Origin of the sequence: Rhizobium sp. PP-F2F-G48 (genome assembly GCF_004342335.1) — a bacterium.
Taxonomy (GTDB): Bacteria; Pseudomonadota; Alphaproteobacteria; order Rhizobiales; family Rhizobiaceae; genus Ferranicluibacter.
This window is the reverse complement of the sequence record NZ_SLVH01000007.1, coordinates 1-57,671: the sequence shown is the minus strand read 5'-3', so window position 1 is coordinate 57,671 and position 57,671 is coordinate 1. Positions and strand designations below refer to the sequence as shown.

General features: G+C 62.7%; 44 protein-coding genes and 6 pseudogenes (1 of these 50 running past the window's edge). 29 read left to right on the top strand and 21 right to left on the bottom strand.

Annotated elements, in window-relative coordinates:
* Positions 1-1,662: the 3' portion of a ubiquinone-dependent pyruvate dehydrogenase gene (poxB, locus tag C8J36_RS16270; protein ID WP_132536416.1), read on the top strand. Its footprint begins 81 nt before the window's first position; only the last 1,662 of its 1,743 coding nucleotides appear in the window; its start codon lies beyond the left edge, outside the window; its stop codon occupies positions 1,660-1,662.
* A gap of 94 nt (positions 1,663-1,756) precedes the next feature.
* Positions 1,757-2,749, top strand: coding sequence for an Ldh family oxidoreductase (locus C8J36_RS16265; protein ID WP_132536414.1), 993 nt, complete (start codon positions 1,757-1,759; stop codon positions 2,747-2,749).
* Between the two features lie 32 nt (positions 2,750-2,781).
* Here C8J36_RS16265 and C8J36_RS16260 read toward each other — a convergent pair whose 3' ends face one another.
* Positions 2,782-3,024: a hypothetical protein gene (locus C8J36_RS16260; protein WP_132536412.1), complete on the bottom strand. Its 243-nt coding sequence runs from the start codon at positions 3,022-3,024 to the stop codon at positions 2,782-2,784.
* Positions 3,025-3,277: 253 nt separating this feature from the next.
* Here C8J36_RS16260 and C8J36_RS16255 point away from each other — a divergent pair, with 253 nt between their 5' ends.
* Both C8J36_RS16255 and C8J36_RS16250 read left to right on the top strand, forming a co-directional pair.
* Positions 3,278-3,868 (top strand): DUF4360 domain-containing protein, encoded by a 591-nt coding sequence (locus C8J36_RS16255; protein WP_082477316.1) that lies wholly within the window; start codon positions 3,278-3,280, stop codon positions 3,866-3,868.
* An 87-nt stretch (positions 3,869-3,955) separates the two neighbouring features.
* Complete coding sequence (locus tag C8J36_RS16250) at positions 3,956-5,353, top strand: DUF4360 domain-containing protein (protein WP_132536410.1); 1,398 nt, start codon at positions 3,956-3,958, stop codon at positions 5,351-5,353.
* Positions 5,354-5,391: 38 nt separating this feature from the next.
* Here the strand turns inward: C8J36_RS16250 and C8J36_RS16245 are convergent, their stop codons facing one another.
* A complete protein-coding gene (locus C8J36_RS16245; protein ID WP_132536408.1) occupies positions 5,392-7,383 on the bottom strand; it encodes a BCCT family transporter in 1,992 nt (663 codons plus the stop codon).
* 145 nt (positions 7,384-7,528) lie between these two features.
* Here C8J36_RS16245 and C8J36_RS16240 point away from each other — a divergent pair, with 145 nt between their 5' ends.
* From C8J36_RS16240 to C8J36_RS16215, 6 genes are all read left to right on the top strand, one after another.
* Positions 7,529-8,488, top strand: coding sequence for a bile acid:sodium symporter family protein (locus C8J36_RS16240; protein ID WP_132536406.1), 960 nt, complete (start codon positions 7,529-7,531; stop codon positions 8,486-8,488).
* Between the two features lie 242 nt (positions 8,489-8,730).
* A complete protein-coding gene (locus C8J36_RS16235; RefSeq protein ID WP_245506590.1) occupies positions 8,731-9,522 on the top strand; it encodes an ABC transporter ATP-binding protein in 792 nt (263 codons plus the stop codon).
* Positions 9,519-10,259, top strand: coding sequence for an ABC transporter ATP-binding protein (locus C8J36_RS16230; RefSeq protein WP_132536404.1), 741 nt, complete (start codon positions 9,519-9,521; stop codon positions 10,257-10,259). The genes C8J36_RS16235 and C8J36_RS16230 overlap by 4 nt, the downstream gene beginning before the upstream one ends.
* On the top strand, positions 10,256-11,167 hold the full coding sequence (locus C8J36_RS16225) for a branched-chain amino acid ABC transporter permease (protein WP_132536402.1): 912 nt from the start codon (positions 10,256-10,258) through the stop codon (positions 11,165-11,167). The genes C8J36_RS16230 and C8J36_RS16225 overlap by 4 nt, the downstream gene beginning before the upstream one ends.
* Complete coding sequence (locus C8J36_RS16220; protein WP_062596071.1) at positions 11,164-12,153, top strand: branched-chain amino acid ABC transporter permease; 990 nt, start codon at positions 11,164-11,166, stop codon at positions 12,151-12,153. The genes C8J36_RS16225 and C8J36_RS16220 overlap by 4 nt, the downstream gene beginning before the upstream one ends.
* On the top strand, positions 12,137-13,612 hold the full coding sequence (locus C8J36_RS16215) for an aldo/keto reductase (protein ID WP_132536400.1): 1,476 nt from the start codon (positions 12,137-12,139) through the stop codon (positions 13,610-13,612). The genes C8J36_RS16220 and C8J36_RS16215 overlap by 17 nt, the downstream gene beginning before the upstream one ends.
* Before the next feature lie 3 nt (positions 13,613-13,615).
* Here C8J36_RS16215 and C8J36_RS16210 read toward each other — a convergent pair whose 3' ends face one another.
* Positions 13,616-14,821, bottom strand: coding sequence for an MFS transporter (locus C8J36_RS16210; RefSeq protein WP_132536398.1), 1,206 nt, complete (start codon positions 14,819-14,821; stop codon positions 13,616-13,618).
* 107 nt (positions 14,822-14,928) lie between these two features.
* On the opposite strand from C8J36_RS16210, the gene C8J36_RS16205 reads away from it, so the two are divergent.
* Both C8J36_RS16205 and C8J36_RS16200 read left to right on the top strand, forming a co-directional pair.
* A complete protein-coding gene (locus C8J36_RS16205; protein WP_132536396.1) occupies positions 14,929-15,735 on the top strand; it encodes a helix-turn-helix transcriptional regulator in 807 nt (268 codons plus the stop codon).
* 124 nt (positions 15,736-15,859) lie between these two features.
* Positions 15,860-16,909: an ornithine cyclodeaminase gene (locus C8J36_RS16200; RefSeq protein WP_132536394.1), complete on the top strand. Its 1,050-nt coding sequence runs from the start codon at positions 15,860-15,862 to the stop codon at positions 16,907-16,909.
* A 22-nt stretch (positions 16,910-16,931) separates the two neighbouring features.
* Here the strand turns inward: C8J36_RS16200 and C8J36_RS16195 are convergent, their stop codons facing one another.
* Positions 16,932-18,590 carry a calcium-binding protein gene (locus C8J36_RS16195; protein ID WP_132536392.1) on the bottom strand — a complete coding sequence of 553 codons (1,659 nt, stop codon included), beginning with the start codon at positions 18,588-18,590 and terminating at the stop codon, positions 16,932-16,934.
* Between the two features lie 189 nt (positions 18,591-18,779).
* Between C8J36_RS16195 and C8J36_RS24980 the strand changes: the two genes are divergently transcribed.
* The 5 genes from C8J36_RS24980 (at position 18,780) to C8J36_RS16175 (ending at position 27,755) form a co-directional block, all read left to right on the top strand.
* Positions 18,780-18,941, top strand: a complete 162-nt coding sequence (locus C8J36_RS24980) for a hypothetical protein (RefSeq protein ID WP_156468170.1) — start codon at positions 18,780-18,782, stop codon at positions 18,939-18,941.
* A gap of 545 nt (positions 18,942-19,486) precedes the next feature.
* The gene (bcsN, locus tag C8J36_RS16190; RefSeq protein WP_165915080.1) at positions 19,487-20,551 is read left to right on the top strand and encodes a cellulose biosynthesis protein BcsN; all 1,065 of its coding nucleotides are present in this window, start codon (positions 19,487-19,489) and stop codon (positions 20,549-20,551) included.
* Between the two features lie 46 nt (positions 20,552-20,597).
* Positions 20,598-22,793, top strand: a complete 2,196-nt coding sequence (gene bcsA / locus C8J36_RS16185; RefSeq protein ID WP_132536388.1) for a UDP-forming cellulose synthase catalytic subunit — start codon at positions 20,598-20,600, stop codon at positions 22,791-22,793.
* A complete protein-coding gene (locus tag C8J36_RS16180) occupies positions 22,790-25,294 on the top strand; it encodes a cellulose biosynthesis cyclic di-GMP-binding regulatory protein BcsB (protein ID WP_132536386.1) in 2,505 nt (834 codons plus the stop codon). Before bcsA ends, C8J36_RS16180 begins: the two co-directional genes overlap by 4 nt.
* A 106-nt stretch (positions 25,295-25,400) precedes the next feature.
* Positions 25,401-27,755: a cellulose synthase gene (locus C8J36_RS16175; RefSeq protein ID WP_132536384.1), complete on the top strand. Its 2,355-nt coding sequence runs from the start codon at positions 25,401-25,403 to the stop codon at positions 27,753-27,755.
* 368 nt (positions 27,756-28,123) lie between these two features.
* Here C8J36_RS16175 and C8J36_RS16170 read toward each other — a convergent pair whose 3' ends face one another.
* The 5 genes from C8J36_RS16170 to C8J36_RS16150 all read right to left on the bottom strand — a co-directional run bounded on the left by C8J36_RS16170 (position 28,124) and on the right by C8J36_RS16150 (position 33,740).
* Entirely contained in the window at positions 28,124-29,761 is a 1,638-nt protein-coding gene (locus C8J36_RS16170) for an FGGY-family carbohydrate kinase (protein ID WP_132536382.1), read from the bottom strand.
* Between the two features lie 47 nt (positions 29,762-29,808).
* Entirely contained in the window at positions 29,809-30,537 is a 729-nt protein-coding gene (locus C8J36_RS16165; protein ID WP_132536380.1) for an SDR family oxidoreductase, read from the bottom strand.
* A gap of 21 nt (positions 30,538-30,558) precedes the next feature.
* Positions 30,559-31,809, bottom strand: coding sequence for a sugar ABC transporter permease (locus tag C8J36_RS16160; RefSeq protein ID WP_132536378.1), 1,251 nt, complete (start codon positions 31,807-31,809; stop codon positions 30,559-30,561).
* Positions 31,806-32,624: an ATP-binding cassette domain-containing protein gene (locus C8J36_RS16155; RefSeq protein ID WP_132536376.1), complete on the bottom strand. Its 819-nt coding sequence runs from the start codon at positions 32,622-32,624 to the stop codon at positions 31,806-31,808. The genes C8J36_RS16160 and C8J36_RS16155 overlap by 4 nt, the downstream gene beginning before the upstream one ends.
* Before the next feature lie 72 nt (positions 32,625-32,696).
* Entirely contained in the window at positions 32,697-33,740 is a 1,044-nt protein-coding gene (locus tag C8J36_RS16150; RefSeq protein WP_062596057.1) for a sugar ABC transporter substrate-binding protein, read from the bottom strand.
* Between the two features lie 262 nt (positions 33,741-34,002).
* On the opposite strand from C8J36_RS16150, the gene C8J36_RS16145 reads away from it, so the two are divergent.
* The gene (locus tag C8J36_RS16145; protein ID WP_132536374.1) at positions 34,003-35,022 is read left to right on the top strand and encodes a LacI family DNA-binding transcriptional regulator; all 1,020 of its coding nucleotides are present in this window, start codon (positions 34,003-34,005) and stop codon (positions 35,020-35,022) included.
* Positions 35,023-35,112: 90 nt separating this feature from the next.
* Here C8J36_RS16145 and C8J36_RS16140 read toward each other — a convergent pair whose 3' ends face one another.
* Both C8J36_RS16140 and C8J36_RS16135 read right to left on the bottom strand, forming a co-directional pair.
* On the bottom strand, positions 35,113-36,021 hold the full coding sequence (locus tag C8J36_RS16140; RefSeq protein WP_245506589.1) for a HAMP domain-containing sensor histidine kinase: 909 nt from the start codon (positions 36,019-36,021) through the stop codon (positions 35,113-35,115).
* A 209-nt stretch (positions 36,022-36,230) separates the two neighbouring features.
* A complete protein-coding gene (locus tag C8J36_RS16135; protein WP_245506588.1) occupies positions 36,231-36,974 on the bottom strand; it encodes an alpha/beta hydrolase in 744 nt (247 codons plus the stop codon).
* A gap of 311 nt (positions 36,975-37,285) precedes the next feature.
* Between C8J36_RS16135 and C8J36_RS16130 the strand changes: the two genes are divergently transcribed.
* On the top strand, positions 37,286-39,106 hold the full coding sequence (locus tag C8J36_RS16130) for a methyl-accepting chemotaxis protein (RefSeq protein WP_132536368.1): 1,821 nt from the start codon (positions 37,286-37,288) through the stop codon (positions 39,104-39,106).
* A 528-nt stretch (positions 39,107-39,634) separates the two neighbouring features.
* Here the strand turns inward: C8J36_RS16130 and C8J36_RS16125 are convergent.
* Positions 39,635-40,606, bottom strand: coding sequence for a DUF535 family protein (locus C8J36_RS16125; protein WP_165915079.1), 972 nt, complete (start codon positions 40,604-40,606; stop codon positions 39,635-39,637).
* Between the two features lie 87 nt (positions 40,607-40,693).
* On the opposite strand from C8J36_RS16125, the pseudogene C8J36_RS25370 reads away from it, so the two are divergent.
* The 8 genes and pseudogenes from C8J36_RS25370 to C8J36_RS16085 form a co-directional block, all read left to right on the top strand.
* A pseudogene (locus C8J36_RS25370) lies at positions 40,694-40,928 on the top strand (transposase); the annotation flags it as partial.
* An 888-nt stretch (positions 40,929-41,816) separates the two neighbouring features.
* Positions 41,817-42,953: a transporter substrate-binding protein gene (locus C8J36_RS16115; RefSeq protein WP_132536638.1), complete on the top strand. Its 1,137-nt coding sequence runs from the start codon at positions 41,817-41,819 to the stop codon at positions 42,951-42,953.
* Complete coding sequence (locus C8J36_RS16110; RefSeq protein ID WP_132536364.1) at positions 42,950-43,531, top strand: ANTAR domain-containing protein; 582 nt, start codon at positions 42,950-42,952, stop codon at positions 43,529-43,531. Before C8J36_RS16115 ends, C8J36_RS16110 begins: the two co-directional genes overlap by 4 nt.
* Positions 43,531-44,379: an ABC transporter permease gene (locus C8J36_RS16105; protein WP_132536362.1), complete on the top strand. Its 849-nt coding sequence runs from the start codon at positions 43,531-43,533 to the stop codon at positions 44,377-44,379. The genes C8J36_RS16110 and C8J36_RS16105 overlap by 1 nt, the downstream gene beginning before the upstream one ends.
* A gap of 1 nt (position 44,380) precedes the next feature.
* Positions 44,381-45,301, top strand: coding sequence for an ABC transporter permease (locus C8J36_RS16100; RefSeq protein ID WP_132536360.1), 921 nt, complete (start codon positions 44,381-44,383; stop codon positions 45,299-45,301).
* Between the two features lie 38 nt (positions 45,302-45,339).
* Positions 45,340-46,959 (top strand): ABC transporter substrate-binding protein, encoded by a 1,620-nt coding sequence (locus tag C8J36_RS16095; protein ID WP_132536358.1) that lies wholly within the window; start codon positions 45,340-45,342, stop codon positions 46,957-46,959.
* A 93-nt stretch (positions 46,960-47,052) separates the two neighbouring features.
* Positions 47,053-47,997, top strand: a complete 945-nt coding sequence (locus C8J36_RS16090) for an acetamidase/formamidase family protein (protein ID WP_132536356.1) — start codon at positions 47,053-47,055, stop codon at positions 47,995-47,997.
* Complete coding sequence (locus C8J36_RS16085) at positions 47,994-49,688, top strand: ABC transporter ATP-binding protein (protein WP_245506586.1); 1,695 nt, start codon at positions 47,994-47,996, stop codon at positions 49,686-49,688. The genes C8J36_RS16090 and C8J36_RS16085 overlap by 4 nt, the downstream gene beginning before the upstream one ends.
* A 279-nt stretch (positions 49,689-49,967) precedes the next feature.
* On the opposite strand, the pseudogene C8J36_RS25365 reads toward C8J36_RS16085, so the two are convergent.
* Positions 49,968-50,144, bottom strand: a pseudogene (locus tag C8J36_RS25365) (IS5/IS1182 family transposase); the annotation flags it as partial.
* Positions 50,145-50,441: 297 nt separating this feature from the next.
* Here C8J36_RS25365 and istA point away from each other — a divergent pair.
* A pseudogene (gene istA, locus C8J36_RS25360) lies at positions 50,442-51,241 on the top strand (IS21 family transposase); the annotation flags it as partial.
* 53 nt (positions 51,242-51,294) lie between these two features.
* Here istA and C8J36_RS25155 read toward each other — a convergent pair.
* The 4 genes and pseudogenes from C8J36_RS25155 to C8J36_RS25355 all read right to left on the bottom strand — a co-directional run.
* Positions 51,295-51,545, bottom strand: a pseudogene (locus tag C8J36_RS25155) (transposase); the annotation flags it as partial.
* 361 nt (positions 51,546-51,906) lie between these two features.
* Positions 51,907-52,821 (bottom strand): inositol 2-dehydrogenase, encoded by a 915-nt coding sequence (iolG, locus tag C8J36_RS16060; protein WP_132536352.1) that lies wholly within the window; start codon positions 52,819-52,821, stop codon positions 51,907-51,909.
* Positions 52,818-53,764, bottom strand: a protein-coding gene (locus tag C8J36_RS16055) for an IS630 family transposase (protein ID WP_132536350.1) whose coding sequence is annotated in 2 segments (ribosomal slippage) — positions 52,818-53,425 and positions 53,425-53,764 — 948 coding nt in all. Because the reading frame shifts where the segments join, the coding sequence is not laid out codon by codon here. The genes iolG and C8J36_RS16055 overlap by 4 nt, the downstream gene beginning before the upstream one ends.
* 76 nt (positions 53,765-53,840) lie before the next feature.
* A pseudogene (locus C8J36_RS25355) lies at positions 53,841-53,954 on the bottom strand (inositol 2-dehydrogenase); the annotation flags it as partial.
* A 67-nt stretch (positions 53,955-54,021) separates the two neighbouring features.
* On the opposite strand from C8J36_RS25355, the pseudogene C8J36_RS16045 reads away from it, so the two are divergent.
* Positions 54,022-55,131: pseudogene (locus tag C8J36_RS16045) on the top strand (IS3 family transposase).
* On the opposite strand, the gene C8J36_RS16040 reads toward C8J36_RS16045, so the two are convergent.
* The 4 genes from C8J36_RS16040 to C8J36_RS16030 all read right to left on the bottom strand — a co-directional run.
* Positions 55,128-55,906, bottom strand: a protein-coding gene (locus C8J36_RS16040) for an IS5 family transposase (RefSeq protein WP_245506601.1) whose coding sequence is annotated in 2 segments (ribosomal slippage) — positions 55,128-55,564 and positions 55,564-55,906 — 780 coding nt in all. Because the reading frame shifts where the segments join, the coding sequence is not laid out codon by codon here. The pseudogene C8J36_RS16045 and the gene C8J36_RS16040 overlap by 4 nt on opposite strands.
* Positions 55,907-56,325: 419 nt before the next feature.
* The gene (locus tag C8J36_RS24975; protein WP_207897524.1) at positions 56,326-56,673 is read right to left on the bottom strand and encodes a hypothetical protein; all 348 of its coding nucleotides are present in this window, start codon (positions 56,671-56,673) and stop codon (positions 56,326-56,328) included.
* A gap of 47 nt (positions 56,674-56,720) precedes the next feature.
* Positions 56,721-57,338 (bottom strand): MerR family transcriptional regulator, encoded by a 618-nt coding sequence (locus C8J36_RS24970; protein ID WP_165915077.1) that lies wholly within the window; start codon positions 57,336-57,338, stop codon positions 56,721-56,723.
* 180 nt (positions 57,339-57,518) lie between these two features.
* Positions 57,519-57,671: transposase (locus tag C8J36_RS16030; protein WP_132532916.1), on the bottom strand; the 153-nt coding region annotated here is incomplete at its 5' end.

Here is a 57,671-nt window from a genome sequence, read left to right as displayed (position 1 = left end):
AGCCTGAACGCGATGACGGAGTCGCTTCGCAAGCGTGGCGATATTGATTGGGTGCATGTGCGTCATGAAGAGGTCGCGGCTTTTGCGGCCGGTGCGGAAGCCGCCCTGACAGGGGAGCTGGCCGTCTGTGCGGGTTCCTGCGGTCCGGGAAACATGCATCTCATCAACGGCCTGTTCGATTGCCACAGAAGCCGGGTCCCCGTTCTCGCCATCGCCGCGCAGATTCCCTCGCGGGAAATCGGCCGGAACTACTTTCAGGAAACGAAGCCGGAAGAGCTTTTTCGTGCCTGCTCGGATTACTGCGAGTTGGTTTCACATCCCGAGCAGCTGCCCGGCATCCTCGAAACCGCGATCCGCAGTGCGCTCGGCAACCGCAGCGTCTCGGTCGTCGTCATCCCCGGCGATATCGCCCTTTCGGCGTACGAGGCGCCGATTTCCGCAGCCGCCGGCCTGCGGATCGCCGCACCCGTGGTCACGCCCGGTGCGACCGAGCTTTCGGCACTGGCCGACCTTCTCAACAAGGGCGAGCGCGTCACGCTGTTCTGCGGCCGCGGCTGCGCGGGCGCGCATGATCGGGTCGTCCAGCTTGCCGAGGCCTTGAAGGCGCCGATCGTCCACGCGCTCGGCGGCAAGGAGCATGTCGAATGGGACAACCCCTATGATGTCGGCATGACCGGACTGATCGGCTTCAAGTCCGGCTATCAGGCGCTGATGGAATGCGACACCCTCCTGATGCTCGGCACCGATTTCCCCTATCGCCAGTTCTTCCCGAAGGACGCGACGATCGCGCAGGTGGATCTTCGTCCCGAGAATATCGGCCGGCGCACGCCGCTGGCGCTCGGTGTCGTCGGTGATATCGGTGCGACGATCGAAGGGCTCCTGCCGCGACTGGACCGCAAGGCCGATGACACGTTTTTGACCAGGAGCCTTGCCAACTACAAGAAGGCGCGGAAGGGCCTCGATGCGCTCGCGACGGGAACGCCGGGACGCAAGCCGATCCACCCGCAATATCTCACGAAAGTCATCAGCGACCAGGCGTTGGACGATGCGGTGTTCACCTTCGACGTCGGCACCGTCACGGTCTGGGCCGCGCGTTATCTGAAGATGAACGGCCGCCGGCGAATGCTGAGTTCGCTTGCGCACGGTTCGATGGCCAATGCCATGCCGCAGGCGATCGGCGCGCAGGCGGCCTTTCCGGGGCGGCAGGTCATCAGCCTTTCCGGCGATGGCGGCTTCACCATGCTGATGGGCGATTTTCTCACGCTGGCCCAGCAGAACCTGCCGGTGAAGGTGGTGATCTACAACAATGGTTCGCTCGGCTTCGTGGCGCTGGAGATGAAGGGCGGCGGCTTCCTGGAATTCGGAACCGACCTCAAAAATCCGAACTTTGCCCTGATGGCGCAGGCGATCGGCATCCATGCCATCCGCGTGGAGGATCCGGCTTTGCTGGAGGACGCGGTCGCAGACGTTCTCGCGCATCCCGGCCCGGCCTTGCTCGACGTGGTCACCAATCCGCAGGAACTCTCCATGCCGCCGGTCGTCACGGCCGATGAGGTCAAGGGTTTCGGCCTGTGGGGCATGCAGGCCGTGCTGAACGGGCGCGGCGACGAGATCATCGATCTCCTGAAGGGCGGCAACGTCCTGACGTCGCTCTTCCGCTAAAAACGTTCGATCGTCCGTGCCTTGCCTCGGGAAAAGTGCGTAAAGTCACGCTCGGGCGGCACGGGGTGGAGGAGCGGGAAAACAGGATGAGCCGATGATCTTTTCTCTCAAAGACGCCGAAGACCTCGTCGCATCGACCTTCGTGCACAACGCGGTCGAAGCGTCCGTTGCGGCCTCGGTCGCCCATGCGCTCGTGCAGGCCGAGGCTGCGGGCCAGTCCGGTCACGGTCTGCGGCGGGTTCCGGCCTATACGAAGCAGGTGCGCACCGGCAAGGTGGATGGGCGGGCAAAGCCTTCGGCAAGGCTGCAGAAACCGGGGGTGCTCGCCATCGACGCCATGCACGGTTTCGCCTATCCCGCCCTCGATCTTGCGGTGGAACGCCTGCCGGGCCTCGCACGGACGCAGGGGATCGCAGCCGCGGCCATCACCCGTTCGCATCATGCCGGCGTGATGGCACTGACCGTGGAGCGTTTTGCGGACCAAGGCCTCGTCGCGATGATGTTTGCGAACGCACCGGCCGCCATGGCGCCCTGGGGCGGGCGAAAGCCGGTGTATGGCACGAACCCGATCGCCTTTGCCGTTCCGGTTGCGGGTGCCGATCCTCTCGTCATCGACCTCGCGCTCTCCAAGGTCGCCCGTGGAAAGGTGATGGAGGCAGCGCAGAAAAACGTCACTATCCCCGCAGACTGGGCGTTCGATGTCGAGGGAAACCCGACGACGAACGCGAAGGACGCCCTGAAAGGGACGATGGCGCCGGCCGGCGATGCCAAGGGTGCTGCTCTCGCCCTGATGGTGGAAGTGCTGGCCGCGGGACTCACCGGTGCCAGTTTCTCCTATCAATCAAGCTCGCTGTTCGACGCGGAAGGCCCGCCGCCGGCCCTCGGTCACATGATCATCGCGATCGATCCGGACGCCGCGACGGGGGCCGGCACCTCCGGCAGGCTCGCCGAACTCGCCGAGGAAATCGGGCGCGAGGATGGCGTCCGGCTTCCGGGCCGCCGCGGTCTCGGCCTGCGACGTCAAGCTGCCGACAGCGGCATCGACATTCCCGCCGATGTGCTGGACGCCATCAAGGCGCTGCGCTAACGCCCGATCAGGGAGAGCGACAGTCAGACGCTTCAGCGAACGCAGGGGCCCACGTTCGAGCGGCAGACGCGAGGGCGATACAAGCGCTCGTAACCGCCCTCGCGCGCGCGGATCGCCTGCCGGCGCTGATGATCCCGCAGGACCTCGGCGGAGCTCGCCGGCCTTGCCGAAGCCGTCGGGGCAACCGGAGACGGCGGCGTGCTCGCGCATCCCCAGAGGATGATGCCGATAGCGGCGAGGATCGTCGCGTTCCGGGCGACCGAGCGCATTTTCATCGTCTTTCCTTCTTTCCGAACGGCTTGCGCCGCAACCAATGGATTTCGTCTCGGTTCGTGACGACGGACATGATCCTGCCACCAAATGGCGCGATTTCCGACGCGTTTGCTTAAAACTCTCTTAATCACGTCGCTCTACTTCTAACGCTTCCTGATGTGAATTGCAGCCGAACGGAATGCTCAGCGACGGTTCATGTTGGCACACATATTTTCCTGCCAGGGCTTAAGGCTCACATCAAAACGAGGAAGTTCAATGAAGAGATTTGGTCTCCTGCTGGCGTCGCTGTTCATCTCGTCCGCGGCTTACGCCGACGACATTTCCCTCGGCGTTCCCGGCTATGGCGGCAGCGGTTGCCCGTCGGACAGCGTTTCCGCAACGATCAGCCCCGACGGCAAGGCCCTGAGCCTGCTGTTCGACAACTATATCGTTCAGGCTGGCGGAGACACAGGCAAGAAATTCGACCGCAAGACCTGCAACGTGGCCATCCCGGTTCACGTGCCGCAGGGCCGCAGCGTCTCGGTTCTCGCGATCGACTATCGCGGCTTCAATCAGCTGCCGCGCGGCGCCCGCTCGCAGTTCAACGTCGAATACTTCTTTGCAGGCACCCGCGGACCGGCCTTCGTCAAGACCTTCACCGGCCCGAACGAGAAGGACTACCTGATCTCCAACAAGCTGGTCGCGGACTCGCTCATCTGGTCGGCTTGCGGCGAAGACGTCAACCTGCGCACCAATTCCAGCATCCGCGTCAACACGACCCGTGGTCAGGAAGCCATGGCGACGGTCGACACGCAGGATGTGAAGGCCGCCATCGTCTACCAGCTGCAGTGGAAGACCTGCCGCTAACAACCTCCGGGGCGGTCGGCGCGAACACGCCCTCCGCCCCGTTTCTCGAAGCATCCGCCTTGCCTGCCATCATCGAAAGCTCCGCTCATGCGCAACAGCACGTCGTTCGTCCTCTGTTTCGCAGGCATCGCCGCTGCGCTGTCGGGAAACGCCATGGCGGCCGACGGATGTGCCGACGGCACGTTCTCGAGCGTCACCTCGCCTGACGGCAATGCGACCAGCGTGCTCTTCGACGATTTCTCGGCCACCGCAGGCGGCGGACCCGGCATATCACGTGCGACGAGCACCTGCCAGTTGAGCGTCCCCGTCACCCGGCCCGATGGCTTCAGCGTCTTTGGCGTCGATTATCGCGGCTTCGTCTCGGCGGAAGACGGCCAGGCAGCACAGATCGTCACCCTGCAGGACGGCCGGCAGGTCCTGAAATATCAGGTTACAGGTCCGCTGCAGGACGATGTCGCCACGGGCGGCAAGGTCGGCACATCGGGATCGGACACGCTCGGCCTGACGGTCGTCGTCGAGACGACGGCACCGATCGATCCCTTCGCACCCGACGCGACCCTTCTCGTCGACACCATCGATATCACGCGCCTCGGCTTCACCACGCTGTCATCCGTGACCGGCTCGATGGACCAGCTTGCGCGCCAGAGGCAGGCGATCGCCGCTGACCTCATGGGCACGGCGCAAGGCCTCCTCGGCGAAGGCGAACGCTTCGATGCAGGCAGTTCGATCAGCCTCTTCGGATCGTCCAGCGCGGCGGCGGGGTTCAAGGGCCGGTGGGAAGCCGGCAGCGGCATCAGCCTTCTCGGCGGCGCCGCGATCGTCAACCCTGACGACGATCATGTCTCGGTCGACACGCTGGCGCTGCTCGCCGGCGCTGTCCGCTACATGACGCCGCAGGCGACATGGCGTGGCTTCGGCGAAGTCGGCACCTGGGGCTCGCCCAATGTGAGCGCGACCCTGTCGCGCCGCTACCTCGATACCAGCACTGTCGTTTCCGCCGGTGGCACGGTCGATGGATCGCTTCTCAGCTCCTACGGACGCATCGGTGCGGTGTTTGCGCCCGACCAGGCGAACGAAATCGTGCTCTCGGCGCGCTTCACCAAAGCCTGGCTCGATCTCGACGGGTACAGCGAGACGGCAACGGATCGAAACCTCTTCGCAGCCAAGGTCCACGGGGGCACGTCGAGCGAGAACATCGTCAGCGCCGAAGTCGCCTGGAGCCACCAAACCGAGGGCCGGCTGGACTACACCCTGTCCGGCGCCGTCGGCCGCATCTTCGCCGATGACAAGGCCGTCCGGGCATCGGTCGATTGGGTCGGAGACGTGTCCGGCCGGGCACGCGACCAGACCTTCGCCTCCGCCGGAGGCCGGATCGGCGTCCGCCTCGACGAGGTCTGGCACCTGGACACCTCGGTCGGCGCGACCTTCCGCCAGTATGACGATCCCGAATGGAACGTCGGCGCACAGCTCAAGGCGCAATTTTAGGCGAGAGGCGCGCAGCCCGGAGCGATCGCCGAGAACCGTTAGAGATGCTCCGGCGCGTTCGTCATCAGCACGGTTTCGGTCGAGGCCGTCAGCGCGAGATAGCGCTCGAACTGGGCGAGCACGTCCGTGATGATCTGCTCCTTGTTCATGCCCATGATGTCGTACCCTCGGCTGCCATCCGAAAACGAGGTGCGCGCTTCATGCCGAAGCTCCATCTTCGTCGCGTCGAATGCGGTATAGGCCGGCAGTTTCTGGGCCGCAGGGGCAACAGCATAGACGAAGTCGCGGACGCGCGCGGCCGGAACAGACAGGCTCACCACCACGCCGCCGGTCCCGGCATCCTCCTCGCTCCGCTGCACCGTGGCCTCACGGCCGCCACGCTTGAGTTCCGCCGCGACGGCTGCCAGCGCCGGCTGCACCACGCCGTCGATGAACGTGGAAATGTCGGTCGCGCTCGGCGCATTCAGCGCCAGTGCCAGCCGGCGTTGCCAGGTGATGCCGGCGGCGGGATGCGCGACCAGCGGCCCGGCAAGGGCCGATTGCTGCGCCATGTCGGCCCGCATGCCTTTGAACAGGCCGAACAGCAGCGCCATCATGACGAACACGAAGGGCAAGGCCGATGCGATCGTTGCCGATTGCAGCGCCGTGAGCCCACCCGTCAGCAGCAGGACGATCGCCACGAAACCCTCCAGCGCGCACCAGAAGATGCGTTGCGCCGTTCCGGTATTGGTTTCCCCGCCGGCCGCGATCGTGTCGATGACGAGCGAGCCGGAATCGGCCGATGTGACGAAGAAGATGGCGACCAAAGCCACGGCGAGCGTCGAGGTGATCGCCGGAAACGGCAGATATTGGAAGAACTGGAAGAGCCCGACGGAGATGTCGTCCGAAATGGCCCGCCCGAGCGCACCGGCGGCAATCCCCTGATCGATATCGATCGCCGTATTGCCGAAGACGGTCATCCAGAGAAAGGTGAAGATGCTCGGCACGAAGAGCACCGCGATCACGAACTCGCGCACGGTTCGCCCACGCGAAATACGCGCGATGAACATGCCAACGAAGGGCGACCAGGAAATCCACCAGGCCCAATAGAACAGCGTCCAGGAGTCGATCCACGGGGTCGGCTCGTAGGCATAGATGTTGAAGGTGCGCAGCAGAAACGTGTCGAGATAGAGGCCGATATTCTGCACGAAGTCTCGCATCAGCTGTGCGGTGGGGCCCATGACCAGCACGAAAACCATGAGCGCCACGGCGACGATCAGGTTCAACTCGCTCAAGATGCGCACGCCCTTGTCCAGGCCGCTGACGACGGACAGGGTGGCGACCGCCGAGATGACGACGATCAGAACCGCCTGCACGACCGAGGAGACGGGCACGCCAAGCAGAAAATTCAGCCCGGCATTGATCTGAAGAACGCCGAAGCCGAGGGATGTGGCGATGCCGAAGAGCGTGCCGCAGATGGCGAAGATATCCACCATATGCCCGATCGGGCCGTTGATGCGCTCCTTCAGGAGCGGATAGAGACCCGAGCGAATGGTCAGCGGCAGGTTGTAGCGATAACCGAAATAGGCGAGCGACAGGCCCACCACCGAATAGATCGCCCAGGCGTGGATGCCCCAGTGAAAGAAGGTGACGCTCATGGCTTCCCGCTTGGCGGCAATCGACAGCGGGTCGGCCGTCGGCGGGGCCGCAAAGTGCGTCATCGGCTCGCCGACGGCGAAATACATGAGGCCGATGCCCATGCCGGCGGCAAAGAGCATGGCGATCCAGGAGAGATAGCGAAACTCCGGCTGGCTGTCGTCGGGTCCGAGCTTCAGGTCCCCGTACCGTCCGAAGGCAAGAATGAGGATACCGAACAGGAAGATGCCGACCGCCAGCAGATAGAGCCAGCCGAAGGATGTCAAAATCCAGCTCTGCAGCGCGCCGAAGATCGCCTCGGCTTGTGCGGGGACGATGGCTCCGACCGCCACGAACGTCAGGATGATGGCGACCGATCCGAAGAAGACGGGCGGATTGATGGTGAACTTGAACATCGGCTTCCTTTGGCTGCGTAAGCGGTTCCCTAACAAATCGTTGAACAATATGCAAAAGCGGAAAGCCCTGGATTGCAGAAGCGCTGCCCTTGACAGGCAGATCGCACGGTTTACACCACGACAAAACGGCATCCGGAGTGCGCTTATGAACCGCCTGGCAACCATCTCGACCTTCGTCGGCAAGACATTTGCCGTCTGGGTCATCCTCTTTGCGGTCCTGGGCTTCTTCTTTCCGGATACGTTCAAGCAGATCGGCCCCTGGATCGTTACGCTTCTGTCGATCATCATGTTCGGCATGGGCCTGACCCTGTCGGTCGATGATTTTCGCGAGGTTCTGCGGCGACCGTTCGACGTGACCATCGGCGTCGTCGGCCAATTCTTGATCATGCCGCTGCTGGCCGTCTTCCTGACATGGATCATCCCCATGCCGCCGGAGGTCGCGGCTGGCGTCATCCTCGTCGGCTGCTGCCCCGGCGGCACGTCTTCCAACGTGATGACCTTTCTGTCGAAGGGCGACGTCGCGCTGTCGGTCGCCTGCACATCGGTCACGACGCTCGCCGCGCCCATCATCACCCCGTTCCTGGTCTGGATGTTTGCGAGCCAATTCCTTCCGGTCGATGGCTGGGCGATGTTCCTCAGCATCATCAAGGTCGTTCTGGTTCCGCTGGCGCTCGGGGCGCTGCTGCAAAAGCTGCTCCCCGGCGTCGTCAAGGCAGCCGTGCCCGCCCTGCCGCTCGTGAGCGTCGTCGGCATCGTCCTCATCGTCTCCGCCGTCGTCGGTGGCTCGAAGGCGGCGATCGCGCAGTCCGGCCTGATGATCTTCGCCGTGGTCGTTCTGCACAACGGTCTCGGATACCTCCTCGGCTTCTTCGCGGCGAAGGCATCCGGCCTCTCGCTTGCCAAGCGCAAGGCCATCGCCATCGAAGTTGGCATGCAGAACTCCGGTCTCGGCGCGGCGCTCGCCACGGCCTATTTCTCGCCGCTTGCCGCCGTGCCCAGCGCGATCTTCAGCGTCTGGCACAACATCTCCGGCGCGCTTCTGGCCAACTGGTTTGCAACCCGTGTCGAACCGGCCGACGATCGCAAGGCCGTTCGGCAGGGATAAGGTCCCTTGGGCCCGGCGGTCTCGATGCCTCACCTCGGTGGCGTGACTGTCGAAAGTCTGCAACACCCCGTCACGAAAGCCCCCCTTGGGAAGCCCGGGGGCATGGCGGCCTAGCTGTGCAAATCTTTAAGTGTTATCAGCATGTTGAGGCGAGCTGCCGCGTGGAAACACGATGTCGGTCGCCGGAGACTGCCCGCGCCACATAAGCCACTGATTTTCCTGCAGCCTTTGGGGCACCTCGCTTGCCGATCCAGACCACCGCGACATCCGATACCCTCGTCATCGACGCCCGTGATCTCGTCAAGCGGTTCGAGGGAATGACGGCGGTCGATGGCATGTCGCTGCGTCTCGGGCGTGGCGAGATGGTGGGGCTGATCGGCCCGAACGGAGCAGGCAAAACGACGCTCTTCAATCTCATCGCGGGGACACTGAAGCCGACATCGGGCGAGATCCGGATCGGCGGGCGGGATGCTTCGCAGGATCGGCCGGAGCAGCGGATCGGTCTCGGCATCGGCCGCACCTTTCAGATACCGAGGCCGTTCCTCGAAATGACCGTGCTGGAAAACGTGCTTGCCGGCGCGCAACGTCAGGACGGCGAAAGCCTGTTCGCAAATTTCCTACGCCCGGCCCATGTCCGCCGCCAGGAAAAGACGGCGGTGGAGAAGGCCCGCGCGCTGCTTGCCTTCGTCACCCTGTCGGATCTCGAGCACCAGCCGGCGCGCGTTCTCTCCGGCGGGCAGCGCAAGCTCCTCGAACTGGCACGCATCTTGATGGCCGATCCGAGCGCGATCCTGCTCGACGAGCCAGCGGCAGGGGTCAATCCTGCGCTGCTGGAAACCATCATCGAGCGCGTGATGCAGCTGAATGCCGAGGGCACCTCCATTCTCCTGATCGAGCACAATATGGACATGGTCTCGCGTCTCTGCTCGCGGGTCGTCGCCATGGCGCTCGGCAGGCCGCTCGCGGAGGGCACGCCGGCCGAGGTCGCGCGCAATCCCGCCGTCATCGAGGCCTATCTCGGAGCGATGGCATGAGCGCGGCGCTGGATATCCGTGCGCTCGTCGCCGGCTACGAGCCCGACCTGCCGATCGTTCGCGGCGTGGACCTCGTCGTTCCCCCGGGCGATTTTCTCGTTCTGCTCGGCCCGAACGGCGCGGGGAAATCGACCCTCGTGAAGGCCATCGCCGGCGTCGTTCCGATCCACGCCGGCGCCGTTCTGCTGGGCGGAGAGGACATCACCAGCGTCCCCTCCCATCGCAAGATTGCCCGCGGCCTCGCCTTCGTGCCCCAGACCGAAAACATCTTCGCCACCCTCTCCATTCACGAGAACCTGCAACTCGCTGCAGCGATCCTTCCGAAACCGGATCGCGCGGGCCGGATCGCTGGTCTCTATCGGCGCTTTCCGGATCTCGCGCGCCAGCCTTCGCGGCTGGCCGGCGCGCTCTCCGGCGGACAGCGCCAGATGCTCGCGGTCGCACGCGCCCTCATCGTCGATCCCACGGTTCTGATCCTCGACGAGCCCTCGGCGGGCCTGTCGCCAAAGATCGTCGGGGAAGTCTTTGTCATGCTTCAGGAAATCAATGCGGACGGCGTCACCATTGTGCTGGTCGAGCAGAATGTGAAAGCGGCTCTGGCGATCGCCCGTCGCGCGGTCGTTCTGGTCGAAGGCCGCATCGCGCATGAAGGACAGGCCGACGGCCTGTTTGGCGACCCGCTGCTGGCCCGCCTTTACCTCGGCGGCTCGCATTCCGCGGAGGTCGCCGCATCGTGAACCCGCAATTCCTCATGGATGGGCTCATCGCGGGCGCAATGATCGGCCTCGGCGCCATCGGCGTCACGCTGACCTATTCCATTCTGCGCTTCGCCAATTTCGGCCATGGCGAACTTCTTTCCTGGGGTGCCTATCTCGCGCTTGCGGTCAGCGGCGGCCTCGGCCTGCTGTCGACCTCGCTGACGCGGCCGATCGGTCCCTTCTCCTTCGGCTGGTCGCTCCCCCTCGCCGCCCTCCTCGCCATTCTCCTCACCGGCGTTCTGGCGCTTGCGGTGGATGCCGTTCTCTTCGGGCGTCTGCGCGCGCGCGGCAGTGCCGTCATCATTCTGGTCATGGCGAGTTTCGGCGCGTCGCTGGCGCTGCGCAGCCTGCTCGAATTCCTGTTCACCTCGAAGCCCGCCTATTTCACCAAGGCGCTGCAGATCGCCATGCCGCTCGGCGGCGGCATGCGGGCAACGCCGGATCAGTTGCTGTCGCTCGGCGTCTCCCTCCTCGCCGTCCTCGCCGTGCACCTCCTGATGACGCGCACGGATGTCGGCCGCTCCATGCGGGCGGTCAGCGAGAACCCCGCACTGGCGGGAATTGCGGGCGTCGATGTGCGTCGCGTCATCCGCGTGGTCTGGATGCTGGGCGCCGGTCTCGCCTGCCTTGCCGGCATCATGACCGGATTGCTGGTGCAGGTCCGTCCCTATCTCGGCCACGACCTTCTGCTGCCGCTGTTTGCCGCCGCCATCCTCGGCGGGATCGGCAGCGTCCCCGGCGCCATGCTCGCCGGCCTCATCGTCGGCCTGTCGGAGGCGGCAGCCGTGCAGCTCGTCGGGGCGGAATGGCGGGCGGCGGTCTCCTTCCTCATCCTGGTCGCGGTGCTTCTGTTTCGGCCGCGCGGTCTCTTCGGGAGATCCGCATGAGCCTCGATCTCATCGCTTATGCCGCCTTCTTCCTCACGATGGCGCTGACCTATGCCGTCATGTGTCTCGGGCTCAACCTGCAATGGGGGCAGACGGGGCTGTTCAATGTCGGGATCGCGGCGTTCGTGGCAATCGGCGCCTATGTCTCGGCGCTGCTGACCACACCGCCGACGCCCGACAGGTTCGGCGGTTTCGACATGCCCATTCTGATCGGCTGGCTGGGGGGAGCCGCGGCCGCCGGTCTCGCCGCCTGGCTCGTCGGCGCGCTGACCATCCGGCTCCGATCGGATTATCTGGCGATCGCGACCTTCGGCGTGGCGGTCTGCGTGCAGCTCTGCGTTCTGAACCTGCAGGGCCTGACCGGCGGCGCCTTCGGCATCGGCTTCATCCCCCGCCCCTTCTCGCATCTGGCCGGCGACGCTCTCGCCTTCGGGCTTGCCAATCTCGCCCTGATGGCCGGTCTCGTGGCCGGTCTCTATCTCGCGCTGGAGCATCTGGCAAAAAGCCCGTGGGGCCGCGTGCTGCGGGCGATCCGCGAGGATGAAACGGCAGCGCAGGCGCTCGGAAAACGGCCGATCCGCTTTCGTCTGCAGGCCTTCACCATCGGCGGTGCCATCATGGGTCTGGCCGGGGCGGCGCAAGGTCATTTCATCGGCTTCATCGCGCCGGACAATTATCTCCCGATCCTGACCTTTCAGGTCTGGGCCATGCTCATCGTCGGCGGCTCCGGCAACAATCGCGGCGCCATTCTCGGCGCGATCCTCGTCTGGGGGCTCTGGGCGCTCTCGGCGGCGGCCGTTTCCGCTTTCGTACCGCCGGAGCAGCAGGCCCGCGCCGCAGCGCTTCAGATCGTCGCGATCGGCGTCGGCCTCTGCGCCATCCTTCTTCTTCGGCCCCGCGGCATCGTGGGCGAGCGCAGCGCGCTCGGCCCCCGCGGAAAACACGGGCGCAAGCCCGGGAGACCTCCTGATGACCGAGCGCCCTGACCGCATTCGCCTGACCCCCGAGCTGGAGATCAGCCGCCTCGTCTGCGGCCTCTGGCAGGTCGCCGATATCGAGAAGAACGGCGCCACGATCGACCCGGACAAGGGTGCCGACGCGCTGGACGCCTATGCCCGGGACGGCTTCGACACCTTCGATATGGCCGACCATTACGGCTCTGCCGAGCTTATCACCGGGCGCTTGCTGTCACGATATCCGCGTGACGCGCGCCCTGTCGCCTTCACGAAATGGTGTCCCGAACCGGGTCAGATGACGCGGGACGTCGTTCGACGCGGCATTGAGGAACGGCTGACGCGGCTCGGGCTGGAGCGGGTCGATCTTCTGCAGTTCCACTGGTGGACCTTCGAGCATCCGGCCTGGCTGGATGCCTTGCATGAAATGCAGCGGCTGAAGGAAGAAGGCCTGATCGGTGCTCTGGGCCTGACGAATTTCGACGCCGGGCATCTGGCGCTGGCGCTTGCCGATGGCATCGAGATTGCCACCAACCAGGTCTCGTTCTCGCTCATCGATCGGCGCGCCGCCGGGGCACTCTCGGATCTCTGCGCACGGCGCGGCGTCAAGCTGCTTGCCTATGGCACGCTTTGCGGCGGGTTTCTTTCCGAGACGTGGCTGGGGAAGCCCGAGCCGATTGCGATCCCCGACTGGAGCCGCTCGAAATACAAGCGCTTCATCGACGCCGCCGGTGGCTGGGAAGCCTTTCAGGGTATCCTCGCCGCCGCATCGCGCATCTCGAAGCGCCACGGTGTGTCGCTCTCGAATGTCGCCAGCCGCTGGGTCCTCGAACACCCGGCCGTCGCCGCCACCATCATCGGCGCGCGCCTCGGGGAGAACGAGCACAGGGACGACAATCTCAACGTCTTCCGCTTTTCGCTCGATGCCGAAGATCATGCGGCGCTCGATGCGGCCTTCGCCGGCACTCAAGCCATTCCGGGCGATTGCGGCGACGAATACCGCAAGCCACCCTTTCTCACCGCGTCCGGCGATCTCAGCCATCACCTGAGCGCCATCCCCTCGATCTACACCGCCGAGCCGGTGCCGGGCCGGCCGGGGCGAAGCCGCGTCTCCTCCGGCAGCGTCTGGGAGCCGATCGCCGGCTATAGCCGCGCTGTTCGCGTGGGAGACCGCATCCATGTCTCCGGTACAACGGCGACGCATGCCGCCGACCGCTGCGTCGCGCCGGGCGATGCCGGCGCGCAGGCCACCTATATTCTCGACAAGATCGCCGCCTCGATCACCGCCCTCGGCGGATCGATGGACGATGTCGTGCGGACGCGCGTCTATCTGCGCGACGCCGGCCAGTGGGAGCCGGTTTCGCGCGCCCATGGCCGGGTGTTCGGCACAAGTCTGCCCGCCAACACCATGGTGCAGGCGGGCGACCTGATCGGCGACTACGCGGTCGAGATCGAGGCGGAGGCCATCTGCGACGGCTCGTCTGCCGTGTAAAGCTCAGGCGCGCTTGCGGCCGGGCAGCTTCGGCAGCAAGACCGTGAGCAGACCGAGCAGCGGCAGGTAGGAGCAGAGACGGTAGACGAACTCGATGCCGTAGCGATCGGCAAACAGGCCGAGCACGGCCGCGCCGATACCGCCGAACCCGAAGGCAAAGCCGAAGAACATGCCGGCGATCAACCCCACCCTGCCCGGCACCAGCTCCTGCGCGAAGACGACGATGGCGGAGAAAGCCGAGGAGAAGATGAAGCCGATGATGATGACGAGGGCCGACGTCCAGAAGAGGTTGGCATAGGGCAGCATCAGCGCGAAGGGAATGACGCCGAGGATCGAGAACCAGATGACGACGCGGGCGCCGAAGCGATCGCCGATCGGCCCGCCGAAGAAGACGCCGGCCGCAGACGCACCGAGAAACAGGAACAGCATGATCTGCGCATCCTGTACGCCCACCCCGAACTTCTCGATGGCAAAGAAGGTGAAGTAGCTGGAAAGACTGGCGAGATAGGCATTCTTCGTTGCCGTGAGCACCGTGAGGACGCCGAGCGTCCACAGAACCTGATTGCGCGGCAGCGGCAGCGCGCGATCGAGCGTCGGGCGCCCGGCATTGGCCCGGCGATGACGCAGATACCATGTGCCGACAAAGGACAGCACGATGAAGCCGACGATCGCGATGATCGAGAACCAGGCGAGCGTCTGCTGTCCGCGCGGGATGACGATGAAGGCCGCCAGAAGCGGCCCGGTCGCCGTTCCCGCATTGCCTCCCACCTGAAAGAAGGATTGCGCCAATCCGTGCCGTCCGCCGGATGCAAGACGCGCAACGCGCGAAGCCTCGGGATGGAAGACGGCGGAACCGACGCCGATGAGGCAGGCGCCGACGACCAGCATCTCGAAGCTGTGGGCATAGGCCAGCGTGAACAGGCCGGCGCAGGTGGACAGCATGGCGGCCGGCAGCGAAAACGGCATGGGCCAGCGATCCGTCACCACCCCGACCACAGGCTGCAGCAGCGACGCCGTTACCTGGAAGGCAAAGGTCAGGAGGCCGATCTGGACGAAATCCAGCGCGTAGTTTTCCTTGAGCAGCGGATAAAGCGACGTCAGCAGCGACTGCATGATGTCGTTCAGCATGTGGCAGAAACTTGCTGCCGCAATGATCGAAACCGTGATGGTCTCCGCCCGGACACCGCTTTCCGTGGTTACGCTCGCCATATCTCGCCTCCCTGACTCGCCGCCGTTTGCGCCGCTTGGCATGTCCTACAGGCCTTGACGCTGGCCTGCCTTTGCGCTCTGGTCCCTTTCTTTCGTGAGTGGGCCAAATGCGTTTCCTGGATCTTCCCCAAAGTGACGCCGATCTCGACGAGCACCATCAGAGCCTGAGCCGGATCGATGCGGCGCAGGAGCCGCTCTACGCGGTCGGCCGGAGCTACCGACAAGGCGAGCGCAGCCTCCTGCATTCGCACCGGAAGACGCAGCTCTGGCATGCCCGTCGCGGGGTCGTCGTCGTCGGCACCAGCGATCGGCGCTGGATGATCCCACCGGGCCATGGCCTGATCATTCCGGCCGGCCTGGAGCACGCATCGGAAACCATGAGCCCGGTCGAGATGCTGTCGATCTATGTCGATGCGCAACTGGCGCTGGTCGAGCGACCGAAAGTGGTCAACGTCACGACGCTTGCGGCAAACCTGATGGACGAGCTGGTGCGGGAGACGCCGCCCTTTCCCAATCCGCGCCGACGGGAGCTGGTCATGGAGCTGCTGCTGGACGAGATGCAGCAATTGCCCGAAGTGCCGCTCGGCCTGCCCTTCCCGAACGATCCGCGGCTCGCAGATGCGTGCCGCGCCTTTCTGCAGGCGCCGCGCGCCGTGGCGAGCATTGATGATTGGGCGGCAACGCTCGCCATGAGCCGCCGCAGTTTCACCCGCTTCTTTCGTGCCCAGACCGGGGTCAGCTTCGTCACGTGGCGCCAGCAGGCCTGCCTGTTCGCCTCGCTGCCGCGGCTGGCCGCCGGACATTCGATCACGAGCGTTGCCCTCGATGCGGGCTACGAGAACATCGCGGCCTTCACCACCATGTTCCGGCGCATGATGGGCAGCGCGCCGCGGCAGTATCTTCTCTCAAGCTGACATTGACGGAATACACAATTTCACCCTGCAAAATGCTCGAGTGAGAACCATTTATGCCAATTGTCCGACGTTTCGGCAAACATTTCCGGTTGCTACGATCTGTATCTGCAACGAGGAAAAACCCATGTCCGCCCTGCCATCCGAAAAGGCCCTGATCCCCTTCGTCAGCGTCGAGAATATGATGCGGCTCGTCCACCATCTCGGCATCGAGCGCGTTCTCCGCGACCTGACCGACACGATCGAAGACGACTTCCGGCGCTGGGAGGTGTTCGACAAGACGCCGCGGATCGCATCGCATTCCCGAGAGGGCGTAATCGAGCTGATGCCGACATCGGACGGCCAGATCTATGGCTTCAAATATGTGAACGGGCATCCGAAGAATATGGCTGCAGGCCTGCAGACCGTCACGGCATTCGGCCTGCTGGCGGATGTGGCGACTGGCTATCCCGTGCTGATGACGGAAATGACGCTGCTGACGGCCCTGCGCACAGCCGCGACCTCCGCCATGGCCGCCCGGCATCTCGCGCCGAAGGACACGCGGGTGATGGCGATGATCGGCAATGGCGCGCAGGCCGAATTCCAGGCCCTGGCGATGAAGGCCGTCCTCGGCATCACCGACATCCGTCTGTTCGACATCGACAGGCGGGCAACCGAGAAGACCGTGCGCAATCTCACCGGCTCGGGCCTCGTGCTCCAGGCCTGCGAAAGCGCCGAGCAGGCGATCGAGGGTGCCGGCATCATCACAACCTGCACGGCGGACAAGCAGTGTGCGACCATCCTCACCGACAACATGATCGGCAGCGGCGTGCACATCAACGCGATCGGCGGGGATTGTCCGGGAAAGACGGAGCTTCATCGGGACATCCTGCTGCGCGCCGACACCTTCGTGGAATATCCGCCTCAGACCTGGGTCGAGGGCGAAATCCAGCAGATGGCGCCGGATTACCCGGTGACGGAGCTCTGGCGTGTCGTTCGGGGCGAAGCTGCCGGCAGGAAAGACGCGCGGCAGATCACGCTGTTCGACAGTGTCGGCTTTGCCGTGGAGGATTTTTCCGCGCTGCGCTACGTGCGTGCCGCACTGGCCGGAACCGATTTCTTCCAGCAGATCGACATCATCGCCGATCCCGACGATCCGCGCGACCTGTTCGGAATGCTCCAGCGCGCCGCAGCCTGAGAGGCCCGCATGCCTGGAAAGCTCAAAAGAAGAAGTCGCCCTTGTCGAGATGGCCAAGCTTCACATTCTTGAGCAGGATGCTGTCGCCGCCGGTGGCATCGATCATGACATCGCTGCCGACCTGCCGGGCGTGGTTTTTCATCAGGTCGGCGAAATCCGTGATCGCCTTGACGGTGGTCAGGTCGAGAATGTCATGGGTCGAGCCGCTGGCCGCAAAATCCGTGATCACGTCGCGGCCGTCGCCGGTCGAAAACACGAAATGGTCGCTGCCGGCACCGCCCGTCAGAGTGTCCGCGCCACGATGGCCCCAGATCATGTCGTTGCCGGCTTTGCCGTCGATCCGGTTGGCGGCGCTGTTTCCGTGGATCTGGTTGGCAAGCCCATTGCCGGCCGCGTTGACGGCGGCGGTGCCACCGAGCGTCAGAAATTCGAAATTGTCCGCCAGCGTGTAGCTGACATGGGAGATGACGAGATCGTTTCCGGCATTCTTAGCTTCGACCAGGAGGGTGCGCGCATTGTCGACGACGTAGGTGTCATTGCCGGTGCCGCCCGCAACCTTGCCCGTGACCGTTCCGGCGCGACCGTCGAAATAATCGTTGCCACCGCCCAGCAGCACGTCGCCCTTCAGGGTGCCGCTGTTGGTCACCGACTGCTGGCCGTCACCACCCTTGAACGTGATGCCCGAGGTCGCCGACAGAACGCCGCTATTGTTGAAGCTGGATTGATCGGCCTTGGTAAAATCGACGGCGCTGCCCTTGGAGGCGGAAATCGTGCCGCTGTTGGCGCCGCGCGCGGAGTCTCCGTCGACCGAGATGCCGACGGCACCGGTCAAGGAGCCACGGTTGTTGACGATCGCGTCGTCGGCGATGACGTGGATGGCGATGCCGCCGACCGCGATCGTCTTCGTACTCGTTACCGTCCCCTTGGCGCCGGACAGCACGATGCCGTCGCCACTTGCCTGCAAGATCCCGGAATTCGTGACGATGGCGTTCTTGCCCTTCGCCGCGATCGCCGTCGTCCCGCTGTTCACCGTTCCGTTGTTCGTGATGATCTCGGAGGCCCCGGTGGCCGTCACGCCATTGCCGCGCGTGGAGATCGACCCGTTGTTGGTGACGATCGTCCCGACGCCATCGACCACGATGCCGGCAGCGGTGGCAGACGAGATGTCCTTGTTGTTGGTCATGACGATGCGATCGCCGGAAAGCTTGAGGGCATCGAGCTGCCCGGCCATCTTGCCGTTGTTGACCACCATCGCCGCCGCACCCTTCACCAGAACCGCGCTGCCCGCGGACGATGTGATGCTGGATTCGTTGGCGACATTCGCCTTGCTGCCGACCACGTTGATGCCGGCCTGCTTGCCGGCAAGGCTGCCTCGATTGACGATATCCATGCCGACCGCCGTGGCCGAGATCCCGAAGGTGCCGGCAGCGATGGAGCCGGTTCTCGAGACGACGACGGAACCATCGAGATCGCCGGCATTCGCCGCACCGAACAGGACGCCGGATGCTCCGGCCGAAACCTTGCCGTCGATCACGACGTCGCGCGACATCGCCAGACCGGACGCGACGATGCCGCTGCCCGTCACGCTGATCGTGACATCCTTCACAAGCACCAATGTCGTATCGGCTTCGGTGAAGCTGACACTGGTCTTCGTGTTCTTGGTCAGAAACCTGAATGCCATCGCGGCGTGCCACTCGTTTTATCGGTCTGAAAGTCATTACATGACAACCGTTCGTGAATCGACCGTCACACGTCCCCAAATCGTGTCGGCGTCCGCATTTTCTGCGAGAACTGTGCGACGTGCTTAACGCTGGACGCCAGAAGCTTGCACCCAATGGGAACTTACGGTGCGCGGATGCCTTTCCCCGTCATGAGAGTTCGCACCGGAAACCAATCCGTCATCGTGGTCCTGGCCATGTCCCTGATCTGCGTCCTGTTCGTCTACGCCGCCGCGACTCGTGTGGAGGATGCCGCAGGGCGCATCGATCCCAAGGCGAATGTCGTGACAGCCGATCAGGCCGAAAAGGGCTAGACGTCATGACGTTGAACCGGACAGCCCTCAGCATCGCCATTCTTGTCGTGATCATGTTCGCGATCGGCTGGCTGGTAATGAGCCCATCTCAGCGAGATCCTGCGGGCGGCAGCGCAAGACGGGCACCGGCACAGACGATGCCGAACAATCCGGGGCCAACCACCGGCGCACAGTAGTCGCAGACGTCGGTACGTTCGACCGTTCGAACGCGCGGCTTTTCGGTTCATCGCGCGGGCTTCAAAAGACGGCGATGACCTGCGTGGAGAGAATACCCGTTCGCTTCGAGCCCGTCCCGTTTCTCGGTTCGTAACACGGGGAGCCCCGAACAGCATTTTTTCCGGTCGTCAAGCGCCTTTAGCGTGGCTTCTTGGTCACGACGCGACAGGAAATCATCGGTCTCGGTGCGTATCTGCGCAACACATGAAAAAAGATTTACCGAACATTAACTCCACCCGCTAGAAATGAGGCCGACGAACACTGATTCCATCACTGGATGCACCGCGCACATGTTTCATACGGCTCTCGCAATCGCAGGAAGAACGGCCATGCAGGGCGCGTTTCTGGCCTTTGGTGCTCTGGCTCTCTCGAGCTGCACGCAGACGGGCGGACTGAAAGTGTCCTCGGCACCGACCGAGGTCGCAACCGAAAAGGCACTGGCGTTTCCGCCACCCGGTGGCCCCGCCATCGTGAGCGTGATAGAGCGGAACTTCTCCAACGCGGTCCAGCAGGACATCTTTCTCGGCACCGATGCCCGCGGTCAGGGCCAGAACTACATCCAGGTTCGCTACTTCGGTCCGTCCTCCACCTCGTTTGCCGGCGCATCGCCGCTATCGACCCGGATCATGACGACGGGACAGGCGGTGGGTGAGATGCGGACGGAGTTTCCGACCATCCGCATGAGCATCTCCCCGAGCTTCGTGCAGAACAATTACGGCGCATTCGCATACGCCTACGGAACGAACGAAGGTTCGGGCGATGCCTGCCTCTATGGATGGCAGCAGATCAGGGCTTCGGACAATCTCGTGCGCACCTTCCGCTATCTCGGCAGGATCCAGACGCGCGTCCGTTTCTGCCAGACCGGCGCCTCGCGCGATGAATTGCTGTCGGTGATGTACAATTATACGCTGACCGGGGCGATCGACAGCGTCGGCTGGAACCCCTATGGCAACGTGCCGCCTCTCGACCCTGCCGTCGGCCAGCTCGGCCGGCCGATCTATGCCGCCGGCGCGGGTTCCAGGCTCCAGCCGCTGTCCGCTGCACCGGCCGTGTCCGATGTCGCGCCCATGCGGCCTGCCCTGCGCAGGCTGGAAAGCCAGAACACGCGGCCCGCAGCTGCCCGCGTTCAAGCCATCCGACCGTCGGTTCCCTCGGTCGCCATCCCCGCGCCGAACATGCTTTCGACCACGCCCGCCGCAAGCGCCGGCCAGCCGGCGTCCGCGATCGTGCCGGGTCCGACAATCCTGCCGCCTCCGCTGACCCGGCCGACGAGCCAGCTGAACGACAACGATGCCGCGCGCACCGCCAAGGCGTCCGCGCTTCAGGCGCGGCCCGTCATTCCGGCCGTTCCCTGCACGATTTCCCCGACCAGCTCCTGCACCAGGAAAATGTAATCCATGCGCCGTATCCAGCACACTTCGGGACAGGAAAACTAGGATCATGGCCAAGGCGCTAATCGTCGTCGCGTGGATCTGCATGTCGATCGTCATCGTGGCGATCACGACACTGCCCGTCAGCCTCCAGACCCATCTGGTTGCCGCCTTTCTTTGCATGGCGCTTCTCGCCGTGCTGAAAATGCTGAAGGCGGAGGGCAACTGGCGCCTCATCGGCCTCGGTTTCGGAACCGCCATCGTGCTGCGCTACGTCTACTGGCGCACCACCAGCACGCTGCCGCCCGTCAACCAGCTCGAGAACTTCATTCCCGGCTTTCTGCTCTACCTGGCGGAAATGTACAGCGTGGCGATGCTGGCCCTCAGCCTCTTCATCGTTTCCATGCCGCTTCCGCCGAACCGGCCGCGCCCGGGCTCGCCGGATTACGCGCCGTCGGTCGATGTCTTCATCCCGACCTATAACGAGGACGCCGACCTGCTGGCCAATACGCTCGCGGCTGCCAAGAACATGGACTATCCGCCGGAAAAGCTGACCGTCTGGCTTCTGGATGACGGCGGCACCCTGCAGAAGCGGAACGCGGCAAGCATTCCCGACAGCCAGGCCGCCCAGCGCCGCCACGAGGAGTTGAAGGAACTCTGCCGCAACCTCGATGCGAACTACCTGACGCGCGATCGCAACGAACATGCCAAGGCCGGCAATCTGAACAACGGCATGCGCCATTCCCAGGGCGACCTGATCACCGTCTTCGATGCCGACCATGCGCCGGCGCGAGACTTCCTGCGCGAGACGGTCGGCTATTTCGAGGAGGATCCGCGTCTCTTTCTCGTTCAGACGCCGCACTTCTTCCTCAATCCCGATCCGATCGAGCGGAACCTGCAAACCTTCAACAAAATGCCGAGCGAGAACGAAATGTTCTACGGCATCATCCAGCGCGGGCTGGATAAATGGAACGCCGCCTTCTTCTGCGGCTCGGCGGCCGTGCTCAACCGGCGTGCGCTCGAAGACACCAACGGCTTCAGCGGCGTCAGCATCACCGAGGACTGCGAGACAGCGCTTGCGCTGCACGCCCGCGGCTGGAACAGCGTCTATGTCGACAAGCCGCTGATCGCCGGTCTGCAGCCCGCGACCTTCGCAAGCTTCATCGGCCAGCGCAGTCGCTGGGCGCAGGGCATGATGCAGATCCTCATGTTCCGCATGCCGCTGTTCAAGCGCGGCCTCTCCATGCCGCAGCGGCTTTGCTACATGTCCTCGACGCTGTTCTGGCTGTTCCCGTTTCCGCGCACGGTCTTCCTGTTCGCCCCGCTCTTCTACATCTTCTTCGATCTGGAAATCTTCGTCGGCTCCGGCGGCGAGTTCCTGGCCTATACGACCACCTACATGCTCGTGAACCTGCTCATGCAGAACTACCTCTACGGTCGCTTCCGCTGGCCGTGGATCTCCGAGCTCTACGAGTATGTGCAGACCGTACACCTCTTGCCGGCCGTCATTTCGGTGATCTTCAATCCGTCAAAGCCCACCTTCAAGGTCACGGCGAAGGACGAGTCGATCAGCACCAATCGACTTTCGGAGATCAGCCGGCCGTTTTTCGTCATCTTCGGCGTGCTTCTCATCGCCACCGCCATGTCGTTCTACAAGATCTATGCCGAGCCGTATAAATCCGACGTGACGCTGGTCGTCGCGGGGTGGAACCTGCTCAACCTCATCTTCGCCGGCTGTGCCCTTGGCGTGGTTTCCGAACGCGGCGAAAAATCGTCGTCCCGGCGGGTCAACGTCAAGCGCCGCTGCGAGTTCAAGGTCGGCGATCAGTGGCTTCCGGGCATCATCGAGAACGTCTCGGTCAATGGACTTCTCGTCCATGTCTACGATCGCTCCATGCAGCCGCTGACGGAGGGGACCATGGAGGAGATCCGCGTCGAGACGTTCAGTCCGGGCGCACCGTCCTCCATGCCGGTCAAGATCGTCCGCAGCGCACGGGGCGATGGCTTCGTGCTCGTCGGCTGCACGTTCGCGCCGCGGGAACCGGAAGAACGCCGGCTGCTCGCCGACATCATCTTTGCAAACTCGGCACAATGGACCGAATTCCAGATGGGCCGGCGGCGCAACCCTGGCCTCATTCGCGGCACGATCAGTTTCTTCGCGATCGCGCTCTTTCAAACCAATCGCGGTCTCTTCTACTTCTTCCGAAGCCTCGGCGGGCCGAAGGACGCAGCCAATCCCGTCAAGAAGGAGGCAGCAAGACCATGAAATCCTTCGTCATCGCATCCACGCTTGCGCTCCTCGCGCCGTTGCCGCTCTTCGCCCAGACAACGCCGTTCGACATGTCCCGCGAGAGCCCGGCAACCCAGGCCCCGGCAGCCAGCGCCCCCAAGCCGGCAGTGGAGACACCGCCGCCCGCAGAAGCCCCCGAGGTTCGTCAACAGCCGCCGGTAACAGAGCAGCCGCCCTTCGGGGCATCGCCCAGCGCGCCGGCCGCACCGTCTTCGGAACCGGCGCAGCAAAAGCCGGCGTCCCCCGCGCCCGCGCAGGAGGCCCCTGCAGCGCCGTCCGCGCCAGTGGAACCCGCAGCCGCCCGGACACCCGTTCGCTCGGCCTCGGACACCGATGCCTACCGTCGCTACATCCTGCCGTTCGGAAAGCTGAACCTCTCCGGTGAGGCCGACAGGCGGACCTGGACGATCTATCTCACACCCGAACAGGCAGTGGCCGCCACCGCCATCACCATCGGCTACCAGAATTCCATCGTCGTCGCGCCGGAAGCATCGAGCTTCTCCGTCGAGCTGAACGGCGCCGTGATCGGCGAGGTGCCCGTCGCCTCGGCCGAGTCGGTGAGCGATATCGTTCTAGAGCTGCCCACCGGCGCGCTGCAGGCCGGCGCGAACGTCGTGCGCCTTTCCACCCAGCAGCGCCACCGGACCGATTGCAGCATTCAATCGACCTATGATCTCTGGACCAATATCGATCCGAGCCGGACCTACCTGACCTTCGATGCGCCCGTCGGCAACCGCCTTTCCAGTATCGACGACATCCAGGCCGTCGGCCTCGATGGTTCCGGCGTCACGGCCATCGACATCGTCGCACCGGGACTGACCAATCCCAGCCGCTCGAACATGCTGCTGCGTCTGGCTCAGGCGCTGGCGCTGCGTGTCCAGATGCCGAACCAGACGGTCGCCTTCCACACGACCATGCCGACGACATCGGCCGCCGGTGCCCTGACCGTTCTGGTCGGCACGCAACTCGAAATCGACGGGATGCTCCCGACACTTCCGGCCGGTACCGCCGTCGGCCCTACGGTGACGTTTGCGCCGGCCACGACGCCCGGCGTCAACGCCCTCGTCGTCACAGGCCCAACGGCCGAAGCGCTCCGGCAGGCTGTCGAAACGCTCGCCGGCCCTCTCGATGCGGCACCAGGGACCTCACGCACCTCGTTTTCCACCAAAGCGTGGCACACGCCGGATGCGCCGATCCTCGTCGGCGATACGCGCGTTGCGCTGTCGCAGCTCGGCATCACCACCAGCGAGTTCGCAGGACGCAGGTTCCGCACGGAGTTCATGCTTGGCGTTCCCGCCGATTTCTATGCCAGCGCCTATGGCGATGCCGTGATCCTGCTCGATGCCGGCTACTCGCCGTCCGTTTTGCCGGGCAGCCGCATCGACGTCTATGTCAATGGCAATATCGCGACGACCACGCCGCTTTCCACAGCCGGCGGCGGCATTCTGAGCCATCTCCCGATCACCGTGACGATGCGCCATTTCGTACCGGGCGTGAACCGCATCTCGATCGAAGCCGTGCTGCTGACGTCGGACGACGAGACCTGTGCCACGGGCACACCGGCGCAGACCACACCGCGCTTTGCCCTGTTCGATACGACCGAATTCCACATGCCCGATTTCGCCCGGATCGACAGCAGCCCCAGCCTTGCGGCGACCTCTTCCACGGGGCAGCCCTACCGCCGCTCCGAGCAACCGACGGCCCTCTATCTCGACCGTCTCGACCCCGAAACGCTGTCGGCCGCAGCAACGCTGCTCGGGCGTCTCGCGGTTGCCGCCGGCAATCCGCTCGCGCTCGACACGGTCGCTTCGCCTGCAGCCCTCGGCGATCGCAATGCTGTGATCGTCGGAACGCTTTCGCAGCTTCCGCCGCCGCTGCTCAGCCAGATGCAGATCGGTGCGGCACCCGCCAACTGGGGCACGCATCACGCCGCCGGCCAGCCGGACGACGGCAGCGGCACCCTGTTTGAAGAGTGGCGCGGCAAGGTTTCCGGCGGCAGCTGGCTCGGTCAGGGATCGCGCCTTGAAGCCTGGCTGAAAAGCGATCTCGATCTGTCGATGGACTCGCTGCGCTTCCTGCCCGGCAAGGAAGAGGACTTTTCTCCCCCGGACACTGTCAGCTTCATGATCGCCCAGAGCCGCAGCCCGTCCGGCGCCGGCACATGGACGCTTGCAACGGGCCCGACACCCGCGAGCCTTCAGGCCGGCATGGGCGCGATGGTGCAGGAGGCACGCTGGAATGGCGTCGATGGCCGCATCACGACCTTTGCGGAATCCACGGGAGAGGTCGCGATGGTGCCCGTGCGCGACCTGCATCTCAACCCGACGCAGCCGTTCTCGATCGCCAATTGGCGTCTGATCGCCGCGAACTGGCTCTCGACCAACATCCTCTTCTTCGCGGTGATGTTCATCAGCGGTTTCGCCCTGCTCGGCATCATCACAACGCTGATGCTGCGCCTGTTGGGGCGCAGCCGATGACAATCCTTCGCCGCCGCCGTTGCGAAACAGCTGTTCTGCCGAGCTTTGCCTCGACGCACCTGCCCGGCGCGTCCTTTCTTCCTCGGACTTTCCACCGGGAGTTCCCATGACCACCGCCCGCATCCTGCTTTTCTCGACGCTGGCCGCAGCAACGGCAACGGCAACCTATTACGGCTCCGACATCTGGCCCGAGGCAGAGCTGACGACCGGCTCGATCCTCGCGCCGCCCGCCGCTGTCGACGAGAAGGGCAATCGGCTGAGCCTGGTTCCCCCGACGCCCGCTGCGCGCTCCAGCCAGCAGCGTCCGGTTGAACTGTCGCAGGACCTGCCGCCGAAGGCGACGCAGCCCGACGCCGCGGCCACGCCCAAAAACGAGAGTGCGGAACCCGCACCGAAAGCGCTTACCGAGGCACCCGTGGAACCGAAGCCACAGGCACAAAGCGAACCGTCTCCGGCTGCAGCCCCCTCATCTCCCTCGACGTCTGCCGCGTCGCAGCCAGCCAAGCCGATCGTCGATGAAGGCGCATTGCGCTATTTCGCGCGTCAGGGCGACACCGCTCGGGTTCAGGCCGAAATCGCCCGGCTGCGCACACTTTACCCCGACTGGGAACCTCCGGCAGATCCGCTGGCCGCCCCGCCCAATGCCGATACGCAGCTGGAGGCCATGTGGGCGCTCTATGGCGAAACGCGCTATGCCGACGTCCGCAAGGCGATCGCAGACCGCCAGGCGCGCGAACCGGGCTGGAAGCCTCCGGAAAATCTTATCTCCATGCTGGCGCTCGGCGAAGCGCGGCAGCGTCTCATCAACGCCTCCAACCTGCAGCAATACCCCATCGTGGTCGATGTTTCCGCGCAGATGCCGCAACTGCTCGTCTGCGGCGAGATCGACCTTCTCTGGCGTCTGGCGGAAGCCTTCGCAAAGACCGACCGTCCGCAGCGGGCGATGGACGCCTATACCTATATCCTCTCCAGCTGCACCGCGAGCGCGGACCGGCTGGCAACCCTGCAGAAGGCAGCGTCGTTGCTGCCCCGCCCGATGGTCGAGCAGCTGCTGACTCAGGAAAAAACCGATGCCTCCGGCAAGGGCGAATTCGAGCCTGTGAAGGACGATCTGGCCCGCCAGTTCGTCGCGGCTGCGGGCGAAGACGCGAAGCTTACCGTACCCCCGACCTATCTGTCGCGTCTTCAGCGAGCGACCGAAACGGGCGGAAAGGCCTCCGACGCCTTGCTGCTCGGCTGGTACTACGTCCGGCGCAACGAGAGCGAACAGGCGGAGAATTGGTTCCGGCGGGCGCGGGCGGAAGAAGATTCCGCCGCAGCCTCCCAAGGTCTGGCGCTGACGCTCATTGCCCGGAAGACTCCGGGCGAGGCGGAAGCCGTACTCTATCCCTGGCGCGACACGTCCGACGATACGCGCAATACCTATCTGGCGGCCGCCGCGAACCTGTTGGCTCTCGACCCCCCGATCGTGATCGAAGCGGACATTCTGCAGCGCATGGCCCAGGAGGCGATCCGCGCCAGAAGCGCCGACGTCGCCCAGCAGTTCGGCTGGTATGCACGCGCCTTCGAACAGCCGCAGCTCGCGCTGCAATGGTTCTCGACCTCGCTGACCTGGGCACCGGAAACGGAACCTTCTGCCTACGGCCTCGCGATCACCGCGAACCAGCTGGACATGGCCAGCGATGTCGCGCGCATCCAGAGGCAGTGGGCCGGCCGCTCTCCGCGGATCGCGCTGCTCGGTGAAGACGACGATACGACGGAAGCCTCGCGCATGGCGTCTGCCGAAGCCGTTGCCGGCGCGCCTCAGCGCGAACCGGCCCGGCCGGTCGCGCGGTCGTCGTCGCGAGCAGCGTCGGCGAGCGGCGAAACAGCAACGCGCCAGCGCCCCGCACGCTCGGTGGCTCCAAGGAACAGCACCGCTTCGGCCTCCGGTCGAGGCTGCAGCAGCTCCACCGACCCGTCCGGACTTTCGGCCGACGAAGCGCTTGGGCGCGGCTGGTGCCTGATGGAATTGAACCGCCCGCTCGAAGCCGCCCGGCATTTCGATGCGGCAATCCGCGGCGGCGACACGCGCATCCGCAGCGAAGCCGCCTATGGGCAGAGCCTCGCCTATCTGCGACAGGGCCTGACCGACAAGGCATCCGTTGCCGCGACGCGTGGACAGATGGACGCGCCGAAGGCGACGGAAATCCAGATCGCGCTTCTCTCGGACCGCGCTCTCGTCGCCTTCAACCAGAAGCGCTTCTCCGAGGCCCTGATCCTGCTCGACCGCCGTGCGCAATTGTCGCCCGAGCGGATCGACCTGATGGTCCTGCGCGGCTACGCTCTTCTCGGGCTCAAGCGCTTCGGTGAAGCGATCCGCACCTTCGAGACGCTGGCTGCGACCGGAAATCAGGAAGCCATCCGTGGCCTTGCCAACGCCCGTGCGGCCACCCCCGCCGCCGTTTCGTCAAGGCATTGAGGGCCTGCGGCGGAGGCGAGACCTTCGCCGCAAACGGCGGCAGACGACCGTCTGCGTCGCGTCGCCATTGATTTTCCTTCCCGGAACTCTCGGGCCGAAACGCCAAAACCCCCGGTCCGTTCTCGAACCGGGGGTTCTGTCATGCCAAAGAGGGAATGGTCGTCAGCACGCGTACCAACATCTCGAGATAGAAACGATTTCCGTTCCCTGACTGCAGCCCATTACCGCCGTGACGGGATCTGCGTTGCAGGCTTTTCGGACCGATCAGATCAGAGGCTCTTGAGCATTTCCCGCTGAAGCGGGATCGCTTCGGCGTCGGACAATGCGGTAAAACAATGCTCTAGACCGGATGGAAGCCGTCGTGCGTCTTAAAACTCTCTCATCAAGCGCGCCTGCTCTTGCAACGTCTTGAAAACCCCGTAGCGGCGATGATGAAGGGTTGCGATCTCGTTTTCCGCAGGCGCGTATGTCCGATCTGCATGACTGAGCGCTTTCATGGCAGCGCCGGTCTCGGGAAAAACGCCGCTGGCGACGGCACCGAGGATCGCCGAGCCGAGCAGGACCGGCTCTTCCGAGCGGGTGGCGACGACCGGTTTGCCGCAGGCGTCGGCAAGGATCTGGCGGACGAGATCGTGCTGGCCGGCGCCGCCGCTGATCACCACGCGGTCTACAGGCGCACCGGCTTGCGTCTGCGTGTCGATGATCTGGCGCAAACCATAGCCAATGCCGCAGAGGCCGGCCACGTAGAGGGCAATGAGGCTGTCGGTGTCCTCTTGCATGCCAAGTCCCGCGATAACGGCGCGGGCGTGGGGGTCGGCAAAGGGCGCGCGGTTGCCGAGAAACTCCGGGACGACATGCAGGCCGGTCGCAAGCCGCACGGCCTCCGACGCCGAGGCTGTGCGGGAGGCGGCCGCGTTGGCGATGAAGACCGGCAGGGGGAGACCTGCCGCTGCCGCCTCCAATTTCGCCGACGCGGCTGCGGGATGGAACGCCAGGAGATGGTCGATCGCCGAGCCGGCGGCGCTCTGGCCACCCTCGTTCAGCCACATTCCCGGCACCATCGCGGAGAAATAGGGGCCCCAGACACCGGGTACGAAGACCGGCTCCGTCGTCGATGTCATGGTGCAGGACGAGGTTCCAAAGACATAACCGAGATTGGCGCCTGGGCCCCCGTCGATCCCGACGGTGCCGATGCCGCCCGCATGAGCATCGATCATTCCCGCCGCAACCGCGGTACCGGGGCTCAGGCCCATGGCGAGGGCTGCATCGACCGACAGTCCCTGCCCCAGCGGCGTGCCGGGTGCGACGATTTCCGTCCCGATCCGGGCGAAGCCTTGCTCTGCCAGCACATCCAGACCAATCTCCTGGAAGTAGCTCGGGTCCCACCGCTTTTCGTGGGCCAGATAGGTCCACTTGCAGGTCACCGTGCAGGTGGAGCGGGAAAGGCTGCCCGTCGCTTTCCAGGTGAGAAAGTCTGCGAGATCGAAGAATTGCCAGGCCGCGTCGAAGACGGCGGGCCGGATTTGCCTCAGCCACAGGAGCTTCGGCGTTTCCATCTCGGGCGAGATCCGCCCACCGACATAGCGCAGCACGTCGTGGCCGAGATCGTTGATGCGTTCGGCCTGCGCCACGGCGCGGTGATCCATCCAGACGATGATATCCCGGTCGGGATCCTCAGACGGGCCGACCGGAAGGGAGGCGCCCCCCTCCCCGAGCACGACCAGCGAGCAGGTTGCATCGAAGCCGAGGCCGATCACCGCGGCGGGATCGATGCCCGCCTTGGCGACGGCATTGCGCACGACATCGCAGACGGCCGCCCATATCTCTCGGCTCGATTGCTCGACCATCCCGCCGGCCTCGCGAAACAGCGTGATATCGCGTTTGGCGACGCCCAGCATCCGGCCTTCGAGATCGAAGACGCCGGCGCGTGCACTGCCCGTGCCCACATCGACGCCGATCACATAACGGGCGGCTGGCTGGGTGATCGCGCTGTCGTCTTCTGTCATTGTCTTGTCTCTGGCTTTGTCTCTGGGCGTCGCGGATCGACCGCCGATCAGAGATCGACGCTGTTGGGGAGGATCACGAGGTCGCGGATGGTGACGTTGCGCGGTCGCGTCAGCATGAAGAGCACGGCATCGGCCACCTCTTTCGGCTGCATCAGACTGCCATTGGCCAGGGCTTCGTCCATCTTGGCCTTTGGCCAGTCGTCGAGAAGGGCAGTGACCACCGGGCCGGGAAGGACAGCTCCGACGCGAACGCCATGCGGCGCGACCTGGCGACGCGTCGAATGAACGAAGGCCTGAACGGCAAACTTCGATGCGGTGTAGATCGGCTCCCAGATCACCGGCACGACACCGGCAATCGAACTCGTGAACAGGATGTCGCCGGACTTCTGGGCGATCATGTGCGGCAGAACCGCGTGGACCGAGCGGAATGCCGCGTTGATGTTGAGGTTCAGCATCCGGTCCCACGCATCCGGATCGCCCTCGGCAATCGCGCCGCCCACATAGGCACCGGCATTGGCGTGGAAGACGTCGAGGCGCCCGGCAAGCTCGAGGATGCGCGGCAGGATGCCCGAGAGTTCCTCGCCGTCCATCAGGTCGATGACCAACGGCTTGGCGCGGTCCCCGAGTTCCGCACAGAGCGTGTCGAGCTTGTCCTTGGCGCGATCGATAAGGACGACGGTGGCGCCTTCGGCGACGAGAGTGCGGGCACAGGCAAGGCCGATGCCGGAGGCGGCCCCGGTGATGGCGACGACTTTTCCGGTCATGAGATTAGACATGAGACATTCTCCCGTAGTGTTTCAGGCTCGGCCGTGGCTGACGCGCGAGCGGCGAGCCAGCGAATCCACGATGACGGCGATGGCGAGGACGGCGCCTGTGATCATGTAGCGCAAAGACGAGTTGAGGTTGAGCAGGGTCAGGCCATTGGAGATGGCCTGGATGACGATGATGCCGAGCAGCGCGGAATAGGCACTGCCGCGTCCGCCGAAGAGGCTCGTGCCGCCGATAACGGCTGCCGCGATGGCGTTGAGGTTGACGTCGCCGGTGCCGGCCTGCTGGCTGGACGATGCGAGGCGCGAGGCGGAGAGAATACCGCCGAGGGCGCCGAGGGTCGAGCAGAGCATGAAGGCACTGGTGTAGATGCGGCGCACATTGATGCCGGAGCGCCGGGCGGCTTCGCGATTGCCACCGACGGCAAACATGGACCGGCCCCACTGCGTCCGTGTCAGGCCATAGTTCAGAACCATGGCCAGCACCACGAAGAGGCCGAACATCCACGGCACGCCACGCCCGAGATTGAGATAGGAGACGATGGCCTCGATGACGATCGTGAGGATGCCGGCCTTGACGAACAAGGTGCTCAGCGGCTGGGACGAGAGGTTGACCGCCTCGCGACGCTTGCGCACCGACAGGCCGACGAAGACCATGACGAGGCCTGGAAGCAGGCCGAGCAGCGCCGACATCCAGCCGGGCATGACAAGGATCTGGCCGAAGCGCACGAGCGGCGAGGCGTAAGGCAAGTTGATGCTGCCGGTCGGCCCGAGAATATAGAGCTGCAGGCCGAGCAGCGCGAGCAGGCCGGAGAGCGTGGCAACGAAGCTCGGCATGCCCAGGCGATTGTACATGAACGCATAGAGCGCACCGACGAGCGCACCCGTGACAAGGGCTGCACCGATGGCGACGACCAGCGGCAGACCGGAATTGACCCAGAGAACGCCGATGATGGCCGAGGCCAGTCCGCTCATCGAACCGACCGAAAGGTCGATTTCGCCGAGGATGAGAACGCAGACGATGCCGAGCGAAATGATGCCCACGGTCGCGCAGTCGAACAGCAGATTGACGAGGTTGTTCGGCGCGAGGAAAATCGGGTTCAGAATGCTGAAGACGGTGGAGATGACGATCAGGCCGATGGCGACCGGCAGCATGCCGAGATCGCCGGATTTGACGCGGCCGACAAGGGTGTGCAGGGCGCCCGAGAGACCTTCGGCATGCACGACGCGAACGTCGCTGCGGTCGAGCGCCGGGCCCTTGAGATTGGGATTCTGGCTCATGCGGTGCTCCCGCTCAAGGGGTTGACATCGGCCTTGCGCTCGATCCGGCGCGAGACGGCATTTTCGGTCGCACCGGTGATCGAAGCGACAAGCTCGTGATTGGAGGCATCCGGGCTGAAGACGCCGTTGTTGCGCCCGAGCCGCAGCACGACGATGCGATCGGCAACGGCGCGCACGTCCTCCATATTGTGGCTGATGATGATGACGCCGAGCCCGCGCTCCCTGACGCGCTCGATGAGGTTGAGCACCTCGGCCGTTTGGGCGACGCCCAGCGCCGCCGTCGGCTCGTCGAGCATGATGATCTTCGGGTCGAGCAGCAGCGAGCGGGCGATGGCGACGGTCTGGCGCTGACCGCCGGAGAGCGACGCGATCGGCTCGCGCACGGAGGGTATCCGTGCGGCAAGCTCCTTCAGGAGCGTCCAGGCGCGGACTTCCATCGCCACTTCGTCGAGGCTCCACGGCGAAACTTCATGCCCGAGGAACAGGTTGGCGACGACATCGAGGTTTTCGCACAGCGCCAGATCCTGGAACACCGTGGCGATGCCGAGCTCCAGCGCCCGGCTGGGACTGTCGAGGCTGACGGGCTTGCCGCAGAATTCGATCTGTCCTGATGTCGGCTGGTGCACGCCGGCGAGAACCTTGATCAGGGTCGATTTGCCGGCACCATTGTCACCGACGAGCGCGACGACCTCGCCCGCATGCACCTCGAGATCGATATCGGTCAACGCGGAAACCGCGCCGAAATTCTTGGAGATTTTGGTCAACCGAAGAATGGGACCGCCCGTCGCCGAGCCTTCCGTCTGTCTGTCCGCCATGATGCGCGCTCTCTGTTGAGGAGGGATCGACCGGTCGAGCCGAAACGCGACCGGTCGCTTGCCGCAAGCGGCTTACTGGATGCCGAGCTTGGCGCAGCCTTCGGCATATTCGCCGGTGCAGACTTCGGCCACCGTCTGGATCTTCTTGTCGAAGATCTCGGCCTTGATGTTCTCGGCCGTTACGACAGCGGGCACGAAGAGTTCCGAAGGGGTGTCGTAAAGCGAGGTCTTCGCTTCCGGCGTCTCGCCCTTCAGAAACTGGACGGCAACCTTCGCGGCCGCCGCCGCCACGATTTCCGACGGCTTGGAGATCGTGTTGTACTGGTCGCCCGAGATGATGAGCTGCAGCGCGGCGATGGTCGCATCGTTGCCCGTGACCGGAGGAACAGGATTGACGCCGGCCGCCTTGAAGGCCGCAATGGCGCCACCGCCGGTGCCGTCATTGGCCGCGACGACGCCCTTGATGTCGGCTCCGAAGCGGGTGATCTGGCCGGCAGCCCATTCCTGCGCCTTTGGCGGCGCCCATTCCGGCGTGTCGAATTCCGCGAGCGTCTTGTAGCCGGAATCCTTCAGGCCGCGATGGATGCCGTCGCGGATCAGGCCGGCGGCAGCGTCCGTGGGCGAGCCGTTGATCTGCAGCACGCCGGCACCTTCGGCAGCGCCGCTCTTCTTCAGATGGGCAACGAGCGACTGGGCGATGGCGTGGCCGATGCCTTCATTGTCGAAGGACACGTAGAAATTGGCGGCCTTGGCCGGGATCGGACGGTCATAGGCGATGACCTTCACATCCTGCGACTGGGCGATTTCCACGAGCGCCGCGGCAGCGGCGGAATCCACCGGGTCGAGAACGATGACCTTCGCGCCCTGCGCGATGACCGAGTTGAACTGCTGCTGCTGCAGGGCCGTGTCGGCATTGGCGTTCTGGTAGATGACGGTGCAGGCCGCGCAGAGCTTTGCCATCTCGGCCTTGAAGCCGGGATAGTCGTGGTTCTCGTAGCGTGTCGAGGCCTGGTCCGGCATCAGGAACGCGACGGTCGCGGCTTCCTGCGCGAAGGCAGAGCCCGAGAACATGGCGGCGACAGCCGTCGTCACCAGCAGTGTAGAGCGAAAAGTCATAGTCTCCTCCTTTTGAAATCGTCTGCGTCACCGAAGACCTCGCCACACCTCATCGTCGCCGACGCGCGGGATGCCATTCGGCATCGCGGTCCGCAGAGCCGAAACATCGTGCTCCGGCATCGGCTTCGATCAAAATTGGGCGAACATCTCCCGGCCAACCCTCCAGTTGGCCAATTCATCGATTGCGCACTCTTGCTCAATCGATGGAGCATGTTTGTCACGAGATTGAATCGGTGTCAAGTTGGGGAGAATGGAGACTGATGTGAATCAGGAAAAATCATCGAAGAAGACGACCATCTACGATCTGGCAGAGCTTGCCGGCACGTCGGCCAGTGCCGTCAGCGCGGTTCTCAACGGAACATGGAAGAAGCGCCGGATCAGCGCCAAGCTGGCCGAGCGCATCACCGCGCTCGCCGACGAGCAGGGCTATGCAGTCAACATGCAGGCGAGCCTGCTCCGGCGGGAAAAATCCAAGATCATCGGCATGATCGTGCCGAAGTACGACAATCGCTATTTCGGCTCGATCGTGGAGACGTTCGAGACGATGGCACGCGAGCGCGGGCTCTTCCCCATCATCACCTGCACGCGGCGCGATCCGGAACTGGAGGTCGAGGCGGCGCGGACCATGCTGTCCTATCAGGTGGAATGGCTCGTCTCGACGGGCGCGACCGATCCGGATCGCATCAGCGACCTGTGTGCGGCTGCAAACGTCGGGAGCCTGAACCTCGACCTTCCCGGCACCAAGGCGCCCTCGATCATCTCGGACAATTTCACCGGCGCCCGCGAACTGACCCGCCGCATCATGCTGAACAGCCGTGTAAAGTTCGGGCAAGCCCAGCCGTTGCTTTTCATTGGCGGCCGAGCCAGCGACCACAACACGTCGGAGCGCATCCGCGGCTTTCGCGCGGCGCATGCCGATATCGGCGTGCCCGTCGACGAGAGCCATATCCTGGCGAGCGGCTATGCACCGGAAAAGGCAGAGGCCTCGCTCGCGTCATTGGCGAGAACGGAGGGATCGCTGCCATCGGGGATGTTCGTGAACTCCACGATCTCACTGGAAGGCGTGATGCGCTGGATCAAGCGCTCGGGCCATTATGGCGAGTACTCGCCCGTCATCGGCTGCTTCGACTGGGACCCATTCGCCGCTCTTTTGGGCGACGATGTCGAAATGGTCCGCCAGGACGTCCCCTCGATGCTCGACGCCGTTTTCGCCATCATAGAGAGTGGCGCGGCAGCCGGTACACGGATCGAGATTCCACCCATCTTCAGCGAGAACTTCTAACCTCTCGCTGACGCTCGACACGATGTGCGCTTCGTTCGCGTCTCTTCCAGGGGCATCGCAGAGATGGGATCTTGCCGAGTGTTCCGAGCATCAGCTTGCCCGAACCGCTGACAAGCGCAGCCTGAAGCTCGTCACGCTGTCCTCTGATGTCACATCTAAAACCGCATCGTGCGCCTTCGCTATCTCGGAGGCGATGTGCAGCCCCAGGCCGAGACCTTCGCTATAGCCGCTGGACGCGCCGCGGACGAACGGCTCGAACAAGCGATCCATCGCGTCCGGCGGGATCGTCGGGCCTTCATTGGTGACGATGACGGTGAGATCTCCCGATGCGGTGCTGACGGCGCTGAGGCGGACGGGACGATCCGCCGCCCCATGCGAGATCGCGTTTCCCAGCAGGTTCGAAACGAGCTGAGCGATGCGGCTCGGATCACACTCGACCGGCGTCCGCAGGTCGAAACTTGCGTCGATGACCCTGTCCGGGTTCGTGGCTCGAAGTTCATCGACAACCTGGCTCAAAATTGCCGGAAGCTGGTCGGTGATGCACTGGGTCAGCACGATGCCGCCACCAAGCCGCGCGCGCGCAAAATCAAGGATATTCTCGATGAGGCCGAACATCCGTTGGACGCTTCCCTCCATGAGAACGAGGACGCGCGCACCGCGTTCTGTCGTAGCCTCACGTGAAAGAGCCCTGATGCCTGCCGATACGGCAGCCAGTGGATTGCGCAGGTCGTGCCCGAGGACGGCGACGAACTGTTCGCGCAGCTTGCCCGTCTCCAACTCGCTGTGGCGCGCCACCTCGGACGCCTCTCGCGCCTCGAGAAGACCGCGCTCGTACCGGCGGCGCTGGACGGCTGGAAACACCGTGAGCCTGATCGAAGACTCCTGTTCGCCGGCAGGACAGAAGAGCGCGCTGACACTGGCCGGGAAAGCCCCTCCGCCGGCGTCGAGGAAGTCGAAGGAGATCTCGTGGCTGGCGCCTCCAAGGCGCAGAAGCGGCATGAAATGGGTCTCATAGGCGATCCGACTCGAAACGCTGAGGCGCGCCGCGATCCGCTTTCCGACAAGCTCGGCACGCGCGCACGAAAGCCAACGGCAGAAGGTCCCGTTGACCATCCTGATCGTCCCGTCCTCGCTGAGCACGAGGTACCCGCAGGGTGCATTCTCGAAAAGATCGTCCGGGGTCGGGAAAGCTGTTGCTGCCGGTCGAGTCATGGCGATCCGACAAACGCCTTGATTGCCTCGTTGACGGCATGGGGCGCGCTGAGATTTGGACAGTGGCCTGTGGCATCGAGTATGACGAGCGACGCGTCGGGAACCTGCGAGGCCACATAGGCCCCGATATGCTCTCCGGCCAGGATGTCATCCCGGCATTGCAGGACAAGCGTTCGCGCGGAGACTTTGGGAAGGTCCGGTCGATTGTCCGATGTGAATGTGGCCCGCGCAAACGTGCCCGCGATAGCAGGATCCATCCGGCAGAATGCACTCGCAAGCTCCTGCCCCAGCTCGGGCCGGTCAGCATTGCCAATGATCGCAGGTGCCATCGTGTTCGACCAGGCGGCGTAGTTGTTGCTCATCGACGCAAGAAGCTCATCGATATCGCCCTGCGTAAAGCCACCGAGATAATCCCCGTCATTGAGGAAGTATGGTGACGGGCAGACCAGCACGAGCTCGTCGAACAGTTCAGGCGCTTCGATCGCGGCGAGGACGCCAATCATCGCGCTCACCGAATGCCCGACAAAGATCCCGCCTTGAACCGTCGCCTCGCGCGCAATCTCGATCACATCCTCGGCGTACCCTTTTAAAGTCGCGTACTTGCCCGGATCGAAGGCATTGCTATCCGACCCCCCGCTGCCGACATGATCGAAGGTCAGAATCCTGAACTCTTCCGAAAATTGCGGGGCGACGTATCGCCACATGCCCTGGTCGCACCCATAGCCGTGGGCAAACATCATTGTCCGGGGCCCGTTCCCGGTGGTCCTGACATTGTTACGCTGATGCGCGGAGAGAGGCATTCCATTTCCATTCGGCCCAGACGCCCCGGATACCGACCCGATACCGACAGTGGCGCTTCAGTTCATCCGAATATCGCAAAATTCAAGCGTTTGGTAGCGGCAAGCGGATTGAACGGCGGCTTCCGTTGCCATCACCAGGCAAAGCCTCGGTCGAAGGTCACCTTCCCGCATCCCAAGCCGGTTAAGATATTCCTTATTTGTTTTGTGTCATTCTGTCGCTTGTCACTGGAAGTCGGGCGTGGGGTGGGAAAATGACAACGATCAGAAGCAAGATGATCATCGTGAGTGTCGCGATGTTCGCGCTGGCCGGAGGCTCGGCAGGGGTCGGTCTCCTCAGTTCGCGCTTGCTGACGGCAAACGTCACCGAAGTCTCGGACTCCGCCAGCATCCTTCGCAACCATATGGAGGCGGACATGATGCATGACGCCCTCCGCGCCGACGTTCTCTCCGCGATGCTGTCGCGGGATCCATCCACCAATATCGAGATTTCCGAGGTCAAAAGCGATCTCGCAGAACATGTCACCAACTTCCGCTCGGCGATTACCGAAAACACGAAGCTGGCAGGCGAAAGCCCGATCGGCAGCGTGCTGAAAGACCTGAATGCGCCGTTGCAGGACTATATCGAAACCGCAACGCAACTCGTCGACAAAGCCACCTCCGCTCCAGACACAATGCAAACCGCCTTCCCGGACTTCAAGGCCAAGTTCACGGCCCTCGAGTCTGCCATGGAGAAGGCCGGAGACGCGATCCAGATGTCGTCCGAGGACGTCCTGAAGCACAGCGATGCCCTCTCGACGCTGGTCTCGAAGGTTCTGCTGGCCATCCTCGCCTTCTCGGTCGCGTCCGCACTCGTGCTGCTCGTGATCAGCCGCCGGACGATCACGAAGCCGATAGAGACCTTATCGCTAGCGATGCAGGGCCTTGCGGCGGGTCATACGGAATCGAGCGTCGCCGGCAAGGATCGGTCCGACGAGATCGGTCAGATGGCAAAGGCCGTGGAGGTCTTTCGTCAAGCGGCCATCGCAAACCGGAAACTCGAGACCGAAGCCGAGGCCCAGAGACAGAAATCGGAGAGCGACCGGGCCGTTTTTGCAAGGGACGCGGAGGCTGCGGCACAGCAGCGCCTGCAGCAGGCGACGAGCAGCCTTGCGACGGGCCTGCGACGCCTTGCAGACGGAGACCTGTCCTTTCAGCTCCAGGAACCATTCGCTCCGGATTTCGAGTCCCTGCGCCACGACCTCAATCATGCCGTCTCCCGGCTTGGCACCACGCTGAGCTCCGTCGCGCATGCGGCGATCTCCATCGATAGCGGCACGCGGGAGATCAGCACGAGCTCCGACGACCTGTCCAAGCGCACCGAGCAGCAGGCCGCTTCGCTGGAAGAGACCGCAGCGGCGCTCGATCAGATCACGGCCAATGTCTCGAACGCCTCCAAACGGGCCGACGAGGCCCGCGAAGTCGCGATCCTTGCGAACACCAGCGCAACCCGCTCCGGTGTTGTCGTGGCCGGAGCTGTCGGCGCCATGGAACGGATCGAGGAGTCCTCGGGCAAAATCTCCAACATCATCGGCATTATCGACGAGATTGCCTTCCAGACGAACCTGCTGGCCCTGAACGCAGGGATCGAGGCCGCGCGAGCGGGCGAGGCAGGACGAGGCTTTGCCGTCGTCGCCCAGGAAGTGCGCGAACTGGCGCAACGTTCCGCCCAGGCAGCCAAGGATATCAAGGAGTTGATCCGCATCTCGTCGACCGAGGTCGCCAGTGGCGTCACCTTCGTTCGGGAAACGGGGGAAGCGCTGAAGGCGATCGAGACCCACGTCTCCAGCATCAACCGACACATGGACGCAATTGCCACCTCCTCGCGCGAACAGTCCGTCGGCCTTGCGGAAGTCAACACGGCCGTCAACCAGATGGACCAAGTGACGCAGCGCAACGCGGCCATGGTCGAGGAAACAAACGCCGCCAGCGCAACGCTCGCCAACGAGAGCCTCGTGCTTCACGATCTCATCGCCAAGTTCAAGCTGACGAACGACAAGGATGTGGCAAGAACTGCGGGACGGCATGCCGCATGATAGGCGCTTGATGGGGCGTCCGCGTTTGAGCGGGAGCTCTATCAGCATCGGCATGGTCGGCGTGGCATCAATGATGCCCTCCGATATGCGTGACGTAAAGGCGCGCCCAACTCCATTGTTGTTGTGCGACATATAGGACGTGCGTTTCGCGCCACGCGGCCGATTATCGTCTAGCCTATGCCGGCCCGCCCAGAGCCGGTGCGGATGAGGATGCGCCAGCGGCACGACCATCGTGTGCACAACGCCGATTCCGCTCATGCATGTTCTACAAGTATCGGTAAATTTGGCATAGCCTCGGGTAAGCCCGTGTATGTCCATGAACCGGTCAACCATCCCGACTGGCGCTCAAGCGTCGCCTTGGACGGATCGACTTTCAATGCATCCAAATCATTGCAGCCGTGAGATAGACGAGCTTTCGAAGTAAACCGCAAAGTGGGCTTGCTATGCTCCGGCGTTCAAGGTTGAAAAGCAAGGTGGCCGGTTTGAGTTAGCAGCGACAGACCAACGCAATCAGCTTGCATCCTGGCATCAGACCGGCTCGACCTTATCAATCTGGATTGTAGCAGGGTCAGAGAGCCGATTGCCCAAATCCTGTTTAAGCGCGTCGATCAAGGCCAGCTTTTTACGCCGAGCCTGGCGCCTTTTTGCCGGGATGTCGGAGTCGTCGCGCACCGGCGCAACGAGCGGAACATCAAAGAAGCCGTCGCTTCGCAGCGTACCGCCACGTTCCCGCCAGAGCGCATCATAATCGAACATCACCGGATCGGCATAGCCGGCATCGCTATGAGCAAATGCCGTCTGCCCGTTTCGGATCCGATCGGAGACGCATAGGATCCTGCTGACATTTGCGCTTTGGCACAGCGCGCGGAACATTTCGACGAGCATATCCTGTGGCCGCGTGCCACCAGCAGCTTTGGTGAAGGCTCGGTTGCGCAGGAGAGCATCCTTTCCGCTGCCGCCTTGGATCCCGCCGACGTAAGCCGTTCGATCTCCATTTCGCTCGCGTGCCAACGTGAAGACGATCGCAAAGATACGCTCTTGCCGGTCCATCAGGCTCAAGACGAGAAGACCTTCGCGAAACAACCACCGCGCGGAGTCCAAGACGAGCAAAAACGAGGGACCGATCCGGTCCATGGTCATCAGGGTAGCGGCTTCGTTCGGCTTGATGTCAAATGGCCGTCCGATCGACTCCATCAGATCGCAATGATCAATGATCCGACGAAACCGGTCTCGAGCCGTCCAATGCGCGGCGACGAAACGGACACGGAGAAAACTCCATATTTCCGGCCTTGCGGCAACCAGGCGTTCCAGCGTGCTGCCCCGGCGCGCGTGGATTAACGCTGACAATTGCCGCCAGTGAAAGAGAGCTGACGCGCCGTAAAGCAGCGGCAGTCCATAGGGTCGATACCGGCGAACGAAAGCCGGCAGCCATCGGAGGCTTGCGTGACGATTAAGCTTCGCTGATTTGACCTGTTCATCCGTCAAGACAGATTTTGCCATCAGCTTCCTTAAAGCCCGACCGAAAATTGAGTTAAGCCATTTCAGTAGCTTGTGATTCACCGGACTTGCGAAGACCACGGGGATCACATGGGCTGGACTGAACCCGCTCGGCGCCAACATGACAGAAGCAGGCTGCGCTATGCAAGCGGCCGCACCGATGAGGCGTGGGCTGTCGTCCGGCCATTATGATTGAGGCATACCTCCAAGGTCGGATGCCCGCGCATGCACAAGGCGTACCCTGTGGAATGCGATCCAGTATATCGCATCGACGGGGTGCCAATGGGCGCAACTGCCCAAGGACTTCCCGTCCTTCACAAGTCTGGTGGAGTGGCCGTAGCCTCCCTACCAACCTATCTCTGCGCCGATGAATTCCTATGAAAGCCAGTTCCGCCCGATCGTCGATCACGACCATAAGCCGTCCGACGAGCTGGATGGCGAACAGGCGCGCGCGCTCCGCGCTCATTTTCGGGATGCCGGAGACGCAGCTCTCGCGGGACGGGTTCTTCGTTGAATATGAATGCTGGTCGCTCAACTAGGACATCCTTCTCGCCGTGACGGTCACAGACGACCACAAGAGCGGGACCCAGGCGCTGTGCGCGCCGAACCTTGCCCTCGATCATGCCCTCGATATGGATTCCTGACGGCTGCCATCCGTGCTGCCGTCCCAAAGCGGCGCGACCTGAGCCACCCCGCGCATATCGTCCTGCGGGGTGGAAGCAGTCAGTTCAATAAAACCAGTATCCGACTGCACCGAAACCATCGGCGCGCGTCGGGACCGGAAATTATCTGCGCCTCACGGGATGTTTGTTTCGCCAGACTGCTCGCGGCGCGGCGCTAGGTCTGGATAGGTACCTGCCAATTTTGCACTGCAAAACGCGACGGGTCGTCAATGACCGAAAGTGAATGCCGTTACTACACCGATTTCTGACACGGTCATCGAGCGCTATTTTTCTTGCCTGCTCAAGCTTTGTTGGAAAAATCCAAGCATGAGATGAGAATCTTGGCTCTGACGCGAATGCCAATGTCAGACGCTTTTCTTTCAGGAAGACGTACCCCTTGACAAAACAGACTTGCCCGTCTTTTAATCATGCTACACGATTAAGCAGTCGTCTTCTTTCACATGGCCTTTCATGGCCGCTGGGCAGTTTGGCCTCATGACGTCCCGTCTTCATGGGAAACGCGTCATGGGGCTTTTTCGTTTGGGCTTATCATGCGCGACGCGGTGAAGATCGGCATTCTTTATTCCACCACTGGTCCCTACGGATCAATGGGGCGGGATGCGCGGGACGGGGCGGAGATGGCGCTCCACGAACTGCAAACGGCGCATGAGAGGCGCATCGTGCCGGAATTCATCGATCCGAAGGCGCATATTCCGGACTATCTGGAGGGCGCGCGCAGCCTGCTGCGCGATCGGGGGTGCCGGCATATTGTCGGAACCATCACTTCGCTGGCGCGCAAAGAAGTGCTTCCTCTTGTTGAGAAGCATGACGGCCTGCTGTGGTACATGTGCCCTTACGAGGGCTTCGAGGCCAACGAGAACGTTGTCTATATCGGCGGCTGCCCGAACCAGCATCTCCTGCCGGTCTTCGACTATTTGCTGCCGCGTTATGGCAACCGGCCATATCTGGTCGGGGCGAACTATGTCTGGGGCTGGGAGATGAACCGGTTGGCGCGAGAACTGATCGGGGCTGCGGGCGGCGAGGTTCTGGGCGAGCGGTATCTTCCGTTCGAGGAAACTGCGGTCGAGCGCGTCGTCGCCGACATCGAACTGCAACGGCCAAGCTTCATTCTCAACAACCTGATCGGCCCGTCGAGCTATGCTTTTCTTGCCGCCATCAAGGCGCTCGGCGCGCGGGACCCAGCTTTCCGGCCCGAAAACTGCCCGGTCGTCAGCTGCGATCTTACCGAGTGCGAACTGTCCGCTATAGGCGCCGGCGTTGCGACGGGTCAACTCTGCGCCGCGGCCTATTTCGACAGCCTCGACACGCCGGACAATATGGATTTCAAGCGGCGGGTCACGGCCCGATTCGGGGCGGAGCGGCGGATTTCAAGCGTGTTTGCCTGTGCATACACCTCGTTGAAACTCTGCGCCGAGGCCATCATCGCCGCCGGCACCGACGATCCGGTGGCGGTGCGGAAAATCTTGTCGGCGGCTCCCGCCCGCTCCGTTCTCGGGCCGATCCTCATCGATCCCGACACCCATCATGCAGCGCTGCCATTTCATCTCGGACGCATTACCGATGACAACGGCTTCGCGATCGTGACGTCGCAATCCGCCATCGCCGCCGATCCCTATCTGACCGGGCGCAACCGGCGCTCCCTGCGGCAACTGCGGGTCGTCTCATGAGGGAAACCCCGAACTTTACCGGCTGGCACGCCGCGCTCCTGCATCGCGAGGACAGTCTGACGGAGCGTCTCATCCGTCAGCTCAAGCTTCTCGGCTGCTCCGTCACGCAGCAATGGGCGCCCCTGGACGAGAATGCACTGCCGGATCTTGTGCTGGTCGATGCGGATCAGGGTTGGGACGGGCTTCTGCCCTGGGGCGGCGGGACCGCACCTCGTCCGCTGGTCGCCCTTCTCGGCTCGGAAGCCCCCGGACGTATCGCCTGGGCGATCCAGCAGGGCGCGGGTGCGATTATCGCAAAACCGCTCTCCGTTTCCGCGGTCTATCCGGCGCTGGTAATGGCGCTCGGCATCCACCGGGAGCGCCTTGCGGTCACGGAAAAGATCGCGCATCTCGAAGAGCGCGTCCGCTTGCGTCCGCTCGTTCACGCCGCCGTGCAGCAGATCATGGCGGCGCGGAAAGTCGACGAGCACCATGCCTACGACACGCTGCGCAACTGCGCCATGAAGCGGCGAATGGCCATGGAGCAGATGGCCGCCTCGATCGTCGGCGGCGCAGAGCCGATGCCGGAGGCCGTCTGATGCGTGTCCTGAAAGCGATGATCCGCCAGCCTTCGGCGCTTTTCGGTCTCTCAATCGTGTTCATCGTCATCGTCCTCGCCATCACCGCACCGCTCGTTGCGCCCTACAGCCCAGACGAACAGATGTTCTACGGACTGACGCTCGAAGGCGCGCCGATGCCACCGGGTGCGCAGTTTCTTCTCGGCACCGACACGCTGGGTCGCGACCTCTTTTCGCGGCTTCTCTACGGCGCCCGAACCTCGCTCGTGATCGGTCTCGTCGCCAACGGGATCGCCGTGTCGATCGGCCTTCTCATCGGCATCCTCGCCGGTTACGTGCGCGGTCTCATGGGCAATCTGCTGATGCGGTTCACGGATTTGATGATGGCGTTTCCCGCCCTGCTACTCGCAATCGTGCTGGCGGCGCTGCTGCGCCCAAGCCTCTGGATCGTCGCGATGGTGATCGCGCTGGTCAACTGGGTGCAGGTGGCGCGGATCGTCTATACGGAGACACGCGGTCTCGTAGAGCGCGACTTCATTCTGGCGGAGCGCGCGCTGGGAGCGGGCCATGTCCGCATCCTCGTCTACCATATCCTGCCGCATCTGATGCCGACGGCGATCGTCTGGGGCACACTCGGCATCGCGACCACCGTGCTTCTGGAGGCGACCCTGTCGTTCCTCGGCATCGGCGTGCAGCCGCCGCAGCCCTCCTGGGGCAATATCATCTTCGAGAGCCAGAGCTATTTCCAGGCCGCTCCCTGGCTGGTCTTCATTCCAGGTGCGGTGATCCTGCTGACGGCGCTGTCCTTCAATCTTGTCGGGGACGCGCTGCGCGACATTCTCGATCCGACGCAGCGCGGGAGAGGGTGAAATGGCTCTGCTGCTTGCCCGCCGCATCGTCCAGACGGTGCTGATCCTGCTCGGCGTCGCCGCGATCACGTTTCTTCTTCTCTACGCGCTGCCGGCCGATCCCGCCCGCATGATCGCCGGCCGCAGCGCCACGGCACAGACCGTCGCCAACATCCGTCATGAACTCGGGCTGGACAAGCCGCTGCTGGTCCAGTTCTGGGTCTATCTCCAGGGCATCGTCGCGGGCGATCTCGGCCGGTCCTATGCGCAGAAGACGGATGTCGGCATGCTGATCGCCGCGCGGCTGCCCGCGACGCTCGTGCTGATGGCAGCCGGTATCTTCATCGAGGTGTTGCTCGGCATCTCCTTCGGCGTCATCGCCGCCATCCGTCGCGGCGGCGCCGTCGATCGGATCGTGATGATGGCTTCCTTCGTCGGGGTGTCCGCGCCGCAATTCGTGGCCGCCCTGCTCCTCCTCTATCTCTTCGCCGTCACGCTCGGCTGGTTTCCGATGAGCGGCTACGGTACCCTTGCCCATGTCGTCCTGCCGGCGAGCACGCTCGGCATTCTCGGCGCCGGCTGGTACGCGCGAATGGTGCGCTCGGCCATGGTCGACGTGCTCAACCAGGATTATGTCCGCACCGCGCGGGCCAAGGGCCTGTCTTCCGCCCGCATCGTGCTGCGCCATGCCCTGCCCAACGCTCTCCTGCCGATCATCGCCATGATCGGCATCGATATCGGCCAGTTCATGGGCGGCGTCGTGGTGGTCGAGGCCGTCTACGGGTGGCCCGGCATCGGGCAGCTCGCTTGGCAGGCCATTCAGCAGGTCGATATTCCGATCATCATGGGCGTCACGCTCATTTCGGCGCTGGCCATCGTTCTCGGCAACCTGCTTGCCGACATCGTCACACCACTCATCGATCCGCGCATTCGAGCGCGCTGATCGCAAACCGCAGTCACAATCAAAAAGGGGAACGTGCAATGTTGAAATGCTGGCTTCGACAGACAACCGTAGCCGTGGCGCTCGTCGTCACGCCGGTCTGCGCTTTCGCGCAAGGTGCGCCCGCACAGGGCGGCGATATCGTCATCACCTACAAGGACGATATCGCCACGCTCGATCCGGCGATCGGCTATGATTGGGTCAACTGGTCGATGATCAAGAGCCTGTACTCCCGCTTGATGGACTACAAGCCGGGAACGCCGGAGCTTGTTCCGTCGCTTGCCGAAACCTTCGACGTTTCGCCGGACGGCCTCACCTACACCTTCAAGCTTCGCAAGGGCGTGACCTTCTCGAATGGCCGCGGCGTCGTCGCATCCGACGTGAAATATTCGATCGAACGGGCCGTGAACCCAAAAACGCAGGGCCCAGGCGCCGGCTTCTTCGGAGCCATCAAGGGCTTCGACACGCTCTCGGGCGGCACGTCGCAGACGTTGGAGGGCATCGAGACGCCTGACGATACAACCGTCATCTTTCACCTGTCGCGACCCGATGCGACCTTCCTGCATGTGCTGGCCATCAACTTCGCCTCCGTCGTTCCGAAGGAGGCGGTTGAGGCCGCGGCGGGTGATTTCGGCAAGAACCCTATCGGCTCCGGCACCTTCGTCCTGAAGGAATGGGTCATCGGGCAGCGTCTCGTCTTCGAGCGCAACCCTGCCTATTTCGTCAAGGATATGCCGCATCTCGACAGCTTCACGGTCGAGGTCGGCCAGGAGCCTCTCGTGGCACTGTTGCGCCTGCAGAAGGGCGAGGTCGATATCGCCGGAGACGGCATCCCGCCGGCAAAGTTCCTGGAAATGAAGAACGCGCCGGAAGGCGTCGACATGATCGTCGATGGCGCGCAACTTCATACGGGCTACGTGACGCTGAACACCAAGGTGAAACCGTTCGACGATCTGAAAGTCCGCCAAGCCGTCAACATGGCGATCAACAAGGAGCGGATCACCCGCATTCTCAACGGTCGCGCGACCGCCGCCAACCAAGTTCTGCCGCCGCTGATGCCCGGCTACGACAAGGCCTATACCGGCTATGGTTACGACGTCGCCAAGGCCAAGGCGCTGCTGGCCGAAGCGGGGCTTGCCGATGGCTTCGAAACGATCCTCTACTCGACCAACACCGATCCGCAGCCGCGCATCGCCCAGGCGATCCAGCAGGATCTCGCCGCCATCGGCGTCAAGGCCGAAGTGCGGGCCCTGGCGCAATCGAACGTGATCGCCGCGGGCGGCACGGAAGGCGAAGCACCGATGATCTGGTCCGGCGGCATGGCCTGGATCGCCGACTTCCCGGATCCGTCGAATTTCTACGGACCGATCCTCGGCTGCGCGGGAGCGGTACCGGGCGGGTGGAACTGGTCCTGGTACTGCAACGCCGAGCTGGACAAACGCGCGATCGCGGCGGACGCGATCTCCGATCCTGCCAAGACATCGGAGCGCACAGCCGCATGGGAAAAGATCTTCACCGACATCATGGCCGATGCGCCGTGGATTCCGGTGACGAACGAGCGCCGCGTCGTCGCCAAGTCGCCGCGCATGGGCGGCGAAGGCGATATCTACATCGATCCGACACGGGTGATCAACTACGACGCGATCTTCGTCAAACACTAGACATCACCGCATCTATCCTCTCCCCAAGCTCTTCTCGCAGCCTGGGGGAGAGGATGCCTGGGGAAGACAAACAAGCCAAGAGAAGAGAACACCATGTGCGTCGCCTGCACCTATACCATTCATCGCGCCCAGCATCATTTCGGCTGGAACAAGGATTTCGAGCCGGCCGTCGTCGCCAAGCCTGGAGAAACCATCCACTTCGAATGCCTAGATTCCTCCGGCGGTCAGCTCGGTGCCGGCTCGACGCTCGAAAGCCTCGCAGCGCTCGAATTCGGGCGGATCAATCCGGTCTCGGGTCCCGTCTATATCGAGGGTGCGGTTCCCGGCGATGCGCTCAAGGTAACGATTCGTCGTTTCGTTCCCTCGGGCGTCGGCTGGACGGCGAATATTCCAGGCTTCGGGCTGCTTTCTGATCAATTCAAGGATCCGGCCCTGCATGTCTGGACCTACGACGCCAACAGCATGGCGCCATCGCTCTTCGGGCCCGGCGGCAAGGTGCCGCTGAAACCCTTTGCGGGTACGATCGGCGTCGCGCCGGCTGAGCCGGGCCTTCATTCGGTCGTGCCACCCCGACGCGTCGGCGGCAATCTCGACATCCGCGACCTCACATCGGGGGTCACGCTCTATCTGCCGGTGGAGGTCGAAGGCGCGCTCTTTTCGATCGGCGACACGCATGCGGCGCAGGGCGACGGCGAGGTCTGTGGCACGGCGATCGAAAGCCAGATGGAGGTCGAGGCGACGATCGAACTCGTCAAGGACGCACGCCTGCAGACCCCCCGCTTCACCACGACGGAGCCGGTCACACGCCATCTCGACGGCATGGGCTACGAGGTCACCACGGGGATCGGCCCCGACCTGATGACGGGTGCCCGCGAAAGCGTCATGCGGATGATCGACCTTCTGGTCGCCGAACACGGCATGAATCCCGTCGATGCCTATATGCTCTGCTCCGTCTGCGGCGATCTCCGGATCAGCGAGATCGTCGATATGCCCAATTGGGTCGTGTCTTTCTACTTTCCGAGGATCGTATTTTCGTGACGTCGCCTGCCCCGGTTTCGCCCTTGGTTTCCGCCCCGGTGCTTGCGGTCAGCGAGCTTTGCGTTGATGCGCGTACGCCGGAAGGCCTCCAACGCGTGATCGACGACGTCAGTTTTGGATTGATGGCCGGAGAGACGCTCTGCATCGCGGGCGAAAGCGGCTCCGGCAAGTCCGTGACGTCGCTCGCCATCATGGGGCTTCTGCCCAAGGCCTCGTTGCAGATCGCCTCGGGCAGCATTTCGCTTGAGGGCCGCGAGCTCTCCCGGCTGCCCAACCGGGCCATGCGCAGCGTGCGGGGCGGCGATATCGCCATGGTGTTCCAGGAACCAATGACGTCGCTCAATCCGGTCATGTCCGTCGGTGCGCAGCTGACCGAGACGATCCGCGAGCATCAGGGTTCGGACGGCAAGAGCGTCGACGCCGCGGCGTTGCGTATGCTCGATGCCGTCCACATCACCGAACCCGCCAAGCGGCTGAAGCAGTTTCCGCACGAGCTGTCGGGCGGCATGCGCCAGCGGGTTATGATCGCGATGGCGCTTTCCTGCCGGCCGAAAGTGCTGATCGCCGACGAGCCGACGACAGCCCTCGACGTCACGGTTCAGGCGCAGATCCTGAAGCTGATCAACGAATTGAAGCGCGAGTTCGGCGCTTCGGTCGTTCTCATCACCCACGACATGGGCGTCGTCGCCCAGATGGCCGACCGCGTCGTCATCATGCAGGCCGGCCGGATTATCGAGCAGGGCGAGGTCGTGCCACTCTTCGGTGCGCCGCAGGAGCGCTACACGCGCGACCTCCTGGCCGCGGTGCCGCGGCTCGGCTCCTACGCGGGAACTGAAAGCCCACCGCGCAAAAGCCCGGAGCCGACGCAGTCCTCGCCGACCGATCGTCAGCCGGTTCTGACCGTCCGAAAGCTCGACGTCACCTATGGCAAGGCGACGGGCTGGCTTTTCGGCAAGACACCGCCTTTACCGGTCGTCAGCGACGTCTCCTTCGAGATCCTGCCCGGCCAGACCCTCGGTCTCGTGGGCGAGAGCGGTTCGGGGAAATCCACCACCGGCAAGGCCGTTCTCGGTCTCATTCCGTTCACGGGCGACATCGTCATCGACGGCCGGAATATCGGTGGGCTCAGCCAGCGCCAGATGGCCCCTGTGCGCCGTCGGGCGCAGATGATCTTTCAGGACCCCTATGCCTCCCTCGACCCACGCATGGCGGTCGGTGCGGCGATCGCCGAACCGCTCGCCATCCATGGGCTCGCCAACAAGGGCGAGCGCGAGGACCGGGTCGCCGAGCTACTGCGCCAGGTCGGCCTTGCGCCAGAAGCCGCAACGCGGTACCCGCACGAATTCTCCGGCGGCCAGCGCCAGAGGATCTGCATCGCGCGGGCGCTCGCGCTCGGTCCGAAGCTGATCGTCGCGGATGAAAGCGTGGCGGCGCTCGACGTGTCCGTGCGAGCGCGCGTGCTCGATCTGATGCTGGAACTGCAGGAAACGATGGGGCTGGCCTATCTGTTCATTTCGCACGACATGGCGGTTATTGAGCAGATGTCCCACAACGTCGCCGTCCTGCGCTCCGGCCGGATCGTCGAGATAGGATCGCGCCGTTCCGTGTTCGGGAACCCTCAGGACGCTTATACTCAAGCCCTTATCGAAGCCGTCCCTATCCCCGATCCAAAACGCCGGCACGTCGCCTGAGACGTGCGGGTCGCAGCGTGTGGAAGGTTGGTGTCACGGGATTTAGCTGCCTATTCTGATACAGTAAACAGGCAGAATGCACTGCTGTGAGATTGGATAGAATCCTAAAATAGTGGCTACTTTGTTGTCGTCCAGTCGAAATCGGTCTCACAGGCTGCTGCAAAACGGCTGCGTTAGTTGTTTTAGTGGCGCATTCGGTAGGGTATTGCGTTTGAACCGGTTGCTGACTTCGGTCGCCTGTGTTGGCTATGGGTCTTCGATGACTGTGCAGCGGCCCTGTCAGGCGGCCTGTGCTAGCATTTTTGGCAGTCCGACGAGGTTATAGGTAGCGGATCCGAAGACGGCGGAGACTTTCAGTCTGCCGCAAACTTATACCTCGGCGAAGCGGGCCTGCGCCTTGATCCAGCCGAACACCTCTTCGATGCGCTTGCGGCAGCGTAAGCTTATGCCGTAGCCCGGTTGGTGGGAGAACATAAATCTTACTACCAAGAGTGGCGACCGCCGCGTTGCCCTGTTCTCGAGCTACGTTCAATCCTTTGCATAACCTGATCTGACTTGCGCAGCCGATGCCACGCGCATGAAAACACTGAGATCATTAAAAGAAGGTCGAGCGAGACTTGCAATACGGACTCGGACTGGGCCTGTGTTTCGGCGTGGTATATTGACCCCTCTGGCAGGGTGAACGGCGTCCAATTTTGCCCCCCCACCTGTTTCGTCTGACCATCCGTCTTTTGCTGGCGGATGGAGTGGGAGTTGAAGCGAGTGGATACGATTGCGCGTGTTCGTCGAGCCTTCCATGTGCAAGGCTGGTCGGTAAAGAAGATCGTCCTGGAGCTGCATGTTTCCCGCAACACGGTGCGCAAGATACTGCGGTCTGACGAGACCGACTTTTCCTATGAGCGCGAACGCAGCCGCTGCCGAAGACCGGGGCCTGGAAGGCGGAGATCGAGCGCTTCCTTGGCGCGAACGACGGCAAGCCATCTCGCGAGCGGCTAACGCTGATCCGGATTTACGAAAAGCTTCGGGCGCTGGGCTACGACGGCAACTACGATGCAATCCGGCGCTATGCGAAGGGATGGTCGAAGGATCGAGGGGCTGTGATGGCCGAGGTCGACGTGCCGCTCTACTATGCGCCCGGCGAGGCCTATCAGTTTGACTGGAGCCACGAGATCGTCCTGATCCAGGGCGTGACGACGACGGTGAAGGTTACCCATGTCCGCCTCTGCCACAGCCGGATTATGTTAGCGGGGGGCCTAAATGCGTGAGAGCCAAGAGATGGTCTTCGACGCCCAAGACAAGGCCTTCGACTTCTTCCGTGGCACCTGCACGCGCGGCATCTACGACAACACCGGACGAATGCGAGCATTCGCCGGGAGAAGACGGCGGTGGAGGCCGTCTTTATCGGCAAGGAACGGCTCTACAATCGCCGTTTCCTGCAGATGCGCAGCCATTATCTCGTGCATCCCGTAGCCTGCACGCCAGCATCCGGCTGGAAGAAAAGACAGGTCGAAAACCAAGTCGGTCTTGTGCCAGAGCGCTTCTACACGCCGCGTGCTTCCATGACGAGGTGGTGGTTGATCCATTACCAAAGACCCACTTCTCGCTATTCGTAGAGATACCGCTGCACCGTCGAACACGGCGGAAAGTGCTTCGGTAGCATCCGTCACTGGCAGCCCGTTGAAGCAATAGAGAGAAGGGCGTTCAAAACATCGCGCAGATCGGTCTTGTGCGGGCGGCACAGACGCCGTGGCGCCGGCATGAAAGGGACAACACAATCCCATTCGCAATCTGTAACGTCTCTTGCATATCGGCTCGTTCAACGGACATTTTGCCGCCGAGTGTTTCAGTCCAAGCCATCGTGTTCTCCATCGAAACTTCGCACATCCGATGGAATCACAACTGGCTGGAATCACTCAACTCCATTCGGGACAACCTCTGAGAAATCCGAATTTCATCTTGAAAGATGCGACGCGCGGACTTTATATCCTTAAACCCGATCAGGTAAGCGAACCGAAGAACTTTCGAACGGGATATTCCTGCGCGTTTTGCAATGACCGTCGTCGCTTCGAAAGCAAGCAGTTGGGGGTTGTCGAAACACAGCCTTGCAACATTCTCGACACGAGCCGGGAAACGGAGGTTTCGCTTGGCGATCTCATCTTTCAGGCTCCGGAAGCTGGCCGGAGCCTCTCTCATTTGAGGCATCGAACGCCCTCGCTCGCTACAAAATCTCGGAGAGCCCGACTGTCTGACCTGTCTTCAGCGACAGTGTAGCCGCTTCTGCAAGTGCGAGCGCATTGACGCCGTCTTGCAACGAGACCGGCAGGGCCGAGCCGGACGTGATGGCATCCACAAAAGCGTTCCATTCGTTCGAATAGGCGCGCATGTATCGCTCAAGGAAGAAGAACTCTGGCTTTGCGCCGGTCACGCCGTCCTTCGTCGCCTTCGTCACGGTATTTTCAAGGATGTTTCCGGCCGACAGAAGACCCTCGGAGCCGAGAAGCTCGATGCGCTGGTCGTAGCCATAGACGGCGCGCCGGCTGTTCTTGATGACGGCAATGCGTCCGTCGGCAAACTTCAGTGTGACGGCAGCGGTATCGACGTCACCGGCGGCTCCGATCTCGGGATCGACGATCGAGCTTCCGGTTGCGCTGACGGTCTCGGGAGCGCCACCGAAGATCCAGCATGCCAGGTCGAAGTCGTGGATCATCATATCACGGAACAAGCCGCCGGACACCTTGATGTAAGAAACTGGCGGTGGTGCGGGATCGAACAACGTAATCGACAGAAGCTCGGTTTTGCCGATGTCGCCACGGTCGGCGGCGGTCTTGAGGGCAGCGAAGTTCGGATCGAAACGACGATTGAAGCCGATCATGACGGGTTTGCCGGTGCCAGCCGCGACGACCTGGCAGGCGCGTGCGCGTTCCCGGCTCAGATCGACGGGCTTCTCGCACAGCACGGCCTTGCCGGCCCTGGTCGCAGCTTCGATCAGATCGGAATGCGTGTCGGTCGACGTCGCGATGAGCACGGCATCGATGGAGGCATCGTTGATGATGTCGGCGCTAGAACGGGCTTCGGCGCCATACTGGCCGGCGAGTTTTCCGGCAGCGTCCGTATTAGAGCGTTTCCCTATCATGTTGGATCATATCCGCAGGAATTGAAGTAGTTCTGAGCTTCTTGCGGTTCGACCATATCAATCAGCTTGCCGATGCGATCCCATAGTCCGGTGACGGTTCTCTCCGCAGCTTTTCGTAGGAGAGCCTTGAGCTTGGAGAAGGCCTTCTCAATGGGGTTGAAGTCCGGGCTGTAGGGCGGAAGGAACATCATTGTCGCGCCGACCGCCTCGATCAGTTCCCTTGCTGCCGGTCGTTTGTGGCTGGACAGATTGTCGAGGATGACAACGTCCCCTGGTTTCAATGTCGGAACCAGAACCTGAGCCACATACGCCTCGAACCACTCACCGTTAATCGGTCCGTCTATGACAAGTGGCGCGACCATTCCCGTGTTGCGGAGGCCCGCAACCAATGTGGTCGTCTTCCGATGACCGTGAGGGAAACCCATCCGCAACCGCTCGCCCTTGCGGCATCGCCCGTGAGTACGAGCCATATTGGTCGCGGTCCAGGTTTCGTCGATGAACACGAGCCGCTCTGGATCGAGATCGAGTTGCGCCCCGAACCAGCATTGCCGCTTTTCCAGCACGTCCGGACGGCTTTGCTCTACCGCATGGCCAGTCTTCTTTTGCGCGTTTGTTCGTGCCGGACAAGAAAGCGATGCAGCGCCGACTTGCTGATGGAAATGCCTTGATCATCCAAGGCTTTGCGAAGCTCGAAAAGGGTGCCGTCCCGGTGCTCGACGAGCCAGATCATGATTAGATCGGCATGCGCTTCTGTCTTGTGGGAATTGCGGTCGCCGCCGAGTGGACCGGGTCGAACATTTCCCTGCTGGATTTGCAAGTGACGCCAACGGCTCACGCTGGCTGCGCTCACGCCGAAACGCTCGGCAGCCTCTCTATGCAATGCGCCGCCGTTCACGGCAGCGAGCACACCTATGCGAAGATCAACGGAAAGGGCTCTCGACATATCTGCCGACCTCCATCGGCAGATAGTTTGAATCAGAAGGAGACTGATTTGCAAAGCAATCCGATTCAATCAGTCAGGGAAATGCTTTAACGTCGGAAACCGCGACCAGGGCGCTTCCGGGATTTGAGGTGATCGCTTTGGCGTGGACGTTACCAATTCGTCCAGCACCGAGAAGACCGATTTTCAGCATTTTGGTCTGCCCCCTGAAAAGTGATCCTTCTTGAAGTATGGCTTACGAGCCGAAGAAGGACATTGGAATGGCAGCGAAAAGATATAAGGCAGAAGAGATTGTCACGAAGCTCGGTCAGGTTGACGTGCTGAATGCGCAGGGAAAATCGATGGCGGAGGCGATCCCGTCGATAGGCGTGACGGAAGTTACAAACTACCGTTGGCGGCCTGAATACGGGGGTTTGAAGGGCGATCAGGTCAAGCGCCTGAAGGAACTGGAAGCGGAGAACGCCCGGCTCAGGCGTGCAGTTTCCGATCTGACCCTGGACAAGATGATCCTGGCGGAGGCCGCTCGGGGAAACTTCTAAGCCCCGCCCGCCGCCGTGCCTGCGTGGATCATATCACCTCAGAATTGGGCGTGTCCGAACGACGGGCATGCCGGGTTCTCGGCCAGCATCGTTCTACGCAGCGCAAAATCGCAAAGACACCGGATGACGAGACGGCATTAACCGCCGACATCACGGCACTCGCTCTCCAGTATGGCCGCTATGGCTATCCCGCTGGCCGACAGCCAATTGCCTTCAATTGGCGTAAGGCGTCGCATCACGGCGATGCTGCACCAAGCGGGTTGGATCGTGAGCGTCAAACGGGTTGAGAGGATATGGCGACGGGAGGGGCTGAAAATTCCATCCAGGCAACCCAAGCGCGGTCGGCTGTGGCTGAACGATAGTTCGTGCATCCGGCTTCAGCCGGAATACCCCAACCATGTCTGGTCCTATGACTTTGTCGAGGACCGGACGCATAACGGACAGAAAATCCGCATGTTAAACGTGATCGACGAGTTCACGAGAGAATGCATTGCCATCAGGGTCGAGAGGAAGCTGAAGGCGGTCGATGTCATCGATTTCCTCTCTGATCTGTTCATCCTGCGCGGCATCCCGGCACATATTCGTTCCGACAACGGTCCTGAGTTCATCGCCAAGGCTTTGAGGGAATGGATTGCGCTGGTCGGTGCCAAAACGGCATACATTATGCCAGGCAGCCCGTGGGAGAACGGCTACTGCGAGAGCTTCAACTCGAAGCTCAGGGACGAACTGCTCAACGGAGAAATCTTCTACGCGCTCAAGGAGGCAAAGATCATCATCGAGGGCTGGAGGCAGCACTACAATACCGTACGTCCGCACTCATCACTGAACTAGGGTCTGGACTCATTAGCTGAAGCAATCCATATCCTCGTCGCTGCAAGCTTGAGGGCGGCGAGGTAATTATCAGCACGCCGGTCGTATCGCGTCGCAAGGCCGCGCATCTGCTTGATACGGTTAAAGAACCGTTCCACGAGATTGCGCTGACGGTAGATCCAGCGGCTGAAGCTGAATGTCTGCTTTCGATTTGCCTTTGCAGGGATATTCGCCCAGCATTTGCGTTGCTTGGCAAAGTTACGAATGGCGTCGGTGTCATATGCCTTGTCGGCGAGGATCGTCGCGCCGGGCCGTAGGTCGCTCAACAGCTTTTCGGCCATCGGTGCATCGGCGGCTTGGCCGGCGGTGAGTTCCAACAGAACTGGTCTGCCATCTGCATCGACAAGAGCGTGGATCTTTGTCGTCAGGCCACCGCGCGAACGTCCCATGCAAGGATCGGCAGATCCCCCTTTTTAGCGTTGGCACCATGCTGGTGAACGCGAACACAAGAACTGTCGATCATCACGATGTCGCCATCGTAACGCTTTGAAACGGCGTCCAGAAGGCGATCCCAGACGCCCGCCTTGCGCCAGCGGGAGAACCGATTGTAAAGCATCGTGCGCGGACCGTAACGCTCCGGCACATCTCGCCAAGACGAACCAGTCCTGAAACGCCACAGGATGCCGTTGATCACCCGGCGGTCGTCGACGCGTTCTATTCCACGGCTATTGTTCGGCAACAGAGGTGCGATAATAGCCCATTCTTCGTCGCTCAATTCGTGACGGCGCATGGCAATCTCCTTTCACGGAGATGGAATCACACACCGTCAAAAAGATGAACCCCGTTTATGGGGACGCTGCCTACAAGCCACTAGCACCGGAAGCCACCCTGTGGCCCCGCCAGAACGGACCGGCATCAACCCCGGCGGTAGCGGCTAGACACAGCATGCACTAACGTTAAACCCGGACCACCCAATGGGGCAGGCCAGAGATGCTTGATCTTTTGGACACGCTAACAGTCGAGGCGATTGTGAAGAGTATTGGCGTCCAGAATTTGCGATCTCGTTTCACCTGAGGAGATAGTGATGTCTTTAGGAAACTGCGCTCGCCAACTTTTCAGACAATCTGTAGGATTTCTGCAACAACGCTCGAACGACTAAGGTGTTTGTCGAAGATAGAGATGGCTTATCCGCCCCCTATGGGTGAGGGCAAAGCCCTATTCGATCTTTGCATGTTCAAAATCAGCGTCGTAAATATTCAGACCGACTTGCGAAACACCCTTGAATGAAAGCTGCTTCAGTTCTCCCGCCTTGTTCAATTCGGCTTGAATGAAGCTCTTTTGCTCGTCCGCGAGCACAGCTAAAGCGGGCGACATTCTATCGAGGTGAGGCTCGCCCCTAGCATGCTCCTCAATCACATCACGCAAGACCATCTCGCCTTCGGGCAGCGGCTTTTGCGCCCGGATGCGTTCCTGGACTGCGTCTTCGATATTGCGCACCTGATCAAGGTCAGTTCTGAACGCATGATCCTCAAAACCGTTTTGATGGTGGCGCAGGCGTTGCACCCGTTGGTCCTGTCCACGCTCAAATGTAATTTGCACTGGCAGGACCTTCATAAAGAATTCGGTCCCGCTCTCCGGAAAAATCTCGATATCCGACTGCCCGACGATGCGGTAGAAGAGCCCCCATCGCGATGGGACACGATAGAAAGTGTCCCACCATCAGTTTCGTAGGCTCCGGAATAGTCATCGTACCGGGCGGTATCGATTTCAATTCGCGGGCGCATCTGTTCATAGCGACGCCAGGCGACGGTATCCTTTGACGGTTCAGCCACGTTTGTTTCCTTTGCGAGAGTCATAAGGTCGTCAAGCGACGCAGACAGTCCAGAACGGATTTTTTTCAAAGCCTCAGTCACAGCCAGCCCTCGCTCCACCCGGCTTCTTTTGTCCGCAAGCGCTTCGCGCTGCAGGGCGAGAATTTGACCAAGATCGGTGGGCTGACCGCGCAAGAGCTTCGAAATATCTCGAAGGCTTAGTCTAATAGACTTTAGTGCGACGATTTCATTCAAGCGGGTTACCTCGTCGGCTCGATAGAGCCGCCACTGTTTGGAGGTGCGGCGAGGCGAGATTAGACCATGTTTTTCGTAGAGCCGAAGAGCCCGGATGCTCAAGCCGATCCGGCTGGCGCATTCATGGGCCGTTAGCAATACCTCTTTACCGTGTCCAAGCATTGAAAACTCCTTCAGGAATCTTCCTTACGGTATGACGCAGGGTCCGCCTCAAGAGAAAAAAATTAGTGTCGCGAAATTCCCGACATTTGCTCAATATGTTAGCCCGACTTTGCAACGTCGCAAAATTAGGGTTCCCGCGACAAGAGAAAGGTCCCTACCTAGGCTCAGGACTCATAAAATTCACAGCCAGAAGATAACAGCGGCCGCGATGCAGATGCTCGAGAAGAAGGTATGTGCGCAGCGGTCGTAGCGGGTGTGAATGCGCCGCCAGTCCTTGAGCCTGCCGAACATGTTCTCGATTTTGTGGCGCTTCTTGTAGAGAACAGGATCGTG

Coding starts and splice junctions, on each gene's coding strand:
- C8J36_RS16265 (WP_132536414.1), top strand. CDS start 1,757: ATGATCTTTTCTCTCAAAGACGCCGAAGACCTCGTCGCATCGACCTTC.
- C8J36_RS16260 (WP_132536412.1), bottom strand. CDS start 3,024: ATGAAAATGCGCTCGGTCGCCCGGAACGCGACGATCCTCGCCGCTATC.
- C8J36_RS16255 (WP_082477316.1), top strand. CDS start 3,278: ATGAAGAGATTTGGTCTCCTGCTGGCGTCGCTGTTCATCTCGTCCGCG.
- C8J36_RS16250 (WP_132536410.1), top strand. CDS start 3,956: ATGCGCAACAGCACGTCGTTCGTCCTCTGTTTCGCAGGCATCGCCGCT.
- C8J36_RS16245 (WP_132536408.1), bottom strand. CDS start 7,383: ATGTTCAAGTTCACCATCAATCCGCCCGTCTTCTTCGGATCGGTCGCC.
- C8J36_RS16240 (WP_132536406.1), top strand. CDS start 7,529: ATGAACCGCCTGGCAACCATCTCGACCTTCGTCGGCAAGACATTTGCC.
- C8J36_RS16230 (WP_132536404.1), top strand. CDS start 9,519: ATGAGCGCGGCGCTGGATATCCGTGCGCTCGTCGCCGGCTACGAGCCC.
- C8J36_RS16220 (WP_062596071.1), top strand. CDS start 11,164: ATGAGCCTCGATCTCATCGCTTATGCCGCCTTCTTCCTCACGATGGCG.
- C8J36_RS16215 (WP_132536400.1), top strand. CDS start 12,137: ATGACCGAGCGCCCTGACCGCATTCGCCTGACCCCCGAGCTGGAGATC.
- C8J36_RS16210 (WP_132536398.1), bottom strand. CDS start 14,821: ATGGCGAGCGTAACCACGGAAAGCGGTGTCCGGGCGGAGACCATCACG.
- C8J36_RS16205 (WP_132536396.1), top strand. CDS start 14,929: ATGCGTTTCCTGGATCTTCCCCAAAGTGACGCCGATCTCGACGAGCAC.
- C8J36_RS16200 (WP_132536394.1), top strand. CDS start 15,860: ATGTCCGCCCTGCCATCCGAAAAGGCCCTGATCCCCTTCGTCAGCGTC.
- C8J36_RS16195 (WP_132536392.1), bottom strand. CDS start 18,590: ATGGCATTCAGGTTTCTGACCAAGAACACGAAGACCAGTGTCAGCTTC.
- C8J36_RS24980 (WP_156468170.1), top strand. CDS start 18,780: ATGAGAGTTCGCACCGGAAACCAATCCGTCATCGTGGTCCTGGCCATG.
- bcsN (WP_165915080.1), top strand. CDS start 19,487: ATGCAGGGCGCGTTTCTGGCCTTTGGTGCTCTGGCTCTCTCGAGCTGC.
- bcsA (WP_132536388.1), top strand. CDS start 20,598: ATGGCCAAGGCGCTAATCGTCGTCGCGTGGATCTGCATGTCGATCGTC.
- C8J36_RS16180 (WP_132536386.1), top strand. CDS start 22,790: ATGAAATCCTTCGTCATCGCATCCACGCTTGCGCTCCTCGCGCCGTTG.
- C8J36_RS16175 (WP_132536384.1), top strand. CDS start 25,401: ATGACCACCGCCCGCATCCTGCTTTTCTCGACGCTGGCCGCAGCAACG.
- C8J36_RS16170 (WP_132536382.1), bottom strand. CDS start 29,761: ATGACAGAAGACGACAGCGCGATCACCCAGCCAGCCGCCCGTTATGTG.
- C8J36_RS16165 (WP_132536380.1), bottom strand. CDS start 30,537: ATGTCTAATCTCATGACCGGAAAAGTCGTCGCCATCACCGGGGCCGCC.
- C8J36_RS16160 (WP_132536378.1), bottom strand. CDS start 31,809: ATGAGCCAGAATCCCAATCTCAAGGGCCCGGCGCTCGACCGCAGCGAC.
- C8J36_RS16155 (WP_132536376.1), bottom strand. CDS start 32,624: ATGGCGGACAGACAGACGGAAGGCTCGGCGACGGGCGGTCCCATTCTT.
- C8J36_RS16150 (WP_062596057.1), bottom strand. CDS start 33,740: ATGACTTTTCGCTCTACACTGCTGGTGACGACGGCTGTCGCCGCCATG.
- C8J36_RS16140 (WP_245506589.1), bottom strand. CDS start 36,021: ATGCCGCTTCTGCGCCTTGGAGGCGCCAGCCACGAGATCTCCTTCGAC.
- C8J36_RS16135 (WP_245506588.1), bottom strand. CDS start 36,974: ATGATGTTTGCCCACGGCTATGGGTGCGACCAGGGCATGTGGCGATAC.
- C8J36_RS16130 (WP_132536368.1), top strand. CDS start 37,286: ATGACAACGATCAGAAGCAAGATGATCATCGTGAGTGTCGCGATGTTC.
- C8J36_RS16125 (WP_165915079.1), bottom strand. CDS start 40,606: ATGGCAAAATCTGTCTTGACGGATGAACAGGTCAAATCAGCGAAGCTT.
- C8J36_RS16115 (WP_132536638.1), top strand. CDS start 41,817: ATGCGCGACGCGGTGAAGATCGGCATTCTTTATTCCACCACTGGTCCC.
- C8J36_RS16110 (WP_132536364.1), top strand. CDS start 42,950: ATGAGGGAAACCCCGAACTTTACCGGCTGGCACGCCGCGCTCCTGCAT.
- C8J36_RS16105 (WP_132536362.1), top strand. CDS start 43,531: ATGCGTGTCCTGAAAGCGATGATCCGCCAGCCTTCGGCGCTTTTCGGT.
- C8J36_RS16100 (WP_132536360.1), top strand. CDS start 44,381: ATGGCTCTGCTGCTTGCCCGCCGCATCGTCCAGACGGTGCTGATCCTG.
- C8J36_RS16095 (WP_132536358.1), top strand. CDS start 45,340: ATGTTGAAATGCTGGCTTCGACAGACAACCGTAGCCGTGGCGCTCGTC.
- C8J36_RS16090 (WP_132536356.1), top strand. CDS start 47,053: ATGTGCGTCGCCTGCACCTATACCATTCATCGCGCCCAGCATCATTTC.
- iolG (WP_132536352.1), bottom strand. CDS start 52,821: ATGATAGGGAAACGCTCTAATACGGACGCTGCCGGAAAACTCGCCGGC.
- C8J36_RS24970 (WP_165915077.1), bottom strand. CDS start 57,338: ATGCTTGGACACGGTAAAGAGGTATTGCTAACGGCCCATGAATGCGCC.